Genomic DNA, 57,671 nt, shown 5'->3' on the forward strand with positions numbered 1-57,671 from the left:
TCCGGCAGCGGGCGGCCGGCCCGCTCCAGGCCGTCGAGGATCGCGGCCATCGGCTCGGGGGAGTGGGTGTGCCACAGCGTCGCCCCGCGCTCCAGCATCGCCACGTCGGCGAACTGGAAGACCATGCCCTCGTCCGCCCGCAGCCCGTCCGGGATGACGACGATCTCGCAGCCGGCGGCGCGCAGTGCCGCGGCGGTGGCGCGGTGCACGTCGAGCAGGCCGCCCGGGTGGCCGGTCGCGAACAGCACCCGCTGCTCGCCGGCCGCCGCCTTGCGCAGCAGCGCCGCCGCCCGCTCCAGCGCGTCCACCGTCAGCTCGGGGTCGATGGTGTCCTGGCCCTGCCGGTGGTGCGGGTCGTCGCTCACCCCGCAGCGCTCCGCCATCACGGCCAGTACGTCCTGCTCGTCCGCCCACCGGTCGCCGAATTCCAGGCCGAACCAGAAGTAGCGGTCACCGTTGGCGAGCTTGCGGTAGTGGGAGAGGTTGTTCTCCCGGGGGGTGGCGACCTCCCCGGCGATCCGGGTGCGGACGAGATGGTCGACGAGTTCGGCGCGCGACGGAACGGCGGCTGCGGAGGCTATCGGCATAGCGCCATTGTGCCCGGACGTATGTTCCGGGGCGGGGGAGTTCCGTACCCCGGACAGACGGGAGCACGGACCTCGGCCGCGGTGGACGAAATGTCGAAGCGCCACCTTGTTCCGTGGCGGAAATGTCCATGGGCGGGAGGCCTCGGCGTCCCTACCCTCGCCTCATGACCACCGCAGCCAGCGCTTCCCACGAGCCCGTCGGCCCCGTCGACTCCTCCCGCATCCCCCGCTACGCCGGGCCGGCCACCTACGCCCGCCTGCCCCGCCTGGACGAGGTCGGCGGCCGGGCCGACGTGGCCGTCGTCGGCGTGCCCTTCGACACCGGCGTCTCCTACCGCCCCGGTGCCCGCTTCGGCGGCAACGCGATCCGTGAGGCGTCGCGGCTGCTGCGCCCCTACAACCCGGCGCAGGACGCGTCGCCGTTCGCGCTGGCGCAGGTCGCGGACGCCGGTGACATCGCCGCGAACCCGTTCAACATCAACGAGGCCGTCGAGACGATCGAGGCCGCGGCGGACGACCTGCTCGGCACCGGCGCGCGGATGATGACGCTCGGCGGTGACCACACCATCGCGCTGCCGCTGCTGCGGTCCGTCGCCAAGAAGCACGGGCCGGTCGCGCTGCTGCACTTCGATGCACACCTCGACACCTGGGACACGTACTTCGGCGCCGAGTACACCCACGGCACGCCGTTCCGCCGGGCCGTGGAGGAGGGCATCCTCGACACCTCGGCGCTCTCCCACGTGGGCACGCGCGGGCCGCTGTACGGCAAGAAGGACCTCACCGACGACGAGAAAATGGGCTTCGGCATCGTCACGTCCTCGGACATCTACCGGCGCGGTGCCGACGAGGTCGCCGACCAGCTGCGGCAGCGCATCGGCAACCGGCCGCTGTACATCTCGATCGACATCGACTGCCTGGACCCGGCGCACGCCCCCGGCACCGGTACCCCCGAGGCGGGCGGCATGACCTCCCGCGAGCTGCTGGAGATCCTGCGCGGGCTCTCCTCCTGCAACCTGGTCTCCGCCGACGTCGTCGAGGTGGCGCCGGCCTACGACCACGCCGAGATCACGGCCGTGGCCGCCTCGCACACCGCGTACGAGCTGACCACGATCATGTCCCGGCAGATCGCCGCCGCGCGGCAGGGCTGAGCCCGGGCCCCACAGGCGCAGAGGACGGCCGGTCACAGAGGTGGCCGGCCGTCCTTCGTGACGAGTTCCCACGTGCCGTCCTCGAAGGGGTGGCCGCCCAGCACCGCGTCCCAGGTCTCGCTCTCGTCCACCGTCGGGTCCATCCGGCGGCACCAGGCGGCGAGCACCTGCTGGGCGTCGCGCCGGTCCGCGCGTGAGGGGTGGAATCCGCGGCGGTACGTGTCGAAGAGCCGGACCATGGCGAAGAACTGGGCGAGGGAGCCCGCGGCCGGTTCGGGAGCCGTGTCCCGGGGCAGCCGGAGCACCTGCCCGGTCGTGCCGTCCAGCGCCAGCGGGGCGTACATCCAGTGGCCGATTTCGTAGCGGACCCCTGACCGCTGCCCGTCGGTGCCGTCCTCGGGAAGCGGCTTCAGGCCGCCGTGGGTCTGCAGCTGCAGCAGGCCGTCCAGGCTCGGCAGCCCCACCTCGACGAGGAAGTCCCTGGTGCCGGCGTGGGTGATGCCGTCGGGCAGTTCGCCGGCCGCGCGCCGCCGGCAGGCACCCGCGCCGAACGCCTCCTCCAGCCAGGCCCGGGCACCGGCGTCGGCGCCCGCCGCGGACAGCGCCTCGGCGGGTGGTTCCGGGGCAGCCAGCCCGGCGTGCGGCTCCAGCAGCGGCGCCTCGTGCCAGGCCGTGCCGCCGGCCTCCCCGCCCGCCCGGCAGACGACCGCGAACAGCCCGCCCTCACCGGCCAGCACCCACAGGTTGTCGAGCCCGATGCCCTGCCCTACGGACAGCGGGCAGCGCGGCAGTGGCGCGGAAGGCTCCGGCTCGATCTCCCACTCCCCGTCCAGCCGCTCGGCGAACGCCCCGGCCACCCCCTCCGGCACCCGGTCCTCATAGACCCAGCCGGACTCGTACAGCGGCTCCGGGACGACGGCGGGCGCACCGCGCGGCGCACCGGTGGCCGAGTCGAACTCCTGCCGGACGTACCTGTGGGCCGGGTCCGTCGCACGGTCCGTGGTCGCGTCCCGGGCGGCCAGCAGCGACAACCCGTCCTCGGACCGGACCAGCGCCAGCTCGTCGATCCGCCCCACCTCGCCGGGGACCGGGCCGAACCGCCCGTTGCCCCGCCGCTTCGTCCACACCGTCTCGAACGGCATCCCGACCCCGGAGCCGCTCAGCTGCCGGGCCAGAGCCGTACGTCCCGCGCAGACCGCCGCGTGGTGCAGCCAGGCCGCCCACTCGCCCTGGTCCAGGGACCAGGCACCCTGGGCCTCCAGCGACCGGACGTCGGCGAGCACCCCGCCGTACGGCACACCGGCCGGATACGCCACGGCGAGGGCGTCCCAGGCGGCCCCGGGGCGCACCTGGGCCAGCACCCGCCCGTCGGAGAGCAGTTCGCCCGCCGTGCCGGCCAGGGCCGCGTGGGCCGGCAGCGCGCGGGCGGCGTACCGGCCGACCGGACCGCTCTCGATCCACGGCCGGGCCGGCCCGGAATCCGTCACGGCCGCCAGCAGGGCGGCCACGATGCGCCGCTGTCCCGCCTTGGACACCGGACAGGCCGCGCGCCACATGCGGGCCAGGGCCGGCGAACGGAACGCCAGCCGCCCGGCGTCCGGCTCGCCCTCGCCCCCCGCGTCCTCCGCCGGCTCCTGCACGGCGATCACGTCGGGGAAGGCGGCGGCCAGCGCGTGGGCGTCGACGGGCCCGGACGGCGCGCCCAGCGCCTCGTGCAGCAGCCGGTACACCTCCACCGGGACGTCGGCGGTCTCGGCGGCCGCGAGGACCCCCAGCGGATGCCTGCCGTCCGCGCCGCTGGCGTCCGCGCTGTGGGCTTCCGGGTCCGGCGCGAGGGTCACCACCACGTCCCGCGCGGGCGGTCGGCCCATACGGTCGCCGTCCCACTCCAGGGCCAGCCGGATCCGCGCCCCGGGTGCCCGGAGCAGGAGGAGGGACAGCGCCCTCGCGATCCGCCGGGGTTCCGAGGAGGTCAGCGTGGCGCCCGCCCACTGGGAGTTCACCAGGAACACGGTGTGGTCGCCGCGCAGGGCGCCGCGCAACCCGGGGCGGCCGCGCAGGAGTTCGTCGGCGCCGAGCTCCACGCCGAGGGCCGCGCACACCCGCAGCGCGACCTCGTCCGCCGTCAGGCCCGTGCAGTCGACCAGCGCGGCACCGGGGACCTGTTCGGCACTCTCGCGCAGCAGCGCGGACTTCCCCGCGCCGCCGTCGCCGCCGATCAACAGTCGTGCGCGCCGCTCCACGGGCAGCGCCAGCCAGTCCCGGACCGCTGACCGCTCTCGGTCGCCGATCTGGTGTGTCACGCGAAATCACTCCCACCGGTGCGGTGATCGAAACCCTAGCTCAGGAGAGCAGGCCCTTTCCGGCGAAGCCCAGCCACAGTCCCTTCAGACGATTGACGTACGCCTCGCCCTCGGCCGTGAACGCCGCCCGGGCGTCGTCCTTGATCTGCCGGATCTCGTCCTGGCGCCCTTCCGCACGCATCTCGGCCTCGTCCTCCACCCGGCCCCGGCGGAACCCGGTCCCGTAGTAGACGGGCACGTCCTTCGGGAGGTTGTTGCCCAGGTAGGAGGAGCAGTCGTTGCCGGAGGCGGGGCCGCAGGGTTCCCGTTCGGTGTACAGGCCCTGGGGCTGGAGCGGGGGCTTGCCGTCCGCCTCCCGCTGCCGGTTGACCTCGTTGAGGTAGTCCAGGACGTGCGGTTCGGAGTGCACGCCGGCCGACCACTCGGTGCCCATCGGCAGCGAACTGTCGGAGAGGTAGTGGGTCTGCCCGGTCTCCGGGTCGTGCACCTCCACCACCGCGTAATTCCGGTTCGACCAGTCGCCCTTGTTGTCGCCGGTCAGTTCCTTGAAGACGTTCGCGGTGTATTTCCGCCCGTCCTCCTTGAACGTGTCCTTGAGCTCCTTGCGGACGTCATTGCGGTCCGGCACCGACTGCTGCTGGTGGTAGTAACTGCCCGCGGACTGGTGGCCCTTGGCGTCCATGTTGGTGGCCAGTTTGTCCCTGGCCTCCTTCTGCCGGTCCTGCTTCTCCTTGCCCTCTTCGGTGCTGGGGTCGTGGTCCAGCGGGCGGTTCGACGGGTGGTTGGGGTTGTCGACGTCCGGGTGGAGCGAGCCCACCTCCAGCTCGCGGTGGAACTTGAGCGACAGCCGGGTGATGGCGGCCACGGCGGCCATCTGCTGCGGGCGGGGCATCTCCGCGAACGGCGGGTGGCGGAGCGTGTTCTCCAGGGTTTCCCGGGTGATGCCGTTCGGGTTGCCGGGCGGGCCGCACTGCTGCAGCAGGTCGCGCAACTGCCCGTTCCCGCCCCAGTGTTCGAGGTCGTTGTAGAGCCGGTCGAGGCTGACCTGCTCGACGTGGTGGGTCTCCCGCAGCGAGCCCTGGGAGTCCTCGGGCAGCAACCCCTGGTGCGTGCGGTCGGGCGCGTCCCGGTTGCTGTCGTCGTGGTGCTGCCCGTCGTGCTCCTGGTCGTGCCCCTCGTCGTGGTCGAGCTTGGGCTTCTTGGCGTCGTGGCCCTCGTCGTCCCCGTCCGCGGCCAGGTCGTCGGGGTGTGGGTGCTTGTCGCCGGCGGCGCCGGGTTCGGCGGCCGGGCGGCGGGGGGCGTCCGTGCCGGGGTCGGTGGTGTGGTGGTCGGCCGGGGTGGGTGTGGGCGTGGTGGGGCGGCGGTCGGAGCCGAGGGGGATGGCGTGGACGCCGTTGCTGCCGTCGTGGAGGGGGCGGTCGCTGGTTTTGCCGGTCTGGGCGTCGACGTAGGTGATTTTGCCGTGGTGGTTGACGACGTTCCAGGCGTGGGCGCGGCCGTTGTTGTCCTGGGTGACGATGACGGCTTGGGAGCCGTGGCCGTTGTTGCGGAGGTCGTTTTCGAGGCGGTGGAAGGCGTCGGGACCGTTTCCGTAGTCGTGGAAGGGGGCGCCGAGGGTGTTTTCGATGCGGTCGCGGCCGTTGGTTTCGCCGCGGTCGGAGGGGGTGCCGTCGGGGTGGGTGTCGGGGGTGCGGTGGGCGGCGGCGGTGGGGTTGCCGGCGTAGGTGTCGGCGGTGGCGAGGGCGGCGTCGACGCAGTTGTTGTTGCGGCCGGGTGCGTCGGGGCCGGGGTGGTTGATGGTGCCGACCCAGTTGCTGTCGTGGGGGTCGGGGTGGCGTTGGGGGTCGCCGTTGTCGTCCTTGGGGATGGCGTTCTCGACGTGCTGTTGGTGCTCGTCGGTGGGGCCGTCCAGTCCGCCGGGGCGCTCGCGGTTACGGGTGTCGGAGGCGGCGGGGGGATCGTCGTGGGGGGCGTTGTGGGTGTTGTCGTGGGGCCCGTGTGGGGGCTCGTGGTGGGGATCGTGTTGGGGCGAGTCGGCGGGGTGCTCGGCGCCGGGCCCGTTGTGGGCGTTCGGGTTGTCCGGGGTGTTCGGGGGCGGGTCGGTACGGGTCGGCTGCGGCTGCGGTTCCGGGCGTCGGGGGTCCGGACGGGTCGGGTCGGGGCGCGTGGTGTCGGGCCGGGTGGTGCCGGGCCTGGTGGTGTCCGGGCGGGTCGGGTCGGGGCGCGGCTGGGACGGGACCGGGCGCTGCTGACGCGGGTCGGGGCGCCCGCCGGGCGTACGCGGGTCGTCCGGGCGGCGCGGCCCGTCGAGCCGGGGGTCGTGGGCGGGGCGGTCCGGGCGGCGTTGCTGGGTGATGTCGTGGACCGGCTGGGTGCCGTCCGGGCGGCGGTTGGGCGGGGTGGTGCGCGGGGTGCCCGCGGGCGGGTGGGAGCCGCGCGGGGGTGCGGTGTTCGGGGTCGCCTGGCCGGTACCGGTCGGGGTGGTGGTGTGCGGGGCCGCGTTCGGGGCCGCCGGGCCGGCCTGCGGGGGCATGGTGGTGGGCATGCCGACCACCGGTCCCGGCGACTGCGGGCCGCCCTGCGGTGACTGCTGGGGCGGGGTGGCGGCGTGGCCCCCGGGATCCGCCGCCGCGGTGGGCGGCGGCGCGGTCAGGGTGTCGGCGGACTGGGTGGTGACGGTGGTGTCGTCGTCACGGGCGTGCGGCATGGGGTCACCGGGGGCGGGGTCGCGGTGACCGGTGGGCGACGGGCCGGCGGCCGGTGTGTGCGGCACCGCCCCGCTCTGCGAGGGCACGCTGACGTGCGGTGCGGCCGGACGTCCGCCGCCGCCCGCACCGGAGTTGGAGCTGTCTCCGCCGCCGTCGTGCGTGGGGGTGCCGCCGCCGTCGCTGGTGGGGTGGGACGGGGACGGGGATGAGGGGTTGCCGGTGTCGTGGGAGGCGGCGGCCGGCTGCCCTGGGGACCCGTGGTCCGGGGCCGGGCCAGGGCCGGATGACGGCCCGGAGTCGGGCGTCGGTGTGGGGGTGGAGTGTGACGACGGTCCGGAGTCGGGTGTGGGGGTGGAGTGCGGCGCTGGCCCCGAGTCGTGGGGCGGTGCCGCGTCCGGGTGGGGGGAAGGGCCCGGCGCGGGCTGCGTACCGACCGGGTCCGGGCCGGGGTGCGGCCGGGCTGCGTCCGGAGTGGTGCCGGGGGTCGGGTGGGTGCCCACCGAGCCGGAATCCGAGGTCGGGTGGGTGCCTACGGAACCGGAGTCCGGGGTGTGGCCGGAGCCTGGGGCCGGGCCCGCCTCGGGGATGTGGCCGGAGCTTGGCGCGGGGCTGCCGTCCGGCCCCGGCGTGGGGGAACTTCCGTACGGGTTGTGGTTGTTGCCGCCGGTGTAGCCCTCGTCGAAGGCGGTGCGCTGGTCCGGGGGTGGCAGCGGCTGGGCCCGGGGGGCCGGGTGGTCGCCGTCCGCGCGTCCGGAGCTGTCGGGTGTCGTGGACGGGCCGCTGCCGGACCCGGACCCGGAGCCGGAATCCGGCTCGGGCCTGGAACCGGAGCCGGACCCCGACTGGGCATCCGACCCGGAGTGGGCATCCGACCCCGAGTGGGCATCCGACCCCGAACCTGATCCCGTACCGGAGTCCGGTCCGCGGCCCGTGTCGCTGTGCGAGGGGCCTGAACTGCCGCCACCGCCAGCGGAGTTGGAGCTGCCGGAGCCACCGGAGCCGCTTCCCGAACCCGAGCCGCCCGCGGTCCCGGAATCCGACCCGGAGCTAGACCCGGACCCACTGCCGGATTCAGACCCTGACCCGGACCCCGGCCCGTGCCCGGAGCCCGCCGACTCGTTCGGCGACCCCGACCCGCTGCCGCTGCTCCCGCTGTCTCCGCTCCCGCTGTCTCCGCTCCCGCTGTCTCCGCTCCCGCTGTCTCCGCTTCCGTGTTCGCCACCAGCGCCGTCATGGCCCCCGCCACCGCCGTCATGGTCCCCGCCGCGTCCGGCGGCGTGGTCCAGGCCGCCGCGGGCGTGGTGGCCCGCGCGGGCGCCCGCGCCGTCGCGCAGCGCCTCGGTGAAGGTCTGGCCGGAGTTCTTGGCCGCGTCGATGCCCGCGTCCGCGCCCGTCTTGAGGCTGCGGCCGACGTCGAAGCCCTGCTGGGCCCCGAAGTTCATGTTCATGCCCTGGGCGATCGCGTCGGAGATCATGGCCTCCAGCGCGGAGACGGCGGGCTCCTTGACCGTCTCCATGATCGCTTCGACGAGCGCCTCCCGCGCTTCCTTGAGGATGCGCCGGACGATCAATCTGGTCGCTTGGGTGGCGCCCGCCGCGCCGATCTCCGACAGACCCAGCGTGAAGGGCGCCGCCGCCTGTGCCGCGATGATTTCCGCGGCGAGGATCGCCAATTGGGCGATCACCGCGACTTTCATCCCGACGATCACCACCGACCCCGCGTCCATCGCGAAGGCGATCAGCTCGGCCGCCGTGCGTGCGTCGTCGAGGTAGCCCGAGCCGTTGCCGGAGAACTTCTCCCAGGTCTTGCTGAAGCCGTCGATGCTGTCGCCGGAGTTCGCCGAGAGGACGTTGCCGGCGGCGGTGACGCCCTCGGACTGTAACTGCTCGACAGCGTTGGCGAACTCCCGCCAGGCGCTGGCGGACTCGTTCATCTTGTCCTCGTCGCCCGTCGGCCAGTCGTAGCCGAGCATTTCCAGGACCCACTCCAGCCAGTCCGGCAGCATGAGCGACATGGCGGCAATCCCCCGTACGTGGAAGCGGTCGAGCGATGACGGCGCGTGCAGAGAAGGAGCTGAAGGAGCTGGCGGAACGGGAGGGCGCGGAGGTCCGCGCCCGCTAGGTCTGGGGCGCCTTGAAGTTGCTGATCAGCTGGCTCTGCGCCTCGGCGTTGGCGACGTGCTGCTTCATCAGCGAGTCGTTGAAGTCCTCGTCGGCCTGGTGGTTGTCGGCCATGGTGTTCAGCGCGCCGCCGATCTCCTGGAGCTTGGCGGCCAGATGGCCCATCGACTCGTACATGCCGTCGCGCAGGCCCTCGTAGACGACGCCGAACTTCTCGCCGATGTCGTCATCGCCCCACGGCGGGGTGTCCTGACCCTCCAGGCCGGTCAGGGTGTTCTTGAGCTTCTCCACGGCGGACTGGTACCGCTGTCCGACGTTGGTGAAGTCCCGTCCCCCTGACTTCAGGGTCGGGATGTCCGCCTGTAGTCCGTCTCCGGCCATCTGTGGCCCCCGTTCCCCACGCTCGTCGACAGATGTAGGACAACGTGGCGCAAAGTCTAGTCCTGGACTCCCTTATTTCTTCAAGGAGTTGACTGTCACAACGCTGTCACCGACGGCCCCGGGCGGCCCCGGGCGGCTTCGGGCGGCTTCGGACGGCCGGCGCTCGACTCCTCCGTGCCGGCGCGGTCGAGGCAGCGCAGGGCGAACCACAGCTCCATGCGGACGTCGGTGTCGTCCAGGTCGGTGTCGAGGAGCGTGGCGGTACGGGCGATGCGCTGGCGGACGGTGTTGCGGTGGATGCCCAGCGCGGTCGCCGTCCGGTCCCAACTGCCGTGCAGCAAGAGCCAGGTGTGCAGCGTGGTGACGAGGGCGGGGGAGGCGGCGAGCGGCGCGAGCAGGGTGTGGGCGTGCCGGTGGGCGTCGTCGGGGTCCACGAGGGCGGCGAGGCCGGGCCGGTCGGGGGAGGGGCGGCGGACGAGGGCGGAACGGTGGGCGAGCGCGCGGCGCAGTGCGGTGGCGGCGTGCCGGTCGGCGGCGGGCAGCTCTTCGACCGGGACCGGGGCGCTGACGCCGAGGGTCCAGCCGGGCTGTGCGCCGATCTCCCGGTCGGCCGGGACCAGGGCCCTGAGCCGTCGCGCGGACGACGCCGGATCGCGCCCCGGCTCCGACGCCCGCTCCCGCACCGGTTCCGACGCCCGTTCCCGCACCGGTTCCGAGGCCGGCTCGCGCGCCGGTTCCGGTGCCACGAGTGCGGTGCCCAGTGCGGCGGCCAGTGCGGCCGCGTCCGCCTCCGGGGCGGTGGCTCCGCCACGGCGCTCGGCGTGCACCACGGTCCAGAGGGGAGCGCCGAGCAGCGGGCCGACGTCGGCCGGCCGGGCGCCCAGGAGCAGGTGGGCCAGGGCGGCGGAGTGCCCGTTGTCGGCCGCACCACGGGCCGCGGCCGGGCCGGTGATCAGCGACAGCAGCACCGCGGCGACCCCCGCGATGGTGTGTGCGGGCGGATCGTCCGGGTCCGCGGCAACCACCAGCGCGCATGGCTCCCGCCCGGCGGCGCGCCCGGTCAGCGCGTAGGCGGACAGCTGGGTCCCCGGCAGCGCGTCGGTGGCGGACGACGGCCCACCGGCCGCGGCCCGCACCCCGCCCCCGGGCCCGGCCTCTCTTCCCCCGGGCCCGGCCTCTTTGCCTCCGTGCCCGGCAACCTCGCCGCCCCCGACGACCTGGGCGAGCCGTTCGGCCGCGGTCCGTACCCGGTCGGTGGGGCGGGCCCCGGCGGAGCCGTGTTCCGTGCCGTCCGGGCCGAGCAGCGCCGTCCAGCCGTGGACATGGCGGGCCAGCGCGCGCAGCACGGCGCGCGCCGGATCCGGCCGGGCGGCGGCCGCGGCCAGCGCGCGCTGCGCCTCGCCGATCCGGGTCAGCTCCCGGTGGCGGGCCTCCGTGACGGCCTGCCACACGGCGCTCTCCACGGCCGTGAACGGGGTACCGGCCGGCACCTCCACCAACGGCAGCCCGTGCCGGTCGCAGGCCGCCACCAGCGCGGGCGGCACCGCCTCGTGCACCGGCGCGATCCCGAACCCGAGCGCGGCGGCGCCGGCCGCGACCGTGCGGGCCGCGTACCCGTCGAGGTACGAGGCCAGGGCCGCGTCCGCGTCCTCGCCCGCGACCCCCGCGGTCACCTCCGCCAGGTGCACGCCCGCCGTCAGCAGCAGCTCGCCGCCCAGGAGGTACGGCACCGGGTCGGCCATCTCGGAGGTGTGCACCCAGTGGAGAGTGACGCCCTCCCGCGGCCCCGCGAGCTGGCGCAGCCCGAGATCCGCCCGCGCGAGGAGCGCGGCCAGCGGCACCGGCGGTGTCGACGGTGCGGTGGTCGACGGGGGACCGGACGGCGGTTGCGGCGCCCGGGCCGACGGAGGCGGGACAGGAGGCGGCATGTGCGGACCCTCCACAAGGGCGGCCGGTGAGTGGAGGAAACGTACACTTCAGCGTCGCCGCGCCGCCTCCTAGGGTCAACCCCCGAGACGAGTCCGCGGGACGACGAGCCTTCGAGGCGAGTCCCCCGAGGGCGAGTCCCCGTGAGGCGGGCCGCACTCTCCCCCCCGTGCGCGCCCGCCTCTCCCCCCGCTCCCACTCCCCACGCCCCCACACCCCCTCTCCCCTCGGCGCAGCTGGAAGGGATGGCCCATGGCTGTCGACTATGCGGTGATCGTGCTCTATCTGGCCGGAATGCTGGCCATGGGCTGGTGGGGCATGCGCCGCGCCAAGTCGAAGAGCGAGTTCCTGGTCGCGGGGCGCCGCCTCGGGCCCGCGATGTACTCCGGAACCATGGCCGCGATCGTCCTCGGCGGCGCGTCCACCATCGGCGGCGTCGGCCTCGGCTACAAGTACGGCCTCTCCGGTGCCTGGATGGTCTTCACCATCGGCCTCGGACTGCTCGCCCTGTCGGTCTTCTTCTCCGCGCGGATCGCCCGCCTGAAGGTCTACACCGTCTCCGAGATGCTGGACCTGCGCTACGGCGGCCGGGCGGGCGTGATCTCGGGTGTCGTCATGTGGGCGTACACGCTGATGCTAGCGGTCACCTCGACCATCGCGTACGCCACGATCTTCGACGTCCTCTTCGACCTGAACCGGACCGTCGCGATCATCCTCGGCGGTTCGATCGTCGTCGCGTACTCGACGCTCGGCGGCATGTGGTCGATCACGCTCACCGACATGGTGCAGTTCGTGGTCAAGACGATCGGCGTGCTGCTCCTGCTCCTGCCCATCGCGGTGGTCAAGGCGGGCGGCTTCGCCGAGATGAAGGCCAAGCTTCCGGCCTCGTACTTCGACCCGCTGGGCATCGGCGGCGAGACGATCTTCACCTACGTGCTGATCTACACGTTCGGCATGCTCATCGGGCAGGACATCTGGCAGCGCGTCTTCACGGCCCGCAGCGACCGGACCGCGAAGTGGGGCGGCACGGTCGCGGGTACGTACTGTCTCGCGTACGCCCTCGCCGGTGCCGTCATCGGTACGGCGGCCAAGGTGCTGTACCCGAAGCTGGGCAGCCCGGACGACGCCTTCGCGACCATCGTCAAGGACGAACTCCCGGTCGGCGTACGGGGATTGGTGCTCGCCGCCGCGCTGGCCGCCGTGATGTCGACGTCGTCCGGTGCGCTGATCGCCTGCGCGACCGTGGCCAACAACGACATCTGGTCGCGGCTGCGGGGAGCCGTACGGCCGTCCGGCGAGGAGCACGACGAGGTCAGGGGCAACCGCGTCTTCATCCTCCTCATGGGCCTCGCGGTGATCGGCACGGCCATCGCGCTGAACGACGTCGTCGAGGCCCTGACGGTGGCGTACAACCTGCTCGTCGGCGGGCTCCTGGTCCCGATTCTCGGCGGGCTGCTGTGGAAGCGCGGCACGGTACAGGGCGCGCTGGCCTCGGTGACGGTCGGCGGCCTCGCGGTCATCGGCCTGATGGCGGGCTACGGCATCCTCGCCAACGAACCCGTCTACTACGGCCTGCTCGCCTCCCTCGTGGCCTACGTGGCGGTCAGCCTCGCCACCCGGCCGACGGACGCGGCGGTGCTCGCGGTGTGGCGGGCACGGCTGCAGGCCAGCCCGGCCGACGCTTGACCGGACACCGGGCCCCACGACGGACCCCCACCCCCCGAAGACACGCCCCGGAACAGACGGAGAGTCACCCGCCGATGAGCACCACCACACCCGCCCCCGCCCCGTCGCCGACGAACCGCCCGCGTACCGGCGGCGACCTGGTCGTCGAGTCGCTGGCCGCGCTCGGTGCGCGTACCGTCTTCGGGCTGCCGGGCCAGCACGCGCTCGGGGTGTTCGACGCGCTGCGCCGGTCCGCGCTGCGGTACGTGGGGCTACGGGTGGAGAACAATGCGGGCTTCGCCGCCGACGCCTACGCCCGGGCGACGCACGGGGTCGCGCCGCTGCTGGTCTCCACCGGGCCCGGGGCGCTGATGACGCTGCCCGCGCTGCAGGAGGCGGCGGCCGGGTCCGCCGCCGTGCTGGCGATCGGCAGCCAGGTCCCGCTGGCCGGGATCGGCGGCGGCCGGCACGGCTATCTGCATGAACTCGCCGACCAGAGCGCCGCGTTCCGCGATGTGGTCAAGTCGGTGCACACCGTCCGTACCGCCTCGCAGATCCCGTCGGCGGTGGCCGCCGCCTGGGAGTCGGCGCTGAGTGCGCCGCACGGTCCGGTCTGGCTGGAGATCCCGCAGGACGTACTGCTGGCGCCGGTCGACGTACCGCCGGTGGACGCGCTCGCGGTGGCCCCGCGGGTCCCCGCGCCCCGGCCGGAGCTGATCCGTGCGGCCGCCGGGCGGCTGACCGGGGCCCGCCGCCCGGTGATCCTGGCCGGCGGCGGGGTCGTACGGGCCGGGGCCGAGGCGGAGCTGCTGGCGCTGGCCGAGCGGCTGCGGGCGCCGGTGGCCACGACCTTCGGCGGTAAGGGCGCCTTCCCGTGGGAGCACCCGCTCTCCCTGGGGTCCTGGCTGGAGGACCGGCACACCACCGACTTCCTGGAGGACGCCGACACCCTGCTGGTCGTCGGGTCGGGGCTCGGCGAACTCTCCTCGAACTACCACACGTTCCGCCCGCGCGGCCGGGTAGTCCAGATCGAGGCGGACCTCGGCAAGCTGGAGTCCAACCACGCCGCGCTGGGCATCCACGCGGACGCCCGGCAGGCGCTGGCCGCGCTGGTCGAGGAGACGGCCGGTGCCGGGGCCGGCGCGGAGGCCGTCGGGCTGCCCGCGCCCGGGGCGGCCGGGTCGCCGGAGGCCGAGGTGGCCGGTGTGCTCGCCCGGGTACGGGACCGGCTCGCCGCCCAGGACCTCGGCCTGGAGCAGCGGGTGCTGGCCGCCGTACGGGAGGCGCTGCCGGACGAGGCGGTCAGCTGCTGGGACATGACGATCCTGGCCTACTGGGCCTGGTCCGCCTTCGACCCGCGGCGTACCAACGCGCTGCATTCCGCGCAGGGCGCCGGCGGTCTGGGGTACGGCTTCCCGGCGGCGCTGGGGGTGGCCGTCAGCGATCCGGGGCGGCCGGTCCTGGCGGTGTCGGGGGACGGCGGCGCCATGTACTCGATCGCCGAGCTGGCCACCGCCCGCCAGTACGGCCTGCCGGTGACGTGGCTGATCGTCGACGACGGCGGCTACGGCATCCTGCGCGAGTACATGACGGACGCCTTCGGCGAGGCCACCGGCACCGAACTGAGCCGCCCGGACTTCGTCGCCCTGGCCGAGTCGTTCGGCGTCCCGGCGGTCCGTACCGACCCCGGGCGGCTGGGTGCGGACCTGGCCGCGGCGCTCGCCGCCCCGGGCCCCTCGGTCGTCGTGCTGCCGGCCCGGCTGCGGATGTTCGCGCCGACGCACCTGCCGGCCTGACGCGGGGCCGCCCGGCCCGAACGCGCGGAGGCGGTGCCGGAGGACCGGCACCGCATCCGGCGGTCGAAGGACCGGTTCCTAGAGGCTGAGCTCCGGGTGCAGGTCCTTCATCCGTACGACCTGGCGGCTGCGCGCCGCGAGGGCGGTGAGGGCCAGGGCCCCGAGGGTGAAGGCCGCGAGGACCACGCTGCCCTGCTGTACGACGGCGAGGTCGCCGCCGGTGATCAGCCGGCGCAGCCCGTCGACGACGTAGCTCATCGGCAGGAACGGGTGCAGGGCGGCGAAGAAGCCGGGGCTGGTCTGCACCGGGTAGGTGCCGCCCGCCGAGGTCAGCTGGAGCATCAGCACGACCAGGGTGAGCACCCGGCCGGCCGGGCCGAAGAAGGCGCTCAGCAGCTGGATGATGGCGGTGAACGCGGCCGTGGCCAGCACCAGGAAGCCGATGGTGGCGGCCGAGCGGGCCATCTCCAGGCCGAGGCCCCAGTGGAGCACGGCCATCAGGGCCAGCACCTGGACGACGCCGATGGCGAAGGCCGGCAGCCAGGAGCCGAGCGCGATCCGCCAGCCCGGGGCGCCCGCGGCCAGCGCGCGCTTGCCCAGCGGCTGCAGCAGCATGAACGCGACCATCGCGCCGACCCAGAGGGACAGCGGGATGAAGTACGGCGCGAGGCCGGTGCCGTAATTGGGCGCCTTGTGCAGCGACTTGGCGGCCAGCGCGACCGGGTCGGACATGACCTCGGTACGGGCGTCGCGGTCCTTCTTGTCGTAGTCGGGGATCTTGCTGACACCGCTGTGCAGCCCGTCGGCCAGCTCGTTGGTGCCGTCCTTGAGCTTGAACAGACCGCCGGTGAGCTTCTCGGCGCCGTCGGCGGCGGTGCCGAGTCCGCTGTGGACCTTGCCGGCGCCGTCGGCGACCTTGCCGGCGCCGTCGGCGACCTTCCCTGCGCCGTCGGCGAGGGTGTTGATGCCGTCGGCGAGCAGCCCCGCGCCCTGGGAGACCTTGTGGGCGCCGGAGTTGAGCGCGTTGATCTTCTCGATCGCGGCGTCCGCGCGGTCGGCGATGCCCGGTGCCTGGTCGGCAACGGACACGGCGACCCGGTGCAGATCACGGAGCTTGGTGTGCAGCTGCCCGAAGTCGGTGCGGCCGATGGTGTCGTTGACCTTTTCCGCCGCGTCGGCCGCGACGGCGGTGCCGGCCGCGATGGCCTTCAGCTTGGGGCAGGCGGGGTCGGTGGCGACGACGCCGCAGCGCTCGCGGTACAGCTCCGCCGCGTCGTCGGCGTTCTTGCGCGCCTGGCCGGCGGCCCGGGCGGAGTCCCCCGGAAGCTTGCTGAGGTCCTCGTCGAGCCGCTGGGTGAGGTCGGCGACCGTCTGCGCCTTCTCGCCGATCTCCTTGCCGTGTGCCCTGAGGTAGGGCAGGTCCTTCTTGGCGACGCCCTGCACCTTCTCGGCGAGCTGCTGGGTGCCGTTGGCGACCTGACCGGCGCCCTGGCTGAGCTGCCGGGCCTTGGAAGCGGCCTTCGTCGTGCCGTCGCTGACCTGGCCGGCGCCGTCGCTGACCTGGCCGGCGCCCTTGCTGACCTGGCCGGAGCCCTTGTCCAGCTTGCCCAGCCCGTCGGCCAGTTCGCCGGTCTTCTCCTTCGCGGTGCCGACGCCGTCGTCGACCTTCCCGGCGCCGTCGGCGGCCTCGGCCGTCTTGTCGTGCAGATCGGAGAACGACACGAAGATCTTGTCGAGCATGCCGCGGGTCGACGTCGCCGAGGTCTTCGCGCGGATCTCGGAGAAGACGGTCTTGGAGATCGAGCCGACGACGTAGTTGTTGGCGTCGTTCGTCCGGACCTGGAGGGCGCCGGTCTGCGGGTCGTCGCCGGAGCTGGAGGCGATCCGCTTGCTGAAGTCCGCCGGGACGGTCAGCGAGAGGTAGTACGTGCCGTCCTCGACGCCCTTGGCGGCGTCCTCGGAGCTGACCTCCTCCCAGTCGAAGGTCTTGCTGTCCTTGACGTTCTTCGCCAGTTCGTCGCCGGCGGTGATCTTCTTGCCGCCGGCGGTGGCGCCCCGGTCATCGTTGACCAGCGCCACCGGGATCTTGTCCAGGCGGGCGTAGGGGTCCCAGAAGGAGCAGAGGTAGAGCGCCCCGTAGAGCAGGGGGATCAGCATCAGGGTGACCAGCCCGATCCGGGGCAGCTTCCCCCGGCCGAAACGCCTGAGCTCAAGCGCGGCCAGCTTCGGCGAACGCATGCGCCGCTTCCTCCTCGGTGGTGTGGGGGGTGGTCTTCGGGCCGTCCTGGTCCGGGGCGGTGTCCGCGGGCCGTGCGGTGTCGGCAGGCCGTGCGGGGCCCGCGGACCGTGCGGTGGCCGCGGCCGTGGTGCGGACGATCAGGGCGTCCGCCGGGGCTTCGCTGCCGGCCGCCACCACGGTGATGCCGGCCAGCGCGAGGTCCCGCAACAGCTGCCAGGCCAGGTCACGTTCGGCCGGGGACAGCTTGAGGTCGACGTCGTCGACGGCGAGCAGATGCGGGTCCTGCATGACCGCGAGCGCGATCGACAGCCGCAGCGCCTCCAGCCGTTCCAGGTCGCGGACACAGGTCCGCAGGCCCTTGGGGAGGGTGTCGGGGTCGAGTCCGGCGGCCGCCAGCGCGGCGTCGATCCGGGCCCGGGTGGCCTCCTTGTGGCGCCTGCCCCAGGGCAGTGCCGGGGAGTTGGCGAGACGACGGCCCAACAGGGCCTGTTCCTTGAGGTGTTCGCCGACGGTGAGTGCCGGTTCCAGATCGGCGACGCCCGGGACGTGGGCGAGCGCGGTACGGCCGCGGACCGTACCCATCCGCTTCGGCAGCGGGAAGCCGGCGACCGTGGCCGAGCCCTCGGAGAGCCGCATCCGGCCGGTCAGGGCGAGCAGCAGGCAGGTGCGCCCGGAGCCCGAGGGGCCCTCGACGGCGATCAGCGAGCCCGGCTCGGCGGTGATGTCGACGCCCCGGAAGGCCCAGCCGCGTGGGCCCCGCACTCCTATCCCCGTGGCGTGGACCGCCGCCCCCTTGCGGGTGGTGTTCACAACCCCTCCCCATTTGATCTGACTGGTCAGTCTAAAAGTGTGCCGTACCTGGGGCCTTTTGACCAATCGGCGCGCTTCGGCGGGCGGCTGGGCGGTGGACGGGTGTCTTTTGCCGGCAATTCGTCCCGATGCGGCCGTGACCCGAACGGGGGACTCGGCTTAGGGTGCCGACATGGCGGGGGCCTGATGATGTTCACGTGGTGCCCGTGGCGCGGACCCGCGGCACGGGCTCTTCATGGATGACGGAGAACCATGGAAGATTCGACACGTCACCCCACCCCCCTGCCCTCCCGGGACCCGGCCGGGCCGCCTCCCGGCCGCACCGCCCGGCGCTCCCGCAAGACCCTCGCGCCGCTCCTCGCGGCCGCCCTGGTCGCGGTCCTCGCACCGGTCTCCGCCTCGGCCGCCGCCCCGTCCGGGGGACCGCCGCCGGAACCGGCCCCCGGCCCGCACGGGCCCTGCCTGGCCGGCCACGACGGCGACGGCTGGACCGCCACCTCCGACAAGATCGACCCGGCGGACAGCTACCACGCCTTCGTCGGCAACGGCTACCTCGGCCAGCGCGTACCGCCCAACGGCACCGGCTACGCGGCCCCCGGCGGCCAGACCGGCTGGCCCCTGAAGACCCCCGCCTACGACGGTTCCTTCGTCTCCGGGCTGTACGCCAAGGGCCCCAAGGACGTCCAGGGCCGCCAGGCCATCGCCGCGCTCCCCACCTGGACCACGCTGAACGTCGGCACCGGCGGCGCCCACCCCGACACCTTCTCCTCGGCCACCGCACCCGGCCGGATCTCGCACTACCGCCAGTCCCTCTCGCTGCGCTGCGGCTTCGTCCGCACCTCGCTGACCTGGACGGCGGCCGACGGCCGCCGCACCGACCTGGTCTACGACGTACTCACCGACCGCACCGACGCGCACACCGGCGCGGTACGGCTGCGCATGACGCCCCACTGGAGCGGTGCCGCCACCGTCACCGACGCCCTCGACGGCCGCGGCGCCCGCCGGATGACGGCCTCCGGCACACCTTCCGCCGCCAAGGACGCCGCCGGCGGGACCATGGACGTCGGCTTCCGCACGGACGGCACCCGCACCGAGGGCGCGGTGGCCTCCACCCTGCGCCCCGGCCCCGGTGTCCGGGCCACCGCGCCCACCCGGGCCCCGCAGTCCGGCCGGACCGCCTCCCTCAGCAACCGCCAGCAGCTGACCTTCCAGGTCCGCAGCGGCCGCTCGTACGAACTGGCCAAGTACGTCGGCGTGGACACCGCGCTGACCTCCCGCCACCCGCGCGCCGCCGCCGACGCCGCCTCCCGGCGGGCCGCGAGCCGCGGCTGGCAGGAGCTGTTGGCCCGGCACACCGCCGCCTGGCGGCAGCTGTGGCGCAGCGACATCGAGGTCAAGGGGCAGCACGATCTGCAGACCTGGGTCCGCTCGGCGCAGTACGGCCTGCTGTCCAGCGTCCGCGCCGGCAGCCGCAACAGCATCGGCCCCACCGGCCTGACCAGTGACAACTACGCCGGTGAGATCTTCTGGGACGCCGAGACCTGGATGTACCCGGGCCTGCTCGCCACCCACCCCGACCTCGCGAAGTCGATCGTCGACTACCGCTACAAGACCCGCGCCGGCGCCCGCGAGAACGCCCGCAAGCTCGGCTACGACGGGCTGTTCTACGCCTGGACCAGCGGCAGCAAGGGCGACCTGTGGAACGAGTGCCACAGCTGGGACCCGCCGCACTGCAAGACCCAGAACCACCTGATGGGTGACATCTCCCTGGCCACCTGGCAGTACTACCTCGCCACCAAGGACACCGCCTGGCTGCGCTCGCGCGGCTGGCCGGTCCTGAAGGGCATCGCCCAGTTCTGGGCCTCCCGGGCCACCCGCAACGCCGACGGCAGCTACTCGATCAAGAACGTCGCCGGGCCCGACGAGTACAGCAACGGCGTCAACGACGGCGTCTTCACCAACGCCGGCGCCGCCACCGCCCTGCGCCACGCCACCCGGATCGCCGCCGTCCTCGGCGAGCACGCCCCGGCCTCCTGGAACACCGTCGCCGACAAGCTGCGCATCCCCTACGACGCGAAGAAGAAGGTCTTCGAGCAGTACGCCGGCTACAAGGGAACCACCATCAAGCAGGCCGACACCGTGCTGCTGATGTACCCGCTGGAATGGCCGATGTCGCAGGACCGGGCGGCCCGCACGCTGGACTTCTACGCCGCGCACACCGACCCGGACGGCCCGGCCATGACCGACTCGGTGCACGCCATCGACGCGGCGGGCATCGGCGAGGCCGGCTGCTCCACGTACACCTACCTGCTCCGCTCCATCAAGCCGTTCGTGCGTGGCCCGTTCGCGCAGTTCTCCGAGGCGCGCGGCAACAAGGCCGGCGCCGACGACCCGCACGCCGGCCGGCCCGCACAGGACTTCCTCACCGGCAAGGGCGGCTTCCTGCAGACCTTCACCAACGGCCTGACCGGACTGCGACTGGGTGAGGACCGGGTGCACCTCGATCCGCTGCTGCCGCCGCAGCTCGCCGACGGCGTCACCCTGCGCGGTCTGCACTGGCAGGGACGGACCTACGACATCGCCATCGGCGCGCACCAGACCACCGTGCGGCTGACCTCGGGTGCGCCGATGCGGATCGAGTCGCCCCAGGGCGAGCAGATCGTCAGCCGCGGCGTACCGGCGGTCCTCAAGACCCGCCGGCCCGACCTGGCCGCCACCACGAACGCCGCCCGCTGCACCCCGGCGACCGCCACCTCCGAGGAGCCCGGCATGTACGCGGTCGGCGCGGTGGACGGCAACGCCACCACGGGCTGGGTGCCGAACGCGGCGGACGGCACCCTCACCGTCGACCTCGGCCGGGCCACCCGGATCGGGAAGATCACTCCGCACTGGACCTCGGCCCGGCCGAAGTCCTACCTCGTCCAGGTGTCGCGGGACGGCACGCACTGGACGAATGCCGGCCCGTCCGGCCACGGCCCGGTGCGGTACGTCCGGGTCACGGTGCACGGCGACCGGACGCCGGCGGCCGACGGCAAGCCCCGGCCGCACCCGGGCATCTCGGAACTGACCGTGCAGCGGGTCAACTGATCACCCCGCCTGAACACTGCTCCCCGTGAGCGCGCCGTGCGCCGGCCGGTCCCCCTGGGCCGGCCGGCGCACTGCGTGCCGCGCACGGCGCACGATCCGGTCCGCAACCGTCGGATTGTTGCAGCGGGATGAAATTCATACCGGGCGGTGTTGGTGCCTTGCGGTAGACGTCGAGGCGCGGGAGGCACCGGGTGGCGGGGACGGACACGGACACGGATACGGCAGGGGCCGGCTGGGCACGGCGGCTGACCAGGGACTGCTGGCAGTACCGCAAGGACGTGCTGCTCGCCCTCGGGTCCTCGCTGGCCGGGATGGCGGTGATGGCGCTGGTCCCGCTCGTACCGAAGCTGATCATCGACGACGTCATCGTCAGCCACCGGCGGGCCCTCGCCCCCTGGGCGAGCCTGCTGATCGCCGCCGCCGTGGTCGTCTACGTCCTCACCTACCTCCGCCGCTTCTACGGCGGACGCCTCGCCCTGGACCTCCAGCACGACCTGCGCACCCGCATGTACGGCGCGATATCCCGGCTCGACGGCCGCCGTCAGGACGAGCTGAGCACCGGCCAGGTCGTCGGCCGCGCCACCAGCGACCTCCAGCTGATCCAGAGCCTGCTGTTCATGCTCCCGATGATGATCGGCAGCGTCCTGCTCTTCGTGATCTCCCTGGTCGTGATGGCGGTGCTCTCCCCGCTGCTCACGGTCATCGCGCTGGCCGTCGGGCCCGCCCTGTGGTTCATCGCCAAGCGCAGCCGCGCCCGGCTCTTCCCCGCCACCTGGTACGCCCAGGGCCAGGCGGCCGCGGTCGCCGGGGTCGTGGACGGCGCGGTCTCCGGCGTCCGGGTCGTCAAGGGCTTCGGGCAGGAGGAGCAGGAGACCGGCAAGCTCCGCGAGGCCGGCCGCAAGCTGTTCGCCGGCCGGCTGCGCACGGTCCGCCTCAACGCCCGCTACACGCCCGCCCTGCAGGCCGTCCCCGCGCTCGGCCAGGTCGCGATGCTGGCCCTCGGCGGCTGGATGGCCACCCGCGGCCAGGTCACCCTCGGCACCTTCGTCGCGTTCTCCACCTACCTCGCGCAGCTGGTCGGACCGGTCCGGATGCTCGCGATGATGCTGACCGTCGGACAGCAGGCCCGGGCCGGCGTCGAGCGGGTCTACGAGCTCATCGACACCGAACCGGCGCTGACGGAGCGGCCCGACGCCCATGAGCTGCCCGCCGACGCCCCCGCCACCGTCGAGTTCGACAAGGTCACCTTCGGCTACGGCACGGGCGACGGCGCCCGCCCGGTCCTCGACGGCTTCTCCCTGCGCATCGAGCCCGGCGAGACGGTCGCCGTGGTCGGCACGTCCGGCAGCGGCAAATCCACCGTCTCGCTGCTGCTGCCCCGCTTCTACGACGTCTCCGCCGGCCGCGTCCTGGTCGGCGGCCACGACGTCCGCGACCTCACCCTCGCCTCGCTGCGCGCCGCCATCGGCCTGGTCCCCGAGCACAGCTTCCTGTTCTCCGACTCGATCCGCGACAACATCGCCTACGGCAACCCGGGCGCCACCGACGCCGAGATCCGCGCGGCGGCCCGCGCCGCGCAGGCCGACGGCTTCATCTCCGAGCTCCCCGACGGCTACGACACCGAGGTCGGCGAGCAGGGGCTGACCCTCTCCGGCGGCCAGCGGCAACGCATCGCATTGGCCCGCGCGATCCTCACCGACCCCCGGCTGCTGGTCCTCGACGACGCCACCTCCGCCGTCGACGCCCGCGTCGAGCACGAGATCCACGAGGCGCTGCGCGGCGTCATGGCGGGCCGGACCACCCTGCTCATCGCGCACCGCGCCTCCACCCTGGCGCTCGCCGACCGGGTCGCCGTCCTCGACGGCGGGCGGCTGGTCGACATCGGCACCCAGGAGGAGCTGGCGGAGCGATGTCCGCTCTACCGCGCGCTGCTGACCGACCCGGAGGAGCTGGGCGGCGTCGAGCGGGACCCGGCGGGCGAGCTGGCCGGCGCCTTCGACGGCGAATTCGCGGCGAGCGGGCTGCTGGAGTACGCGTACGCGCCCGGTACCGACGTGCCGGAGAGCGCCGGACCGGAGAGCGCTGAGCCGGCCGACGACACCGTCACCCCCGAGATCACGCCCGAGCTGTGGGTCCGCCGCGAACAGGACGCCGAGGCCGGCGCGGCCGGGGTGGCGCCCCGCGCGGCGGCCGCCACCGGCCCCGGCATGGCCGCCGCGGCCGCCGGCCCCGCGACCCCCACCCTGCTCGACCAGGTCGCCGCGCTCCCGCCGGCCACCGACACCCCGGACATCGATGAGGACCGGGCCGTCCGCCCCGAGCGCTCCTACGGTCTGCGCCGGCTGCTGCACGGCTTCGGCGCCCCGCTGGCCGTCGCCCTGGCCCTGGTCGCCGTCGACGCGGTCGCCGGGCTGCTGCTGCCCGTCCTGATCCGGCAGGGCATCGACGAGGGCGTCCGCCGCGGGGTGCTGGCCGGTGTGTGGACGGCCGCGGTGCTCGCCCTCGTCGTGGTCCTCGCCCAGTGGGCGGCCCAGTTCGGCGGCAACCGCATGACCGGCCGCACCGGCGAGCGGGTGCTGTACTCCCTCCGTCTGAAGATCTTCGCGCAGTTGCAGCGCCTCGGGCTCGACTACTACGAGCGCGAGCTGACCGGCAAGATCATGACGAGGATGACCACCGATATTGACGCCTTGTCGACATTCCTGCAGACCGGGCTGGTCACCGCCCTGGTCTCGATGCTGACCTTCTTCGGCATCCTCATCGCCCTGCTGGCCATCGACCTCCAGCTGGCCCTGGTCGTCTTCGCCACCCTCCCGCCCCTGGTCATCGGCACGTACTTCTTCCGCAAGCAGAGCGTCAAGGCGTACGAACTCGCCCGCGAGCGGATCAGCACCGTCAACGCCGACCTCCAGGAGAGCGTCGCCGGCCTGCGGATCGTCCAGGCGTTCCGCCGGGAGCACCGCGGCGCCGAGCGGTTCGCCGCCCGCAGCGACGCCTACCGCCGGGCCCGGGTCCACGGCCAGTTCCTGATATCGATCTACTTCCCGTTCGTGCAGCTGCTGTCGTCCGTCGCGGCGGCGCTGGTGCTGATCGTCGGCGCCGACCGGGTGAGTGCGAACACCCTGACCGCCGGCGCGCTGGTCGCCTACCTGCTCTACATCGACCTGTTCTTCGCCCCCGTCCAGCAGCTCTCCCAGGTCTTCGACGGCTACCAGCAGGCGTCCGTCTCGCTGGGCCGCATCCAGGAGCTGCTGCGCGAGCCGACCTCCACCCCCGCCGCCGAACGCCCCCGGGAGGTGCCCGCGCTGCGCGGCGAGCTCACCTTCGACGACGTCCACTTCCGGTACGGCACGGCGGACACCCCCGCGCTGGCCGGGGTCAGCCTCACCGTCCCCGCGGGCCAGACCGTGGCCTTCGTCGGCGAGACCGGCGCCGGCAAGTCCACCCTGGTCAAGCTGGTCGCGCGGTTCTACGACCCGACCTCGGGCGCGGTCCGCGTCGACGGCACCGACCTGCGCGAGCTGGACCTGACCGGCTACCGCCGCCGCCTCGGCGTCGTCCCCCAGGAGCCCTACCTCTTCGCCGGCACGGTCCGCGACGCCATCGCCTACGGCCGCCCCGACGCCACCGACGCCGAGGTCGAGGCCGCCGCCCGCGCCGTCGGCGCGCACGCCATGATCGCCACCCTGGAGGGCGGCTACCTCCACGAGGTCGCCGAACGCGGCCGCAACCTCTCCGCCGGCCAGCGCCAGCTGCTCGCGCTGGCCCGCGCCGAACTCGTCGACCCGGACGTGCTGTTGCTCGACGAGGCCACCGCCGCCCTCGACCTCGCCACCGAGGCCGTCGTCAACCAGGCCACCGACCGCCTCGTCGGCCGCCGCACCACCCTGGTCGTGGCGCACCGCCTGACCACCGCCGCCCGCGCCGACCGGGTCGTGGTCCTGGACCGCGGCCGCATAGCCGAGGACGGCAGCCACGACCAACTCCTCGCCCGCGACGGCCGCTACGCCGAGCTGTGGCGCACGTTCACCGGCGAGGGCGAGGAGGAGCTGGTGGCCTGACGCTCCGGACACGGCGGCCGGACCCCAAGCGGCCCGGCCGCCGGTCCCCGGACGGCCCCCGGGGGCTGGTGGTGCCCCCGGTGCGCAGATAGGTTCAGCCCGACCTTTGCAATCCCAAGGGGAGGGTGCATGCGCAAGGCCACCAGATGGCTGCTGTCGCTCGCCGTGCTCATAGGCACGGCCACAGCCGGCAGCGCCCAGGCGGGAGCGGCCACCGCCGCCGAGCCGACGACCAAGGACATCAAGGACCGGATCCTCGCGATACCGGGCATGAGCCTCGTCGAGGAGAAGCCGGTAGACGGCTACCGGTACTTCGTCCTGAACTACACCCAGCCGATCGACCACGAGCACCCGTCCAAGGGGACCTTCCAGCAGCGGCTGACCGTGCTGCACAAGTCCGTGGACCGCCCGACGGTGTTCTTCACCTCCGGCTACAACGTCAACACCACGCCGTCCCGCAGCGAACCCACGAAGATCATCGACGGCAACCAGGTCTCCCTGGAATACCGGTACTTCACCCCGTCGCGGCCCACGCCCACCGACTGGAAGAAGCTCGACATCCGGCAGGCCGCCACCGACCAGCACCGCATCTTCCGGGCCCTGCACCGCATCTACGGCAAGAACTGGATCGCCACCGGCGGCAGCAAGGGCGGCATGACCGCCACCTACTACCGCCGCTTCTTCCCGCACGACATGAACGGCACCGTCGCCTACGTCGCGCCCAACGACGTCAACAACGACGAGGACTCCGCCTACGACCGGTTCTTCCAGCACGTCGGCACCGACCGGTGCCGCGCCGACCTCGCCGCCGTCGAACGCGAGGCCCTGCTGCGCCGCGGCGAGATGGTCAAGCGCTTCCAGGACTGGGCCGCCAAGGAGAAGCAGACCTTCACCAACACCGGCAGCGCCGACCGGGCCTACGAAGTCATGGTCACGGACCTGGTGTTCGGGTTCTGGCAGTACCAGCCCGCCGAGACCGCCTGCGCCGAGATCCCCAAGCCCACCGCCTCCACGGACGAGCTGTGGAAGTGGATGGACAAGGTCGGCGGCTTCGACAGCTACACCGACCAGGGCATGGAGCCCTACCTGCCGTACTACTACCAGGCGGGCACCCAGCTCGGTGAGCCCGGCTACGGCTACCCGAACCTGGCCGGCCTGCTGAAGTACCCCGGCATCAACAACTCCCGCACCTTCGTGCCGAAGGACATCCCGATGCGCTTCGACAAGCGCGCGATGCCCGACGTCGACCGTTGGGTGCGCCACCACGCCCGGCGGATGATGTTCGTCAACGGCCAGTACGACCCGTGGAGTTCGGAGCACTTCGAGCTCGGCAAGGGCTCCCGCGACTCGTACGTCTTCACCGTGCCGGGCGGCAACCACGGCTCCAACATCGCCAAGCTGAAGGACGCCGACCGCACCAAGGCCACCGCCGAACTCCTCGCCTGGGCCGGGGTCCCGGCACCCGCGGGCACCACCCCCGCACCGCTGGCCCACCCCGACAAGAAGCTCGACAAGCAGGAGACCCGCCGGATGCCGATGCTCCGCCCCTGACGGGCGGACCGGCTCACCGGCCGACCGGCTGACGGGCCCGACGGGCCGGCGCGCTCCCCGCGACCACGGGGAGCGCGCCGCACCCGCACCGGCTCAGTACGACAGGCCGTGCCCGATCTGGTACAGCGCCTTGTCCGGGACGTCGGCGCGCATTATCGCCACCGGCAGCCGGCCCACCGGATCCCGTAGTCCGGCGATCACCCGGGCCGCCGCCCGAAGCTCCACGTCCGTCCACGAATAGCTCGCCAGCGCCGCCTTGACGCCGGCCAGCTGCGCGATGTCGTACGGATTGCGCACCGCCAGCTGCACCACCGGCTTCCCGGTGGCCAGCAGCGCCTCGACCAGCTTCCGCTGCGGAGAGCCGGCGGTCACGTTGTACGTGGCCACCACCACCGCGTCCCGCTCGCCCAGCGCCGCCACCGCCCCGTCGATCTGCGCGGACGTCGGCGACATACCGGTCGACTGCGCGGTGGCCGTGAAACCCAGCTCGTCCAGGGCCCGCGCCAGGACCGCGGTCGGCGGGCCGCCGGTGCCCGACGGCGCGGCCGGGTCGACGCCCACCACCAGCACCCGCCGCTCCCGCCGGCGGGACAGCGGCAGCACCCCGGCGTCATTGCGCAGCAGCGTCGTCGTACGGTCCGCGATCCGGTCCGCGGCCGCCAGATGGCCCCGCGTCCCGACGACCCGGTCCACCTCGCCCCGGCTGGTGTACGGGTCGTCGAACAGCCCCCGCCGCTCCTTCAGCAGCAGAATCCGCAGCAGCTTCGCGTCGAGGTCGTGCTCGGACAGTTCCCCGTCCTTCAGCGCCGTCAGGACGGCGCCGTGCGCCACCGACAGGTCCGGCGGATTCAGCAGCTGGTCCACGCCGGCCTTCAGCGCGAGGACCGGCACCCGGGCGTCGCCGTACTTCTTCCGAACGCCCTCCATGCCCAGCGAGTCCGTCACCACCACCCCGTCGTAGCCCAGGCGTTCGCGCAGCAGGCCGGTGAGGATCGGCCGGGACAGCGTCGCCGGGTCCTCGCTCGCGTCGAACGCCGGCACGACGATGTGCGCCGTCATGATCGAATCGATCCCCGCGGCGATCGCGGCCCTGAACGGCGGCGCGTCCAGCCGCTCCCACTCCTCGGCGGTGTGGTGGATGTACGGCAGCCCCACATGGCTGTCGGTATCGGTGTCGCCGTGGCCGGGGAAGTGCTTGGCGCAGGCGGCCACCCCGCCGTCCTGATAGCCCCTCACCTGCCCGCCGACCATACGGGCCACGGCCTGCGGATCGGCGCCGAAGGACCGCACGCCGATGACCGGGTTGGCCGGGTTGACGTTCACGTCCGCGTCCGGGGCGTAGTCCTGCCGGATGCCCATGGCGGCCAGCTCCTGCCCGGCGATCCGGCCCGCCGTACGGGCGTCGTCGCGGGAGCCGCCGGCGCCGAGCGCCATCGCGCCGGGGAACAGTGTCGCGGGCGCGCCGACCCGGGCCACTATGCCGTGCTCCTGGTCCGTGGAGATCAGCACCGGTACGGGCACGCGCTGGGCGGCCGCGGCCTTCTGGATGCCGTTGGACAGCTCGGCGATCTGGTGCGGCTCACGGGTGTTGTGCGCCCAGCCGAAGTAGATGATGCCGCCGACGTGGTACTTCGCGATCAGCTCCGCCGCGTTGGCGACCCCGATCTCCTTCTGGTTGGCGGCCACGTCGGCCGGGGCGGGGTCGGTCGCCGATTCGCCGTAGACCCGCATCACGAAGAGCTGGCCGACCTTCTCCTCCGGGGTCATCCGGGCGATCAGGCGGCGCAGCCGGTCCCGGGCGGCGGCATCGGGGGCGGGCCGGCGGCCGGTGACCGGCGCCGCCACGGCGGGCCCGGCACCCGCCGCACAGGCGGCGACGGCACCGGCCGCGGTGGTCAGAACGGTACGTCTGGAGTGCATCCGCGCTCCTTCCGGAGGGCTTCCTCGACCTCGTACAGGACTCGTTGAAGGAAACTTCCAAGGAGACACGGATAGCCGGAAAACTATTGTCGGTCAATCACTCCGGTCAGGGGTGCCGCCCTCCTCTTGCACGCCGGCCGGGGGTGTGGGAGGGACCGCGGGAGACACGGCGGCGTCGCCCGCCGCGGCGCCGGCCGCCACCCCGTCGAGCAGCCGCCGCAGATGCTCCCGGCCCGCGGCCAGCAACCCGGGCAGCTCGGGTGCCTCGGGGAACCAGCGCTTCTCGTACTCCCAGCACAGCCAGCCGCCCGCGCCCAGGCCGAAACCGCCCTCCGGCGCGGGCACCGGACCGTGCGCCGCCGCCGGCTCCGGCCCGAGCGCGGCCAGCGCGGACGCCAGCGGCAGGGCGCCTGCCCCGAGCGGCACCGGACGCGGATCCGCCGCCGACACCACGTCCTTGACCTGCACATAGCCCAGATACGGAGCGAGCGCCGCCCGGGTGTCGACGGGCCGCTCGCCACCGCGCCAGGTGTGCAGCACGTCCCACAGCGCGCCGACGCTGCGGTGCCCGACCAGGCCCAGCACCCGCGCGGCGGCCGCGCCGGTGCCGTGTGAGTCATGGGTCTCCAGCAGCACCCGGACGCCCCGCTCGGCCGCGAGCGGCGCCACCGCGGCGAGCCGCCGGGCGGCATCCGCGTCCGCGTCGTCCGCCGGCCGTTCCCCGCCGCCGGGGAACACCCGCACGTATGGCGCCCCCAGATCCGCGGCGAGCAGCACCAGCTCGGACAGCTCGTGCGCCAGCTCCTCCTCGCCCGCCGCGTCCCGCGCGGCCGCGACCCGGGCATACCCGGCGACAGCCAGGATCTCCACCCGGGCCGCCGCGAACTCCGCGCGCACCGCGGCCCGCTCCCGCGCCCCGATCAGCGGATGCACCGGCTCCTCCGGATGGGCCCGCAGCTCCACCCCCTGATAGCCGGCCCCGGCGGCCAGCCGCACCACGTCGGCGACCGGCATGCCCGGCACCCCGAGCGTGGAGAACGCCAGGCGCAAGGGCGGCGCCGCCGCCCGGCCCGCAGCACCGGTCGGGGTGCCGCCCGGCCCGCCGTCGTCGCCCGTGCCCTGCGTACCGTCCGTTCCGGTCATGCCCGCGCTCCCTCTCTTACGTGGTCGTCCCTACGTGCCCGCCCCGCGCAGCGACAGCCGCCAGTCCTGGCCGACCAGGTCCTGCCCGAAGCTGTGGTGCGGTGTCTCCGAGACCAGCTCGAAGCCGGCCCGCTGGTAGATCCGGCGGGCCGCACCGAGGACGGAATTCGTCCACAGCACCATCTCCTCGTACCCGGCGTCCCGCGCGAAATCGACACAGGCGTCGACGAGTTGCCGCCCCAGGCCGTGGCCCCGCGCGGACGGCTCCACCAGCAGCAGCCGCAACCGGGCCACGCCCGGCCGGCCGTCCCGTACGCACATCACCGCACCGGCCCTGGCGCCCCCCAGCTCCGCCACCCAGGTGCGGTCCCACCGCGGGTCGAACGCCTCGGCGTACTCCGCGACGATGCGGGCCACCAAGGCCTCGTAGCTCAGGTCGAAGCCGTACTCGGCGGCGTAGAGCGCGGCGTTCCGCTCGACCATCCAGCCGAGGTCACCGGGGCGGGCGGTGCGCAGGGTGACCGTGGGGGAGGAGGCCGGAGGTGCCTCGCCGGTGGCCGCCGGGTCGTCGCCGAGCAGGGCGCGGATGGTCCGCATCGCGTCCGCCAAGCGGGCCCGGTCCGCCGCCGGAAGGTGCCGGAGCAGAGAGCCCGCGGCCTCCTGGGAGCGCTCCTCCAGCAGCGCGGCCGCCTCCCGGCCGTCCCCGGTGAGCGTGATCCGCTGGCGGCGCGGGTCCTGCGCGGACCTGCCGCGGCTGATCAGCTCCCGGTCCTCGAACTTGCCGAGCAGCCGGCTGAGATACCCGGCGTCCAGGGACAGCGAGGCACGCAGATCCGCCGCGTCCACCCGCTCCTGGTGGGCGAGTTCGTAGAGCACCCGCGCCTCGGTGAGGGTGAACGGGGTGTAGAGGTGCCGGCCGTAGTCGAGCGCGCCTATCAGGTTGGTGTAGAAGCGGTTGAACCTGCGCAGCTCACGGACGTCGGCGCCGGGATCGGACGCCGCGGCGACGCCCCCCGGCGCGCTGCCGGACCGGGCGTTGGAGGGTGCTTCGGTTGTCATCGTCGACCACCTCACCGTTGACTGAGTCAAGGATAACGAACCGGGGCCGATCCGCGCACCGCCAATGCGCCGGCAGCCCCGCCGGCCCGTCGGGCAGCCGTCCGGCGGCCGCCGCGATGCCACCATGGAAGGCGCTTGCTCCACCTCCGTTCCCGCTGCACCACGCCGCTGCTCCACCCGCCACCGAGGAAGCCGCCCCCGCACGAGGGGAAGAGAGGCCGGGCCGTGACACGCAGGACCGTACGCATCGCCATGAACGGCGTGACTGGGCGCATGGGCCACCACCAGCACCTGGTCCGCTCCCTCCTCGCCCTGCGTGACCAGGGCGGACTCCCCCTGGACGACGGCACGGTCATCTGGCCGGAGCCGGTGCTGGTCGGCCGCTCCCCGCAGAAGTTGCGTGCCCTGGCCGAACGGCACGGCCTGCCCGAGTGGTCCTGCGACCTCGACGCCGTACTGGCCGACGACACCGTCGAGATCTACTTCGACGCCCAGGTCACCGCCGCCCGCGAGGAGGCCGTGAAGAAGGCGATCGCGGCCGGCAAGCACCTCTACGTCGAGAAGCCCACCGCGAGCAGCCTCGCCGGCGCCCTCGAACTCGCCCGGCTCGCCCAGGAGGCCGGCGTCAAGAACGGCGTCGTCCAGGACAAGCTCTTCCTCCCCGGCCTGCGCAAACTCCGCCGCCTCGTCGAGGGCGGCTTCTTCGGCCGGATCCTGTCCGTACGCGGCGAGTTCGGCTACTGGGTCTTCGAGGGCGACTGGCAGCAGGCCCAGCGCCCCTCCTGGAACTACCGGTCCGAGGACGGCGGCGGCATCGCGGCCGACATGTTCCCGCACTGGGAGTACGTCCTGCACGAACTCTTCGGCCCGGTCCGCACCGTCCAGGCGCAGCTGACCACCCACCTCCCGCGCCGCTGGGACGAGTCCGGCACGCCGTACGACGCCACCGCCGACGACGCCGCCTACGCCGTGTTCCAACTGGCCGGCGGTATCGTCGCGCAGCTCAACTCCTCCTGGGCGGTCCGGGTGCACCGCGACGAACTCGTGGAGTTCCAGGTGGACGGCACCGAGGGCTCCGCCGTCGCCGGCCTGCGCGGCTGCCGGGTGCAGCACCGCTCCGTCACCCCCCGGCCCGTCTGGAACCCCGACCTCCCGGTGGCCGAACCGTTCCGCGCACAGTGGCAGGAGGTCCCCGACAACGCCGACTTCGACAACGGCTTCAAAACGCAGTGGGAGCTCTTCCTGCGCCATGTCGTCCGCGACGGGCCCTGGCGCTGGGACCTGGCGGCCGGCGCCCGCGGCGTCCAACTCGCCGAACTGGGCGCCCGGTCCTCCGCGGAGGGCCGCCGCCTGGACGTCCCGGAGGTGGACCGGTGACCGCCCGGACACCCGGCGGCGCCGTATCCACCTCCGGGCCCGCGGCCGCCCCGCCGCCCGGAGGCCGGCCCCCGCTGCGGTCCCGCACCGTCTTCGCCGCCGCCCACGTCGTCGCCGATCCGTACGCCGACACCACCCCGGACGGGCCGGCCGTCCTCGACTGGGACGCCACCCTCGCCTTCCGCCACCACCTCTGGTCGCACGGCCTGGGCGTGGCCGAGGCGATGGACACCGCACAGCGCGGGACGGGCCTGGACTGGCCCGCCGCCGCCGAACTGATCCGCCGCTCCGGCGCCGAGGCCCGCGCGGCCGGCGGCCGGCTGGTCTGCGGCGCCGGCACCGACCAGATCACCGCCGGATCGCTCGCCGCGATCCGGGCCGCCTACGAGGAGCAGCTCGCGGTCGTCGAGGCGGCCGGCGCACAAGCCGTCCTGATGGCCTCCCGCGCGCTCGCCGCCACGGCCCGCGGCCCCGAGGACTACCTCGACATCTACGGCCACCTCCTCCGGCAGGCCGCCCAACCGGTCGTCCTGCACTGGCTGGGCGCGATGTTCGACCCGGCGCTCGCGGGCTACTGGGGATCCGCCGACCTGGACGCGGCCACCGACACCCTCCTCGCGGTCATCGCCACTCACCCCGGCAAGGTCGACGGCGTCAAGATCTCCCTGCTGGACGCCCCGAGGGAGCGCGCACTGCGCCGCCGCCTGCCGCCGGGCGTGCGCTGCTACACCGGTGACGACTTCCACTACCCCGAGCTGATCGAGGGCGACGAACAGGGCTTCAGCCACGCCCTGCTCGGCGTCTTCGACCCGCTGGCCCCTCTGGCGGCCGAGGCCGTCCACCACCTCGACACCGGCGACCCGGCCGGCTTCCGCGAACTCCTCGACCCCACCGTCACGTTGGCCCGCCACCTCTTCCAAGAACCCACCCGCCACTACAAGACCGGTGTCGTCCTGCTGGCCTGGCTGGCGGGCCACCAGTCGCACTTCACCATGGTCGGCGGCCTCCAGTCGGCCCGCTCGCTGCCCCACCTGCACCGCGCCCACGAACTCGCCGCCGCACTCGGCCTGTTCCCGGACCCGGACCTCGCCGCCCACCGGATGCGCCGCCTGCTGTCCGTGTACGGCGCCGAGGACGCGTTCCCGACCCCGGGAGCCCCCGCATGACCGACGACCTCACCGCCCCCACCGACCTCACCGCCCCCACCGACCTCACCGTTCCCACCGACCTCTCCCGCCTGAGCCTCAATCAGGAGACCCTCCGCCAGTGGTCGCTGCCCGAACTCGCCGACGGCTGCGTACGGGCCGGCGTCCCGGCCGTCGGACTGTGGCGCGCGCCCGTGCAGGCGTACGGCGTGGCCGCGGCCGCCCGGCTGGTCCGCGCGGCCGGGCTGCGGGTCAGCAGCCTGTGCCGGGGCGGGTTCCTCACTGCGCTCGACCCCGGTGAGCGGGCGGCGGCCCTGGACGACAACCGGGTGGCGGTCGACGAGGCCGCCACTCTGGGGACGGACACCCTGGTGCTGGTCTCGGGCGGGCTGCCGGCCGGCAGCCGGGACCTGCCCGGCGCCCGGGAGCGGATCGCGGACGCCCTGGGGGAGTTGGCGCCGTACGCCGCGGAACGGGGCGTACGGCTGGCGATCGAACCGCTGCACCCGATGTACGCGGCGGACCGGTGCGTGGTCTCCACCCTCGCCCAGGCGCTGGACCTCGCCGAGCGGTTCCCCGCGGACCGGGTCGGGGTGGTCGTGGACACCTACCACCTGTGGTGGGACGACACGGCCGGGGCGCAGATCGACCGCGCCGGGGCCGCCGCCCGCATCGCCGCCTTCCAGCTGGCCGACTGGGTCACCCCGCTCCCGGAGGGCGTCCTGCTGGGCCGCGGGCAGTTGGGGGACGGCGTGGTGGACCTGCGCTGGTTCCGGGAGCGCGTCGAGGCGGCCGGCTACCGGGGGCCGATCGAGGTGGAGATCTTCAACCCGGCGCTGTGGGCCCGCGACGGCACCGAGGCCCTGGCCGAGATCGTGGACCGTTTCCGCCGGCACGTCGCCGCCCGGCCGGAGCCCGGACCGTACGTGCCAGGTGAACGGAATTCGTACAAGGGGTGACGGGCAAATAACTCTGCGGATGCGCGCAACCGTTCCCGGCCGGCAGAAGTCATAGCTGTCGCTGGCCCAGGAGGGGGAGGGATCCGGGGGGATCCGGGGCCGGCACGGGAGGGGGAATCGAGGGGCCCGGCCTGGGGGGACGGGCCCCTCGACGGTGCGTACGCCGGTGCGCGCGCCGGTGCGTCCGACGTTCCGGCGGACACTCCCGCCCCGGCGCGCTGTCGGACCCCGGCGGTACCGTCGGGGCATGGTCAACACAGCCGTGGTGGAAGGGGTCCTGGAGCGGATCACGTACGCCAACGAGGAGAACGGCTACACGGTCGCCCGGGTCGACACCGGCCGCGGCTCGGGCGATCTGCTGACCGTCGTCGGGGCGCTGCTCGGTGCCCAGGTGGGGGAGTCCCTCCGGATGGAGGGCCGCTGGGGCTCGCACCCGCAGTACGGCAAGCAGTTCACGTGCGAGAACTACACCACGGTGCTGCCCGCCACCGTCCAGGGCATCCGCCGCTACCTCGGCTCCGGTCTGGTCAAGGGCATCGGCCCGGTCTTCGCCGACCGCATCACCCAGCACTTCGGCGTGGACACCCTCGACATCATCGAGCGCGAGCCGCAGCGCCTCATCGAGGTGCCGGGCCTCGGCCCCAAGCGCACCAAGAAGATCGCCGACGCCTGGGAGGAGCAGAAGGCCATCAAGGAGGTCATGGTCTTCCTCCAGGGCGTCGGGGTCTCCACGTCCATCGCCGTGCGGATCTACAAGAAGTACGGCGACGCCTCGATCTCCGTCGTCCGCAACCAGCCCTACCGGCTCGCCGCCGACGTCTGGGGCATCGGCTTCCTCACCGCCGACCGCATCGCCCGGTCCGTCGGGATCCCGCACGACAGCCCGGACCGGGTCAAGGCCGGCCTGCAGTACGCCCTGTCGCAGTCCACGGACCAGGGCCACTGCTTCCTGCCCGAGGAGCAACTGATCGCCGACGCGGTGAAGTTGCTCCAGGTGGACACCGGCCTGGTGATCGACTGCCTGGGCGAGCTGGCCGCGGAGCCGGAGGGCGTGGTACGCGAGAAGGTGCCCGCCGGGGAGGACGGCGCGGAGGTGACCGCCGTCTATCTGGTGCCGTTCCACCGCGCGGAGATCTCGCTCGCCGGGCGGCTGACCCGGCTGCTGCGCACCGACGAGGACCGGATGCCGGCGTTCCGGGACGTCGCCTGGGACAAGGCACTGGCCTGGCTGGCCCGCCGTACGGGCGCCGAGCTGGCCCCCGAGCAGCAGGAGGCGGTGCGGCTGGCGCTGACCGAGAAGGTCGCGGTGCTCACCGGCGGCCCGGGCTGCGGCAAGTCCTTCACGGTCCGCTCGGTCGTCGAGCTGGCCCGCGCCAAGAAGGCCACGGTCGTGCTGGCCGCGCCCACGGGCCGGGCCGCCAAGCGGCTGTCGGAGCTGACCGGCGCGGAGGCCTCCACGGTCCACCGTCTCCTGGAGCTGAAGCCCGGCGGGGACGCCGCCTACGACGCGGACCGGCCGCTGGACGCCGATCTGGTGGTCGTCGACGAGGCGTCCATGCTGGACCTGCTGCTGGCCAACAAGCTCGTCAAGGCGGTCCCGCCGGGCGCCCACCTGCTCCTGGTGGGCGACGTCGACCAGCTGCCGTCCGTAGGGGCCGGTGAGGTGCTGCGGGACCTGCTGGCCCCCTCCGGCCCGGTGCCGGCCGTGCGGCTGACCCGGATCTTCCGGCAGGCCCAGCAGTCCGGCGTGGTCACCAACGCCCACCGCATCAATTCCGGCGTCCCGCCGCTGACCACCGGGCTGACCGATTTCTTCCTGTTCGCGGAGGAGGACAATGAGGAGGCCGGGCGGCTCGCCGTGGACGTCGCGGCCCGCCGCATCCCGGCGAAGTTCGGTCTCGACCCGCGCCGGGACGTCCAGGTGCTGACCCCGATGCACCGCGGCCCGGCCGGAGCGGGCGCCCTGAACGGCCTGCTCCAGCAGGCCATCACCCCCGCCCGCCCCGACCTGCCCGAGCGGCGCTTCGGCGGCCGGGTCTTCCGGGTGGGCGACAAGGTCACCCAGATCAGGAACAACTACGAAAAGGGCCGCAACGGCGTCTTCAACGGCACGGTGGGCGTGGTCACCGCCCTGGACGAGGTCGAGCAGCGGCTGACGGTCCGCACCGACGAGGACGAGGAGGTTCCGTACGACTTCGACGAACTCGACGAACTCGCCCACGCCTATGCCGTGACGATCCATCGCTCGCAGGGTAGTGAGTATCCAGCGGTGGTGATTCCGGTCACCACCAGCGCCTGGATGATGCTGCAGCGCAATCTGCTGTATACCGCCGTCACCCGGGCAAAGCGCTTGGTGGTGCTGGTCGGCTCCCGCAAGGCCCTGGGGCAGGCCGTCCGCACGGTTTCCGCCGGTCGGCGGGGTACGGCGCTGGCTCACCGGCTCGCCGGGGCGATGTGATGTCACTCCTCTTTCCCAATCGGGGCGAACGGGAGCAGGATGGGACACTGACGCGGCACTGAGTGCCGTAATGAGGCCCTATGGCCGACCCCGAGTGCACAACCAAGGTCCAAATGGGGGAAGGTATAGGCAGTCAGGGCACCTCGAAGAAGAGGCACAACGTCGGTGAGGGATGACGTGAGCGACAACTCTGTAGTACTGCGTTACGGGGACGGCGAATACAGCTACCCGGTCGTCGACAGCACTGTCGGCGACAAGGGCTTCGATATCTCGAAGCTGCGCGCCCAGACCGGTCTGGTGACCCTGGATTCCGGTTACGGCAACACCGCGGCGTACAAATCCGCGATCACCTATCTCGATGGTGAACAGGGAATTCTTCGTTACCGCGGGTATCCGATCGAGCAGCTCGCAGAGCGCAGCACGTTCGTCGAGACCGCGTACCTCCTGATCAACGGTGAGCTGCCCACCGTCGACCAGCTGTCGGCCTTCAAGCAGGACATCACCTACCACACCCTGCTCCACGAGGACGTCAAGCGCTTCTACGACGGCTTCCCCCGGGACGCGCACCCGATGGCGATGCTGTCCTCGGTGGTCAGCGCGCTGTCGACCTTCTACCAGGACAGCCACAACCCGTTCGACGAGCAGCAGCGCCACATCTCCACGATCCGGCTGCTGGCCAAGCTCCCGACGATCGCGGCCTACGCCTACAAGAAGTCGGTCGGCCACCCGGTCGTCTACCCGAGCAACGACCTCGGCTACGTCGAGAACTTCCTGCGGATGACCTTCTCGGTGCCCGCCGCCGACTACGAGCTGGACCCGGTCGTCGTCAGCGCCCTGGACAAGCTGCTGATCCTGCACGCCGACCACGAGCAGAACTGCTCGACCTCCACGGTCCGCCTGGTCGGCTCCTCGCAGGCGAACCTCTTCGCCTCGATCTCCGCCGGCATCAACGCCCTGTGGGGCCCCCTGCACGGCGGCGCCAACCAGTCCGTGCTGGAGATGCTGGAGCGCATCCAGCGCGACGGCGGCGACGTCGACGCCTTCATCCGCAAGGTGAAGAACAAGGAAGACGGCGTGAAGCTCATGGGCTTCGGGCACCGCGTCTACAAGAACTTCGACCCCCGGGCGAAGATCATCAAGGCGGCGGCGCACGACGTCCTCTCCGCGCTCGGCAAGTCCGACGAGCTGCTGGACATCGCCCTGAAGCTGGAGGAGCACGCGCTCTCCGACGACTACTTCGTCTCGCGCAAGCTCTACCCCAACGTCGACTTCTACACCGGTCTGATCTACCGGGCCATGGGCTTCCCGACCGAGATGTTCACGGTGCTCTTCGCGCTCGGCCGGCTCCCCGGCTGGATCGCCCAGTGGCACGAGATGATCAAGGAGCCGGGCTCCCGCATCGGCCGCCCGCGCCAGATCTACACCGGCGTCATCGAGCGCGACTTCGTCCCGGTCGAGCAGCGCTGACACCTGGGACCGCCCTCGGGCGGCCGCCGGCGAGTGAGCCGAAGGGGCGCGCCTGTGTCGAGCGGTTGAGCACGGTCGACCGCTCGACACAGGCTTCTGCGCCCCGGAGGCGAACCGAGCCCCAAAAGTGCAGAACCGAGCCCCCAACAAGCAGGAAGCGCCCCGCCTCCGGATCCCCCCACGGGTCCAGAGTGCGGGGCGCCTCCCTTGTCCCGGTTGGATTCCCCCCACGGGATCCGTCCGGGCGTTCCGGGTTGCACCGCGCTCCGCCGGGACGCGCACATCGGGAGGGCCGCTCAAAGCTCCCCGGGCACGTCGCCCCGGCCACGCGTAGCCGTGGCACGGTCCCCCAAGACCGACACGGCTGGTGCAGTGCAAGCCCCGCCGGGGTGCTTGCACTGCCCGGTTAGACTCGCGACCCCCCTCAATGGTTACGTTCCGATGAGTGTGATCTGGGTCTCTTGCCATATGGGGGCGAATGCGGTCAAGGCCCTCGATCTGGAGATCGGGGCCCTGGGGTATGGGTGGTGTGTCCCGGAGTGTGGACGTTGTGTCAACTGTAGGGATTATGTGAAGGTTTGAATGGTTACGCGCGACGGCGCGGGCCGCCCCCCCGAAGGGCGGCGACCCGCACCCGTACGCACGGACCGGCGAACCGGAATCAGGCCGCCCGGCCCACCAGCTCGTAACCCGCCTCGTCGACGGCCGCCCGCACCGCCTCCTCGTCCAGCGGCGCCTTCGAGGTGACCGTTACCAGCCCGGTCGCCGCGACCGCCTGCACCGCGCTCACGCCCGGGATCTCCGAGATCTCCGACGACACCGCGCCCTCGCAGTGCCCACAGGTCATGCCGGTGACCTGGTACGTCGTGGTCACCGTGACGCCCTCGACCTCGGCGGTGCCGGCGGTGCCGGAGTGGCAGGAGCCTTCCGGGGTGCAGCAGGAGCTGTTCTCAGTCATGGGTTCTCCTCGTGGGGCAGATGATCCGAGCTTCTGTCCGAGCTTCGACCGACCTCGGTCACCCTATACCCCTAGGGGGTATGGATCCAAGCGGGGGCACGCCGATCCCCGGCGGCCGCACCCCCGTCACGTTGCCGTGCACCCCGCCACGCGTCAGCCTTGGGATACGGACGCGGAGTCGATCCGAGGAGGCGGCACATGGCCGTACTCGCCTTCTACGCCCTGCTGGCGCTCACCACCCTGCCGCCCCTCGTCCCCAACTCCGCCCTGCTCGTCTCCGCCGGTGTCCTCGCCTCCCGGGGCGCGCTCTTCCTGCCCCTCGTCCTCCTCACCGTGGCGGGCAGCGCCCTGGCCGGGGATGTGCTGATGTTCCTCGCCGCCCGCCGCTTCGGCGGCCCCGTACGGGACTGGATGCGCCGCAACCCCCGCCGCAGCGCACTCCTGGACCGCACCTCCCGGCGCATCGAGCGCCACGGCGTCCCGTTCGTGATCGCCGTACGGTTCCTCCCCAGCGGCCGGATCGCCGGCGCACTGGCCTCCGGCATCCTGCGCTATCCGCTGCCCAAGTACCTCCTCGGCGCCGGCATCGCCGAGGCCACCTGGGCGGCGTACTCGGTCGGCCTCGGCTACCTCGGCGCCGCCACCGCCGGCCGCCCCCTGTACGCCGCCGCCATCGGCCTGGGCGTCTCCTGCGCGGTCGCCGCCACCGCCACCGCCCTCCAGTGGGCCGGCCACCGCCGGGCGGCCCGCCGCGCGGCTACCGCGCCCCGCCCGCCGTGCCCGCGTCCGCCCGACCGCTCGGGCCTGCCGGACCGCCCGTAGCGCGGACCTCGGCGAGCGCCACCGGCGCACCGGACCGTCGGGACCGCTCACACGCCTCGGCCACGTACAGCGCCTCCAGCGCCTCCGCGGGCGGACACGGGTTCGCCGCCCGCCCCGCGGCCACCTCGGTGAAGACCCCCAGCTCGGTGACGTACGCCTCCTGGAAGCGCTCCATGAACGTCGCGTACGGGGCGGCCGCCCGACGCCAGGACAGCTTCGGCTCCGCGGACGGCAGCGGCGCCCGGTCGTCGAGCCCCACGATCCGGGCACCCCGCGACCCGCACACCTCCAGGCGGACGTCGTGCCCCGCGCCGTTGTAGCGGGTCGCGGTGACCGTCGCCAGGGTGTCGTCGTCGAACCGCAGCAGCGCCGCACAGGTGTCGACGTCGTCGCCGTCGGCGAAGAAGGACGCCCCGCGGTTGGACCCTTGCGCATAGACCGAGACCACCTCGCGGCCGGTGAGCCAGCGCAGCACGTCGAAGTCATGGATGGAGCAGTCCCGGAACAGCCCGCCCGACGTGGGGATGTACCCGGCCGGCGGCGGGCTCTGGTCGCTGGTGCAGGCGCGCAGCGTGTGCAGCCAGCCCAGCTCGCCCGAGCGCAGCGCCGCACGGGCGGCCCGGTAGCCCGCGTCGAAGCGCCGCTGGAAGCCGATCTGGACCGGCACCGAGCCCGCCTGCGCCCGCTCCACGACGCCGATCGTGCCCGCCACGTCCAGGGCCACCGGCTTCTCGCAGAAGACCGGCACACCGGCGTCCAGCGCCTGATGGATCAGGGCCGCGTGCGCACTGGTCGCGGCGGTGATCACCACCCCGTCCAGGCCGTCCGCGTACAGCTCGCCGATGCCCGCGGCCGCGCGCACGCCCAGCGTCCTCGCCAGCGACGCGGCCCGCGCCGGGTCGGCATCCGCGACCACCAGGTCGGTGACGCCGGGAACCTGCTGAAGGGTCTTGGCGTGGAACGCGCCGATGCGCCCCGTGCCGATGAGGCCGATCTTCACTTCTCGGTCCTTCCAGGAGGTGGCGGTGACGGCCGTCGCCGGAGCGTCCGGGCGAAGCACCCGTTGGAACGGTCCAACGGCGGCCGTTCCGCGCACCCTGCATGTCCGGATGTCCGCATGTCAACCCTTTCCGCAGGCCGAATGGCGGCCCGCAGGGAGGCCGAAGGCCGGCCCGCCGTCCGGGCGTTGACGGCCACCTGCGGCGATGACAGGATCCCGGTCCATGGAACGTTCCAACGAGCGCGACGACGGCCCTCGGACAGCCGCCGGCCGGCCCCGGCCCCCGACGATCCGCAGCGTCGCCGAACGCGCCGGCGTTTCCAAATCCCTGGTCTCGCTCGTTCTCCAGGACTCACCGCGGGTCAGCGACACCAAGCGGCGGGCCGTCCTGGACGCCATCGACGAGCTCGGCTACCGGCCCAACGCCGCCGCCCGCAGCCTCGTCGCACGCCGCACCCACACCGTCGGCGTCCTGCTGAACGACCTGCGCAACCCCTGGTTCGTCGACCTCCTCGACGGCCTGAACTCCGTCCTCCACGCCCACGGCCTGCGCATGCTGATGGCCGACGGCCGGCTCGACCGGCGCACCGGCCAGGATGTCGCCCGCACCTTCCAGGAACTCCGGGTCGACGGCCTCGTCGTCGTCGGCACCCTCCCCGACACCGACGGCCTCGCCGAGATCGCCGAACGGCTGCCCACCGTCATCGCGGGCAACCACGAACCCCGGCTCCCGCACGTCGACATCGTCGCCAACGACGACGAACGCGGCGCCCGGCTCGCCACCGAGCACCTGATCTCCCTCGGCCACCGGCGGATCGCCCACATCGCCGGCCGCGGCCTGGTCGGCGCACTGCGCCGCCGCGGATTCGAGGCCGCCGTCCGCGCCCACGGCCTCCACACCACCGCCGCGGTGGAGCACGCCGACGGCACGGAGGAGGGCGGCTACCGCGCCGCCGTACGCCTCCTCAACCCCGCCCGCCGCACCGAACGCCCCACCGCCGTCTTCGCGTTCAACGACATCTCCGGCGTCGGCGCCCTCTCCGCGGCCCAGGAACTCGGGCTGACCGTTCCCGTCGACCTCTCCCTCGTCGGCTACGACAACACCTACCTCGCCCGCATCCGCCACCTCTGGCTGACCTCCGTCAACAACGCCAGCCACGACGTCGGCCGGCGGGCCGCCCGCTGCCTCCTGGACCGCATGGCGAACAAGGACGCAACCACCGGCACGAACCCGCCGGCGGACCACCAACTCGTCGCCCCGGAACTGGAGATCAGAGGATCCACGGCGCCGCCCGGAGCCACCTGACGCCCACCGGAGCCGTATGACACCCGGCTGACCACGGCACGCCGGCGTCCCCTACGCCTGCCGCCCGGCCCGCAGCTCGCGGTCCACCGCCCGCAACAGCACCAGCAGCATCCGGTTCAACGGCGTCGCGATGCCGTGCCGTCCGGCCGCCCGCACCACCGCGCCGGTGAGGTACTCGTGCTCCAGCGGACGACCCGCGAGCCGGTCGTACAGCATCGACGAACCACCGTCCGGAGGCGCGTGCGCGTACAGCTCCAGCGTCCGCGCGATGTCCGCCTCACCGATGTCCGCCCCCTCCGCGCGGGCCACCGCCGCCGCCTCCCGCAGCAGATCGCGGCTGAGCGCCGCCATCTCCGGATCCGCGAAGACACCGATCCGCTGCTGGAGCAGCGCCGTGAGGGGGTTCGCCGCGAGGTTCGTGAACAGCTTGCGCCACACGGCCGTGGTGAAGTCCGGCACCGGATGCACCCGCAGCCCCGAACCGGCCAGCAGCGCGGCGAACCGGTCCGCCAACGGGCCCTCGGGAACATGCAGTTCACTGGCGACATGGTGCCGGACCCGCCCGGGCGCGATGCGCTCCGCGGAGATGTAGACCACGGTCGGCAGGATCGCGGTCCCCGGAGGAACCAGCGGCACCACCCGCGCCTCCTGGTCGAGGCCGTTCTGCAGCACCGCGACGGCGGTGTCCGGGCCGCACAGCCGCCGCAGCCAGCCCTCGGCGCTCGCGGTGTCCTGCGCCTTGGTGGTCAGCAGCACCCAGTCGACCGGCGCCACCCGCGCCGGATCGGTGACGATCCGCACCGGCGCGGCCCGGACCTCGCCGCCGCTCTCGACGGCGAGGTCACGCAACGGACTGCGGACGCACAGCGTGACGTCCAGACCCGCCCACCGGGCGAGGGCGGCGACATACCCGCCGATCGCACCGGCCCCGATCACCGCGACCCGCGCGGGCGCGGCGGCGGCCCGGTCCGGCGCGGCGGCGGCCTGGGGAGTGAGGGCCATACCTCGATCGTAGCCACGCGGCCGGGTGTCGCGGGGGACCTCCGGGTCTCACGGGGGACCTCTGCCGGCAGCCGGCCGACCCGCCCGTACCGCTTCAGGTGGCTTCACTACCGGCCGCCCCGGCCCGGCCGCTGCGCCACCCACGTTCTGACCGTGTCCGCGAACCAGTACGGTTTCCCGCCCTCCACCAGATCCGGTTCGGGCAGCAGCCCGTGCTTGCGGTACGAGCGCACGGTGTCCGGCTGCACCTGGATGTGTGCCGCGATCTCCTTGTACGACCAGAGCCTGCGGTCGGTCATCTCTGCCACCTCCTGAGCGCCGCACGCAGGGCCGGCCCGGGGTGAGCCGGCCGGGGCCGCGCACGGCCTGGTGATCACTGAGCCTGTGCCCGGACAACGACTCTCGGTGACCACCGGCGAGGGGCTGTCGAACGGTTGTGACCGAAGGCCCGGAGAACTGTGACAGCCGTGACGCACGCCGTACTTCTGTGTGCGTATGTGACGGGAGGGAGGAACGCCGTACTCCGTGTACGTCCCGTGGGCCCCGTCGGCCCCGTGGGCCGCGACTCGCCCCCGACCATCCCCCTACTCGCCCGCCGCCCTCCGCAGCTCGTGCTCAAGATCCTCCAGGGCCAGCCCCTTCGTCTCCGGGGCGTAACGCCGGCAGAAGACCCACGACAGCACACACATCGCCCCGAAGAACCAGAACGTGCTGCTCGCGCCGGCCGCGTCCAGCAGCACCGGGAAGACCAGCGCCACCGCGAAGTTGACCATCCACATCACGAACACCGCGGCACCCATGGCCAGTCCGCGCACCCTCAGCGGGAACATCTCGGCGAGCAGCAACCACACGCCGGTGTTCAGGGTGGCCTGCATGAACGCCATGTACAGCACCATCAGCCCCAGCACCAGCACGCTCACGGCCGGCGAGTGCGGGAGGTGGAAGGACGCCCCCAGCAGCGCGAGCGCCACCGTCATCCCCACCAGCCCGCACAGCAGCAGGGGCCGCCGGCCGACCCGGTCGATCAGGGACATCCCGATCGCCGTGGCCACTACGGAGACGGCCCCGACGGCGATCGTGGCCGTAATGGCGGCACCGGTGCCCAGACCGGTCGAGGCCAGGATCTTCGGCGCGAAGTACACCACCGCGTTGACACCGGTGATCTGCTGCACCGCCGCCAGCCCGATGCCGACCAGCAGCAGCCGCCGCACCCACGGCGTACGCAGCTCCCGCCAGGCGCCACGCCGGGCGTCCGCCTCCAGGCAGCGGGCGTGGTCGATCCGGGCCAGCTCGGCGGCCACGTCCTCGGCCGGCAGCGTACGGCCGAGCACCCGCGCCGCGTCCTCCTGCCGCCCCTTGCTGATGTACCAGCGCGGCGTGTCGGGCAGGAAGAACAGCCCGGCGAACAGCGCCACCGCGGGCAGCGCGGCCAGCCCCAGCATCCAGCGCCAGGCCGCCCACTGCGCCAGCACCGCGTTCAGGAGGTACGCCAGCAACTGCCCGCTGACGATCATGAGGGAGTTGAACGAGACCAGACGGCCCCGGATGTGCACAGGCGCGACCTCGGACAGATACAGCGGGGTGATCACGGAGGCACTGCCGACGGCCAGCCCCAGCACGAACCGCGCCACCGTCATGAACGGCACCGTGGGGGAGAGCGCGACGGCCACCGCACCCCCGATGAACACCGCACCGGCCCACAGCAGCGCATTGCGCCGGCCCAGCGCATCGGACATCCGCCCGCCGATCAGCGAACCGAACGCCGCGCCGATCAACAGGGCACTGGTGATGACCCCCTCACCCAGCGACGTCAGACCGAAATGCGCCTCCATGAAGGGCAGCGCGCCGGAGATCACCCCGGTGTCGTAGCCGAACAGGGCGCCCCCGAGGGCGGCGATGGCAGCAATGCCGACGATGAAGCGCCGGGCTTTCCGGGCGTTCTGGTCCCGCACGGCAGGACGCTGACCGGCGGACGCCACCTGGCTGGTCGGAACGCTCCTCATCATCCCCGCCGCACCACGCAGGCCACCCGCGCGGGGACCCCGGCGACAGGGACCGCATCCGCATCCCCCTGAACCGCCCCCCGTATGAGCCGAAACGGAACGGGCACGACACGCGCTACGGACAGGGGTGCGACATACATGAAAAGTGGGGCCTTTCGGTACGGCTCCGGGTGGGGGTACGAGTACGCGGGGCGGGGCGAGGCGGGGGCGGGTGGTGCGCGGAGACGGGCACGACGGGCCCATGTACGCCTGCGGCCGACGGCTCAGCGATACATCGCCGGCCGCTCGACCAGCTCCACCGCGACGCGCTCACCGGTGACCTGGGCCCGTACCCCGGCCTCGCAGACCGCCGCCGCGGCATAGCCGTCCCAGCAACTGGGGCCCTCGACCTCGCCGCGCCGGGTCGCGTTCACCCAGAGCTGCACCTGCCGGTCGTACGCGTCCTCGAAGCGCTCCACGAAACCGGGCGGAATGGCGCCGCCCCAGCGGCCGGCGGTGTTGCTGAAGACGCCGCGGTCGTCACCGATCCGGGCGGTGCCGCCCTCGCAGACCGCCTCGCAGCTGACCTGGTAGCCGAAACCGCAGTTGACGAAGATCTCGGTGTCCACGACCTGGCCGCCCGCGGTCTCGAAGAGCACCAGCTGCGGGTCGCTGAGCCCCTCGGGCGCGTTTCCGGTGGGGCCGGGACGCAGCACGCGTACCGCGGTGATCTCGTCGTCCAGCAGCCAGCGCGTCACATCGATCTCGTGCACCACCGAGTCGTTGATCATCATCGCGTTGGTGAAGCCGGGCGGCGTGTCCGCATTCCGGTGCCGGTTGTGCAACATCAACGGACGCCCGTAAGTCCCTTGCGCGAGAAGCGACTTGAGGCTCCGATAGTCCGCATCGTAACGACGCATGAAGCCCACCTGTACGCGGCGGTGCCCCAGCGCCTGCTCGGCCTCCAGCACACGCAGCGCGGACGCGGCGTCCGGCGTCAGCGGCTTCTCGCAGAGCACGGGCAGATCGCGCGCGAACGTCTCCAGCAGCGCCGCCTCGTGCGCGGGACCGGGCGAGGCGATCAGCACCGCATCGACGGCCGGGTCGTCCATGGCGGCGGCGGGATCGGTGTACGGGGTGCAGCCCTCGATGCCGTCCGCCAGATGCTTCACCCGCGCCGCGTCGATGTCCGCCACCGCCGCCACCCGGGCCCCACTGATCACCTCATTGATCCGCCGCACATGGTCCGCCCCCATCCGCCCGGTACCGACAACCGCCACCCCGAGCGTCCCCCGGGAACCCACGTCACTCAGCTCACTCATCCTGTCCTCCATGCCACCCTCCATGTCGTCGTCCATGCCGTCCTCAGGATTTCTGTCACTGCCTGCCCGAGGCGCCCTGGCGCGCCAGAGCCCCTCGGCACCCGTGGTTCGCGCCGTCAGGCGCCGCAGGAGCGCAGGAAGCGGCGGGTGCGTTCGGCGATGGGGAACGGGCGGTCGGGCGGGCAGGGGTACATGTCCTGCTCGACGATGGCGAAGAGATCGACGTTCAGCGCCTGCGCGGCTTCCAGGACGGGCGGCAGCGCGGGCACACCGAGCGGTGGTTCGCACATCACGCCCTGCTGGACGGCCGGGCCGAAGGGTGTGCCCGTGGCGACGACGTCGCTGAGGATGTCCGGGTCGACCTGCTTGAGGTGCAGGTAGCCGATCCGTTCGCCGTAGGTGCGGATCAGCTTGACGCTGTCGCCGCCGCAGTAGGCGTAGTGGCCGGTGTCCAGGCACAGGTTGACCAGGTCGGAGTCGGTGACGTGGAGGAAGCGCTCGACGTGCTCCTCGGTGTCGATGTGGGTGTCGGCGTGCGGGTGGACGACGATGTCGAGCCCGAACTCGTCGCGCACCCGCTTGCCCAGGCGCTCCATGCCCGTCGTCAGGTGCTTCCACTGCTCGACGGTGAGCTCGCGCGGTTCGAGTTCCTCGGCGGTCTTGTCGTCCCGCCAGAACGACGGGATGACGACGAGGTGCCCGGCGCCCATGGCCTGGGTGAGGGTGGCGACCTCGGAGACGTGGGCCCAGGTCTTGTCCCATACGGACGGGCCGTGGTGCAGGGAAGTGAAGATCGTGCCGGCCGAGACCTTGAGGTTGCGGCGGGCGACCTCGTCGCGGAGGACGGCGGGGTCGGTGGGCAGGTAGCCGTACGGGCCGAGTTCGATCCACTCGTAGCCGGCCTCGGCGACCTCGTCGAGGAAGCGTTGCCAGGGCACTTGTTGGTCGTCGTCGGGGAACCAGACTCCCCACGAGTCGGGGGCCGAACCGATGCGGAGGCGGTCCAGGACGGGCGGGGCGGCATGGCGTGCGGGCATGCTGCGGCTCTCCTCTCGCCGGTCGGCGGTGACCGGGAAGGCGCGGGGTGGGGTTGTGGGGCACAGCCTCTCTGTCGCCCCGGGGAGTGTCAAGACTTCGTCCTGACATAAGGACGTAAGGACTTGTGGGGTGAGTGGGGGCTTGGTCGGGGGTTGAGGGGTTCGCTTTGACGTCAGTATGTAAGGACAAACTGTTGACAGGGTCTGAGGGTCACCGTTAGACCTTTCCTCGGACGGGAGGGCAGAACCCGGTCCTGCTGAGGTGTCGGATGTGGCGCGCTGATCTGGAGGGGCGTGTATGACCGAGTCGTACGACCTGATCACGATGGGCCGGATCGGGGTGGACATTTATCCGCTGCAGACCGGGGTGTCGTTGGCGCAGGTGGAGACCTTCGGGAAGTTCCTGGGGGGCTCGGCCGCGAACGTCGCGGTGGCGGCTGCCCGGCTCGGGCGGCGCAGCGCGGTCATCAGCCGGACCGGCAAGGACCCGTTCGGGGAGTTCCTGCACCAGGCGCTGCGGGAGTTCGGGGTGGACGACCGGTGGGTGACGCCGGTCGCGGCCTGTCCCACCCCGGTGACCTTCTGCGAGATCTTCCCGCCGGACGACTTCCCCCTGTACTTCTACCGGCGCCCCAAGGCCCCTGACCTCGTCATCCACCCGGAGGAGCTGGACCGGGAGGCGATCGCCGCCGCGCGGATCTTCTGGGTCACCGGTACGGGGCTGTGTGAGGAGCCGAGCCGTTGCGCCACCCTCGCCGCGCTGGAGGCCCGCGCCGAGGCAGGCGCCGGGGCCGGTGCGGGCGCCCCCGGACCGACCGTCTTCGACCTCGACTGGCGGCCGATGTTCTGGGGCGGTGAGGGGGGCGCCTCCGGGGACGGCGGGGCGACCGGCGCCGCGGCGAGGGCCGCCGCCCGGCCGTATTACGAGGCCGCGCTGCGGCACGCCACCGTGGCGGTCGGGAATGTGGACGAGGCCGAGGTCGCCACCGGGCTGCGCGATCCCAAGGCGTGTGCGCAGGCGCTGCTGGACATGGGCGTCGAGCTGGCCGTGGTCAAACAGGGACCCAAGGGGGTGCTGGCCGTGCACCGGGACGGCCGGGTCGCCGAGGTGCCGCCGACCCCGGTCGAGGTCGTCAACGGGCTCGGTGCCGGGGACGCGTTCGGCGGGGCGCTGTGCCACGGCCTGCTCTCCGGCTGGGAGCTGGAGCCGATGATGCGGTACGCGAACGCGGCCGGGGCGATCGTTGCCTCCCGGCTCGCCTGTTCCTCCGCGATGCCTACGCGGGAGGAGGTCGAGGAGTTCCTCGCCGGCCGGTGAGGTGTTTGCCCACCGGTGAGCTGCTCATCCCCTTTCCTGCTCCTCGCCCCGCCGCCCCCGCTGTCCCTCCCATCCGCTCCTCCCCACCCCGCCCCGCCCCCAGAAGGTGAGTTGACCCTTGTCCACTCGGATCAGTGATCTCGCGACGTTGCGGGCGCGGCAGCCCGGAGCGGTGGCGGAGGCCGCCGCCCGCCGTACCCGTCGGCCGCTCATCGGTGACAGCGGGCGGCTGATGATCGTGGCCGCGGATCACCCGGCCCGCGGCGCGCTCGCCGTGGGTGACCGGCGGCTGGCCATGGCCAACCGCCTGGACCTGCTCGAACGTCTGGTGCTGGCGCTGTCGCGGCCGGGGGTGGACGGGGTGCTGGCCACCGCGGACATCCTGGAGGACCTGCTGCTGCTCGGTGCCCTGGAGGGCAAGGTGGTGATGGGCTCGATGAACCGCGGCGGGATCGCCGGCGCGTCGTTCGAGATGGACGACCGGTTCACCGGGCACCGGCCGCAGGATCTGGCCCGGCTCCGGTTCGACGCGGGGAAGCTGCTGCTCCGCATCGACTACGACGATCCCGGGTCGCTGACCACGATGGAGGCCACTGCCCGCGCCATCGACGCGATGGCCGAGCGGCAACTGCCCGTATTCGTCGAGCCGTTCCTGTCGTCCCGAATAGACGGCAGGGTCCGCAACGACCTCAGCCCGGAGGCGGTCATCCGCTCCGTCGCCATCGCCTCCGGCCTCGGCGGCACCTCCGCGTACACCTGGCTGAAGCTGCCGGTCACCGACGACCCGGAGGAGATGGCGCGGGTCTGTGGGGCCACCACGCTGCCGACCGTGCTGCTCGGCGGTGACATCGGCTCGACCGTCCGGGAGCAGGAGGCCGCGTACGAGAAGTGGGCCAAGGCGCTGCGGCTGCCGACGGTGCAGGGCCTGGTCGTCGGGCGGTCGCTGCTCTATCCGGCCGACGGTGATGTCGCGGCCGCCGTGGACACCGCCGTCGGCCTGCTGTAAACGCCGCCTGCTGTAAACGCCGCGATATCCGCAGGAGACTTGAGACATGAGTGCTGAAATTCCCTCGAAGGCCGGGTCCCGCCCCCAGGCCGCGCCCGGTACCGGCGCCGGCTTCCACCTCAAAGCCGGTGAAGCCGCGCGCGGGCCCTATGCCGTGGACATCGACCCGGAGCGGGCCGGCTGGGGGTATTCCTCGTTGCGGGTCCTGGAGCTGGCTGCCGGGGGGCACCACGCGTTCGACACCGGGGACAGCGAGTGGATCGTGCTGCCGTTGTCCGGTGGGTGCACGGTCGTGGTGGACAACGGGGAGGAGTTCGAACTGCTCGGCCGGGACAGCGTGTTCAGTGGGGTCACGGACTTCGCGTATGTGCCGCGGGACGCGCAGGTGGGGATCGCGAGCGACGGCGGTGGGCGGTTCGCGCTGACCGGGGCCCGGTGCGAGCTGACGCTGCCGGCCCGTTACGGTGCCGCCTCCGAGGTGCCGGTGGAGCTGCGCGGCCGCGGGAACTGCTCGCGGCAGGTGAACAACTTCGCCGCGGCCGGCACGTTCGAGTGCGACCGGCTGATCGCGGTGGAGGTGCTCACCCCGGGCGGCAACTGGTCGTCGTACCCGCCGCACAAGCACGACGAGTGCCGCCCGGGCGTGGAGTCCGAGCTGGAGGAGATCTACTACTTCGAGATCGCGTCCGCGCGCGGCACGGAGGGCGTCGGCTACCAGCGCGTCAGCCCGTCCGGGCAGGGCCGCGGTACGGACGTGCTCGCCGAGGTGCGGGGCGGCGACGCGGTGCTGATCCCGGACGGCTGGCACGGGCCGTCGATCGCGACGCCCGGCCACGCCATGTACTACCTCAATGTGATGGCCGGCCCGGGGGAGGAGCGGGAGTGGCTGATCTGTGACCACCCCGAGCACGGCTGGATCCGTGACACCTGGCCCGACCAGCCCGTCGACCCCCGCCTTCCGCTCTACGACGCGCCCGTAGGAGACGTCTGATGAACGCCGCCCCGACGACCCGCCGCCTGACCGTCGCGCAGGCCCTGGTCGAGTTCCTCGCCCACCAGTACACCGAGCGGGACGGCCGGCGGCAGCGGCTGATCGGTGCCTGCTGGGGCATCTTCGGCCACGGCAATGTCGCCGGTGTCGGCCAGGCGCTGCTGGAGTCCGGTACGGCGCTGCCGTATCTGCAGGGCCGTAACGAGCAGGCGATGGTGCATGCCGCGGTCGGTTACGCCCGGCAGTGCGACCGGCTGTCCGCGCACGCGGTGACCACGTCCATCGGGCCGGGCGCGACGAACCTGGTCACGGGCGCGGCGCTGGCCACCGTGAACCGGCTGCCGGTGCTGCTGCTGCCGGGTGACACCTTCGCCACCCGGCCCGCGGAGCCGGTGCTGCAGCAGTTGGAGGTGCCGTACGCCGGTGATGTGTCGGTCAATGACGTGCTGCGTCCGGTGTCGCGGTATTTCGACCGGGTGACCCGGCCGGAGGCGCTGATTCCGGCGGCGATGCAGGCGATGCGGGTGCTGGCCGATCCGGTGGACACCGGGGCGGTCACGCTGGCGCTGCCGCAGGACGTGCAGGCGGAGGCGTACGACTGGCCGGAGGAGTTCTTCGCCGACCGGGTGTGGCGGGTGCCGCGGCCGGCGCCGGACGCCGCGGCGCTGGCGGAGGCGGTGCGGGCGGTCCGCGGTGCCCGCCGGCCGTTGCTGATCGCCGGTGGCGGGGTGCACCACTCGGAGGCGGAGGAGGCGCTGCGGGCGTTCGCCGACGCGACCGGGATCCCGGTGGCGTCGACCCAGGCCGGGAAGGGGTCGCTGCGCCATGACCACCCGTGTGACGTGGGCGGGATCGGGCACACCGGTACGGCGACGGCGGATGCGCTGGCCCGTGAGGCGGATCTGGTGATCGGCGTGGGCACCCGCTACACGGACTTCACGACCGCGTCGGCGACGCTGTTCGCGGAGCCGGGCGTGCGGTTCGTCAACCTCAACATCGCCGCGTTCGACTCCCACAAGCTGGGTGCGCTGTCGCTGGTCGCCGATGCCCGGGCGGGTCTTGCGGCGCTGACGGACGCGCTGGCCGGGCACCGGGTGGAGAAGGAGTACGAGGCGGCGTACGGGGCGGCGAAGGAGGAGTGGGAGCGGCGGGTGGACGCGGCGTACGGTGCCGCGGACGCGTCGGCGCGGCCGTCCCAGACGCAGGTGCTGGGGGCGCTGGACGCGCTGGTGGACGAGTCCGACATCGTGATCAACGCGGCCGGGTCGCTGCCGGGTGATCTGCACAAGCTGTGGCGGGCCCGGTCCCGGCGGCAGTACCACCTGGAGTACGGGTACTCCTGCATGGGCTACGAGATCCCGGCGGCGATCGGGGTGCGGCTGGCCGCGCCGGACCGGCCGGTGTGGGCGCTGGTCGGCGACGGTACGTATCTGATGAATCCGACGGAGATCGTCACCGCGGTGCAGGAGGGCATCAACATCACGATCGTGCTGGTGCAGAACCACGGTTATGCGTCGATCGGCGGGTTGTCCGAGGCGACCGGCGGGGAGCGGTTCGGGACGGCGTACCGCTTCCGGGCCGGGGACGGTACGTACACGGGGGCGCCGCTGCCGGTGGATCTGGCCGCGAACGCCGCCTCGCTCGGGATGCGGGTGATCCGCGCCGCGACGGTCGGTGAGCTGCGGGCGGCGCTGGCCGAGGCGCGTGGCGCGAACCGGCCCACATGTGTCTATGTCGAGACCGAAACGGCTGACACTGTGCCGGGCGCGCCGGAGGCGCAGGCCTGGTGGGATGTTCCTGTTGCCGAGACCGCGACGCGTCCGGCGGCGGTCGCCGCGCGTGCGGCGTACGACCGGCAGGCCGCCGGGCGCCGCCGCCACCTGTGACCCGCGTTTGTCCTCGTCACAGCCCGCATCGTCCACAGCCCGCATCGTCACAGCGAAGTCGTCACAGCGAAGTCGTCACCCCAGAAAGGCCCCTCGCATGAAGACCATCAGCCACTGGATCGGCGGTAAGCCCGTCGAGGGCGTCTCCGGCAACTTCGGTCCGGTCTACAACCCGGCCACCGGCGCCCAGGAGAAGCAGGTCGCCTTCGCCTCGGCCGGTGAGGTGGACGCGGCGGTGCGTGCCGCGAAGGAGGCGTTCGCGACGTGGGGCACCAGTTCCCTGGCGAAGCGCACGTCGGTGCTGTTCAAGTACCGCGAGCTGGTCGACGCGCACCGGGAGGAGCTGGCCCGGCTGATCACGGCCGAGCACGGCAAGGTGCATTCGGACGCGCTCGGTGAGGTCGCCCGCGGTCTGGAGATCATCGAGCTGGCCTGCGGCATTCCGGAGAAGCTGAAGGGCGAGCTGTCCACGCAGGTGTCCACGCGGGTGGACGTGGCGTCGATCCGCCAGTCGCTGGGTGTGGTGGCGGGCATCACGCCGTTCAACTTCCCGGCGATGGTGCCGATGTGGATGTTCCCGGTCGCGATCGCCTGCGGGAACACCTTCGTGCTGAAGCCGAGCGAGAAGGTGCCGAGCGCGGCGTTCAAGCTGGCGGAGCTGGCGGCCGAGGCGGGTCTGCCGGACGGTGTGCTGAACGTCGTCAACGGCGACAAGGTGGCCGTGGACGCGATCCTGGAGCACCCGGACGTCGCGGCGGTCTCGTTCGTCGGTTCCACGCCGATCGCCCGGTACATCCACACCACCGGTACGGCGAACGGCAAGCGGGTCCAGGCGCTGGGCGGCGCGAAGAACCACATGCTGGTGCTGCCGGACGCCGATCTGGACCTGGCCGCGGACTCGGCGATCAACGCCGCGTACGGTTCGGCCGGTGAGCGCTGCATGGCGATCTCCGTGGTCGTCGCGGTGGGGGACACCGCGGACCCGCTGATCGGCAAGATCAAGGAGCGCGCCGACAAGCTGCGCATCGGCCCGGGCGACGACCCGGCGTCCGAGATGGGCCCGCTGATCACGAAGGCGCACCGCGACAAGGTCGCCTCCTACGTCTCGGGTGCCGCGGCGCAGGGCGCGGACGTGGTCATCGACGGCACGGGCTACACCGTCGAGGGCCATGAGGACGGCCACTGGATCGGCGTCTCGCTGCTGGACAACGTCACGCCGGAGATGGACGCCTACCGTGACGAGATCTTCGGCCCGGTGCTGTCGGTCGTGCGGGTGGAGACGTACGACGAGGCGATCGCGCTGATGAACAACTCGCCGTGGGGCAACGGCACCGCGATCTTCACGCGGGACGGTGGCGCGGCCCGCCGCTTCCAGCTGGAGGTGGAGGCCGGCATGGTCGGCGTGAACGTGCCGATCCCGGTGCCGGTGGGCTACCACTCGTTCGGTGGCTGGAAGGACTCGCTCTTCGGCGACCACCACATCTACGGCAACGACGGGGTGCACTTCTACACCCGCGGCAAGGTCGTCACGACCCGCTGGCCGGACCCGTCGGACGGTGGGATCAACCTGGGCTTCCCCAGCAACCACTGACAAATCCGCATGACCCGACCCCCTGCCGGCCCGTTCCCGGCGGGGGGTCCGGTTGTGTCCGGGCCGGGGCGGACCGCGGCGCGGCGCATTGCTACGGTGCTCCCTCGCAGTGATGGGACGAGCGGCGCGCCGGGTTGGCGGGGCACCGGGGACAACGGGGGACGAATGCAGTCATCCATGGCGCTCGCCAAGGGCGCCCGCATCACGGGCGGGGCGTTCTGCCTGCTCTTCTTCCTGTTCACGGCGTACTGGCTGGCCGTCGATCTGGGCGAGTTCGGTATCGACGGGATGTGGGGGTTCTGGACCTTCCAGCGTCCCGCCGGCCTGAACCAGGTCACCGCGCCGTTCCATCTGGGGCTGGCGCTGCTGCAGTTGGCGGCGGCGATCACGGCGTTCGCCGGGCAGCGGGTGGCCGGCGGGCTGCTCGCGGTGGCGACGACGCTGACCTTCGCGACGACGCTGCAGGCGATCGTCAGCGTCGGCAACCACACCAGTGACGACAAGTGGTTCCAGCACGCGGAGACCAGCACCTCGACCTTCGACGGGGTGTTCATCAGCAGCGGTCTGCTGTTCCTGCTGACCCTCGTCGCCGGTGTGGTGCTGCTCGCCGGGATGCGGGCGTGGCCCCGCCCGAAGCCCAGTGAGCCGCCGCTGCGGCCCGCCGGGCAGGCCGGTGTGGTGGCCGGGCTGCTGCTCGGCGCGATGGCGCTGTGCCTGGTCGTCTGGCACCTCTACATGCTGGTGCAGAACGGCACCGGGTCCTTCGAGATGCTCTACCTCGGCCGGGGCGCGCTGCCGTCGCTGCTGAGTCTGGCGCCGGGCTGGTCGGGGCTGGTGTTCCTGGTCCTGACCGCGCTGGCCGCGCTCAACAGCCTGATGCGGGGCGGTGCGGCGCGCGGCCTGGCGATCGGGTTGTCGGTGGTGTCGCTGCCGGGCGCCGTGCTGACGCTGATCGGGCTGGCCGGCAACGGCGCGCTGTTCACCCTGAACGAGTCGATGCCGGGCCTGAGCGTCCTGGGCGATGTGCAGCTGCTGCTGGACCTGTTGGGTTCGGCGGCGCTGCTGGCGCTGATGGCGCGCGGTGAGCCGGTGGCCCCCGCCTGGTATCCGCCGGTTCCGGGGCCGCAGTTCGGGGTGCCCGGCCCCGTCCCGCCGGCCGGCCCGCCGCAGCCGCCGGCGCCGGGCTGGCAGCCGTCGGCGCCCGGCTGGCAGCCGCCGGTGCCGCCGGTGCCGCCCGGTCCTCCGGCCGGCGGCCCGCAGCTGCCGCCGCCGGGCAACCCGCCGCAGCCGCCGGGCGGTTTCGGCCCCGCCCCGTACTGAGGCCCGGCACCGGCCGGCGGCCCGCAGCGGCGAGCGTCCCGGTCCGTGTCCGCATACCGCATCCGTGGTAGACGGGGCCGGGATCGTACTCCCCCTGGAGGCCCCGGGGTTCGCCCCGGGGTACCGGCCGCCCGCACCCTCCCGTACCTAGGATCGCGGTATGGATCTGCGAGGTTTCGGGCGGCGGGCACGGTCGCGTGCGGCGCTGCGCGGGCGGCGGCTGTACGCGGCCGTCGGCGCGCTGGCCGTGCTGGCGGGGGGCGGCACCTGGGCGGCGGCGGCCTCCTCGGACGCGGCGCCCGCGGTGCACCGCGAGGACCGGACGCTGTCCCTGCCGGAACGTCCCGGCGGCACGAAGAAGGTGCGGATCGACACCTCCTTCTTCACGTCCGGCCCGGCGTCCGGCCGGCGGCCCGCGGTGCTGCTCGGCCACGGCTTCGGCGGCAGCAAGGCCGACGTCCGCCCCGAGGCCGAGCGGCTGGCCAGGGACGGCTATGCCGTACTGACCTGGTCGGCGCGCGGATTCGGGAGGTCCACCGGGAAGATCGGGCTGAACGACCCGGACGGCGAGGTCGCCGACGCCCGCCGGCTGATCGACTGGCTGGCCCGCCGGCCCGAGGTGCGCCTGGACCGGCCCGGCGACCCCCGGGTGGGCGTGGCCGGCGCCTCGTACGGCGGGGCGGTGTCGCTGCTGGCCGCCGGGTACGACCGGCGGGTGGACGCGATCGCCCCGCAGATCACGTACTGGAACCTCGCCGATGCGCTCTTCCCGCACGGGGTGTTCAAGAAGCTGTGGGCCGGGATCTTCTTCACCACCGGCCAGTCCGGCGCCCCCACCGGCGCGCCGCGCACCCCGCCCGCCTCCTCCGGCGGCTGCGGCCGGTTCGAGCCGGCGCTGTGCCGGATGTACGAGCGGACCGCGGTCTCCGGCCGGCCCGATGCGGAGGCGCGCAGGCTGCTGGCCGCCCGCAGTCCGTCCGCCGTCGGGGACCGCATCAAGGTCCCCACCCTGATCATGCAGGGCCAGACCGATTCGCTGTTCACCCTGGACCAGGCCGATGCCGTGCAGCGGGCGGTCCGCCGCAACGGTGCGCCGGTCGCGGTCGACTGGATCGCCGGCGGCCACGACGGCGGCGACCGGGAGACCGCCCGCCTGACGGGCCGTACGGCGGCGTGGTTCGACCGCTACCTGAAGGGCGACAAGGGCGCCGACACCGGCCCCGGGTTCCGGATCAGCCGTACCGGGGGCGTGGACTCCACCGACGGCGCGGTGCGGCTGCGCGGGGCGAGCGCGGACCGGTACGCCGGGCTGGCGCACGACCCGCGGCGGATCCGGCTCACCGGCCGCACCCAGACCTTCCGCAATCCGGCCGGCGCCGGGCCGCCGGCGATCTCCGCGGTGCCCGGGGTGGGGGCGCTCGGTGATCTCTCCTCGCTCGGTTCCGGCGGGCTGTCGCTGGACTTCCCCGGCCAGTACGCCCGGTTCGAGTCGGCGCCGCTGTCCTCGTCGGTCCGGCTGACCGGCCGCCCCGAGGTGACCGTGCGGGTACGGTCCGGCTCCCGGGACGCGGTGCTCTTCGCCAAGCTCTACGACGTCGCACCGGACGGCCGCCGCCAGGTGCTGCCCGCGCAGCTCGTCGCCCCGTACCGCATCGCGGACGCCCGCGCGGGCCGGACGGTGCGGCTGCGACTGCCCGCCGCGGACCACGAGTTCGCGGCCGGGCACCGGATGCGGCTGGTCCTGGCGGCCACCGACCTCGGCTACGCCTCACCGGCCGAACCCACCGCGTACACCGTGTCGTTGCAGGGCGGCGGGGTGCTGGACGTGCCGACCGTGCCGCAGGTGCGCAGCGCGGCCGCGCCGCTGCCGGCGTGGACCTGGGCGCTGCCCGCCGCGGCCGCCGTGCTGGCCGGGCTGCTGCTGCTCACCGCGCGCCGCCGGACCGCGGCGCCCCCGCCCGATCCGGCGCTCACCGGGGTGCCGCTGGAGATCCGCGGCCTGAGCAAGCGGTACGCGGGGTCCGAGGACCGGTACGCCGTGCGGGAGTTGTCGTTCCGGGTGGAGCGGGGGCAGGTGCTGGGGCTGCTGGGGCCCAACGGTGCCGGGAAGACGACGACGCTGCGGATGCTGATGGGCCTGATCGCGCCGGACGAGGGCGAGGTCAGGATCTTCGGGCAGGCGGTGCGGCCGGGTGCGCCGGTGCTGTCGCGGGTCGGCG

37 protein-coding genes (2 of these 37 only partly in view) are annotated in these 57,671 nt (G+C 73.1%); 20 read left to right on the plus strand and 17 right to left on the minus strand.

Features of this window, described 5'->3' with window-relative positions; all coding sequences use genetic code 11:
• A protein-coding gene (locus ACGF4C_RS24905; protein WP_393569027.1) for a phosphatase crosses the window boundary here: on the minus strand, window positions 1–587 show its 5' portion. 211 nt of this gene lie to the left of the window's left edge; 587 of the gene's 798 nt are visible here — the first part of the coding sequence; its start codon is at window positions 585–587; its stop codon lies beyond the left edge, outside the window.
• 164 nt (window positions 588–751) lie between these two features.
• Between ACGF4C_RS24905 and speB the strand changes: the two genes are divergently transcribed.
• Window positions 752–1,735: an agmatinase gene (gene speB / locus ACGF4C_RS24910; protein ID WP_393569028.1), complete on the plus strand. Its 984-nt coding sequence runs from the start codon at window positions 752–754 to the stop codon at window positions 1,733–1,735.
• Window positions 1,736–1,767: 32 nt separating this feature from the next.
• Here speB and ACGF4C_RS24915 read toward each other — a convergent pair whose 3' ends face one another.
• From ACGF4C_RS24915 to ACGF4C_RS24930, 4 genes are all read right to left on the minus strand, one after another.
• On the minus strand, window positions 1,768–4,038 hold the full coding sequence (locus ACGF4C_RS24915) for an SUKH-4 family immunity protein (protein ID WP_393569029.1): 2,271 nt from the start codon (window positions 4,036–4,038) through the stop codon (window positions 1,768–1,770).
• A gap of 40 nt (window positions 4,039–4,078) precedes the next feature.
• A complete protein-coding gene (locus ACGF4C_RS24920) occupies window positions 4,079–8,761 on the minus strand; it encodes a toxin glutamine deamidase domain-containing protein (RefSeq protein WP_393569030.1) in 4,683 nt (1,560 codons plus the stop codon).
• Between the two features lie 103 nt (window positions 8,762–8,864).
• A complete protein-coding gene (locus tag ACGF4C_RS24925) occupies window positions 8,865–9,248 on the minus strand; it encodes a WXG100 family type VII secretion target (RefSeq protein ID WP_030416789.1) in 384 nt (127 codons plus the stop codon).
• A 95-nt stretch (window positions 9,249–9,343) separates the two neighbouring features.
• Window positions 9,344–11,176 (minus strand): helix-turn-helix domain-containing protein, encoded by a 1,833-nt coding sequence (locus ACGF4C_RS24930; RefSeq protein ID WP_393569031.1) that lies wholly within the window; start codon window positions 11,174–11,176, stop codon window positions 9,344–9,346.
• 250 nt (window positions 11,177–11,426) lie between these two features.
• Between ACGF4C_RS24930 and ACGF4C_RS24935 the strand changes: the two genes are divergently transcribed.
• Complete coding sequence (locus ACGF4C_RS24935) at window positions 11,427–12,860, plus strand: sodium:solute symporter (RefSeq protein ID WP_393569032.1); 1,434 nt, start codon at window positions 11,427–11,429, stop codon at window positions 12,858–12,860.
• 74 nt (window positions 12,861–12,934) lie between these two features.
• Window positions 12,935–14,635, plus strand: coding sequence for a thiamine pyrophosphate-binding protein (locus ACGF4C_RS24940; protein WP_393569033.1), 1,701 nt, complete (start codon window positions 12,935–12,937; stop codon window positions 14,633–14,635).
• Window positions 14,636–14,713: 78 nt separating this feature from the next.
• Here the strand turns inward: ACGF4C_RS24940 and ACGF4C_RS24945 are convergent, their stop codons facing one another.
• A complete protein-coding gene (locus ACGF4C_RS24945; protein ID WP_393569034.1) occupies window positions 14,714–16,873 on the minus strand; it encodes a YhgE/Pip family protein in 2,160 nt (719 codons plus the stop codon).
• A complete protein-coding gene (locus tag ACGF4C_RS24950; RefSeq protein ID WP_393569035.1) occupies window positions 16,845–17,684 on the minus strand; it encodes an ATP-binding cassette domain-containing protein in 840 nt (279 codons plus the stop codon). The genes ACGF4C_RS24945 and ACGF4C_RS24950 overlap by 29 nt, the downstream gene beginning before the upstream one ends.
• 252 nt (window positions 17,685–17,936) lie before the next feature.
• Here ACGF4C_RS24950 and ACGF4C_RS24955 point away from each other — a divergent pair, with 252 nt between their 5' ends.
• The 3 genes from ACGF4C_RS24955 to ACGF4C_RS24965 all read left to right on the plus strand — a co-directional run bounded on the left by ACGF4C_RS24955 (window position 17,937) and on the right by ACGF4C_RS24965 (window position 26,383).
• Window positions 17,937–20,771 carry a discoidin domain-containing protein gene (locus ACGF4C_RS24955; RefSeq protein ID WP_393569036.1) on the plus strand — a complete coding sequence of 945 codons (2,835 nt, stop codon included), beginning with the start codon at window positions 17,937–17,939 and terminating at the stop codon, window positions 20,769–20,771.
• Between the two features lie 191 nt (window positions 20,772–20,962).
• Entirely contained in the window at window positions 20,963–24,832 is a 3,870-nt protein-coding gene (locus tag ACGF4C_RS24960) for an ABC transporter ATP-binding protein (protein WP_393569037.1), read from the plus strand.
• 129 nt (window positions 24,833–24,961) lie between these two features.
• The gene (locus ACGF4C_RS24965; protein WP_393569038.1) at window positions 24,962–26,383 is read left to right on the plus strand and encodes a S28 family serine protease; all 1,422 of its coding nucleotides are present in this window, start codon (window positions 24,962–24,964) and stop codon (window positions 26,381–26,383) included.
• Window positions 26,384–26,476: 93 nt separating this feature from the next.
• On the opposite strand, the gene ACGF4C_RS24970 is transcribed toward ACGF4C_RS24965, so the two are convergent.
• The 3 genes from ACGF4C_RS24970 to ACGF4C_RS24980 form a co-directional block, all read right to left on the minus strand.
• The gene (locus ACGF4C_RS24970) at window positions 26,477–28,303 is read right to left on the minus strand and encodes a glycoside hydrolase family 3 protein (protein WP_393569039.1); all 1,827 of its coding nucleotides are present in this window, start codon (window positions 28,301–28,303) and stop codon (window positions 26,477–26,479) included.
• A 93-nt stretch (window positions 28,304–28,396) separates the two neighbouring features.
• Window positions 28,397–29,317: a sugar phosphate isomerase/epimerase family protein gene (locus ACGF4C_RS24975; protein WP_393569077.1), complete on the minus strand. Its 921-nt coding sequence runs from the start codon at window positions 29,315–29,317 to the stop codon at window positions 28,397–28,399.
• 159 nt (window positions 29,318–29,476) lie between these two features.
• A complete protein-coding gene (locus ACGF4C_RS24980) occupies window positions 29,477–30,505 on the minus strand; it encodes a GNAT family N-acetyltransferase (protein ID WP_393569040.1) in 1,029 nt (342 codons plus the stop codon).
• 225 nt (window positions 30,506–30,730) lie between these two features.
• Here ACGF4C_RS24980 and ACGF4C_RS24985 point away from each other — a divergent pair, with 225 nt between their 5' ends.
• From ACGF4C_RS24985 to ACGF4C_RS25005, 5 genes are all read left to right on the plus strand, one after another.
• The gene (locus ACGF4C_RS24985; protein ID WP_393569041.1) at window positions 30,731–31,882 is read left to right on the plus strand and encodes a Gfo/Idh/MocA family protein; all 1,152 of its coding nucleotides are present in this window, start codon (window positions 30,731–30,733) and stop codon (window positions 31,880–31,882) included.
• Window positions 31,879–33,048, plus strand: coding sequence for a dihydrodipicolinate synthase family protein (locus tag ACGF4C_RS24990; protein WP_393569042.1), 1,170 nt, complete (start codon window positions 31,879–31,881; stop codon window positions 33,046–33,048). The genes ACGF4C_RS24985 and ACGF4C_RS24990 overlap by 4 nt, the downstream gene beginning before the upstream one ends.
• Entirely contained in the window at window positions 33,045–33,986 is a 942-nt protein-coding gene (locus tag ACGF4C_RS24995) for a sugar phosphate isomerase/epimerase family protein (RefSeq protein WP_393569043.1), read from the plus strand. The genes ACGF4C_RS24990 and ACGF4C_RS24995 overlap by 4 nt, the downstream gene beginning before the upstream one ends.
• Window positions 33,987–34,233: 247 nt before the next feature.
• Window positions 34,234–36,444 (plus strand): ATP-dependent RecD-like DNA helicase, encoded by a 2,211-nt coding sequence (locus ACGF4C_RS25000; protein ID WP_393569044.1) that lies wholly within the window; start codon window positions 34,234–34,236, stop codon window positions 36,442–36,444.
• Window positions 36,445–36,621: 177 nt separating this feature from the next.
• Window positions 36,622–37,911: a citrate synthase gene (locus tag ACGF4C_RS25005; protein ID WP_030415386.1), complete on the plus strand. Its 1,290-nt coding sequence runs from the start codon at window positions 36,622–36,624 to the stop codon at window positions 37,909–37,911.
• 661 nt (window positions 37,912–38,572) lie between these two features.
• Here the strand turns inward: ACGF4C_RS25005 and ACGF4C_RS25010 are convergent.
• Window positions 38,573–38,869 (minus strand): heavy-metal-associated domain-containing protein, encoded by a 297-nt coding sequence (locus ACGF4C_RS25010; protein WP_393569045.1) that lies wholly within the window; start codon window positions 38,867–38,869, stop codon window positions 38,573–38,575.
• Window positions 38,870–39,067: 198 nt separating this feature from the next.
• On the opposite strand from ACGF4C_RS25010, the gene ACGF4C_RS25015 reads away from it, so the two are divergent.
• On the plus strand, window positions 39,068–39,691 hold the full coding sequence (locus ACGF4C_RS25015; RefSeq protein WP_393569046.1) for a DedA family protein: 624 nt from the start codon (window positions 39,068–39,070) through the stop codon (window positions 39,689–39,691).
• On the opposite strand, the gene ACGF4C_RS25020 is transcribed toward ACGF4C_RS25015, so the two are convergent.
• Window positions 39,627–40,691 (minus strand): Gfo/Idh/MocA family oxidoreductase, encoded by a 1,065-nt coding sequence (locus ACGF4C_RS25020; protein WP_393569047.1) that lies wholly within the window; start codon window positions 40,689–40,691, stop codon window positions 39,627–39,629. The two genes, ACGF4C_RS25015 and ACGF4C_RS25020, sit on opposite strands and share 65 nt — an antisense overlap.
• Window positions 40,692–40,914: 223 nt before the next feature.
• Between ACGF4C_RS25020 and ACGF4C_RS25025 the strand changes: the two genes are divergently transcribed.
• Window positions 40,915–41,997 (plus strand): LacI family DNA-binding transcriptional regulator, encoded by a 1,083-nt coding sequence (locus ACGF4C_RS25025; RefSeq protein ID WP_393569048.1) that lies wholly within the window; start codon window positions 40,915–40,917, stop codon window positions 41,995–41,997.
• Between the two features lie 51 nt (window positions 41,998–42,048).
• Here ACGF4C_RS25025 and ACGF4C_RS25030 read toward each other — a convergent pair whose 3' ends face one another.
• The 5 genes from ACGF4C_RS25030 to ACGF4C_RS25050 form a co-directional block, all read right to left on the minus strand.
• Window positions 42,049–42,999, minus strand: a complete 951-nt coding sequence (locus ACGF4C_RS25030; RefSeq protein ID WP_393569049.1) for a 2-dehydropantoate 2-reductase — start codon at window positions 42,997–42,999, stop codon at window positions 42,049–42,051.
• Between the two features lie 107 nt (window positions 43,000–43,106).
• Window positions 43,107–43,298 carry an AlpA family transcriptional regulator gene (locus ACGF4C_RS25035; protein WP_030415392.1) on the minus strand — a complete coding sequence of 64 codons (192 nt, stop codon included), beginning with the start codon at window positions 43,296–43,298 and terminating at the stop codon, window positions 43,107–43,109.
• Between the two features lie 285 nt (window positions 43,299–43,583).
• Window positions 43,584–45,002 carry a sugar porter family MFS transporter gene (locus ACGF4C_RS25040; protein ID WP_393569050.1) on the minus strand — a complete coding sequence of 473 codons (1,419 nt, stop codon included), beginning with the start codon at window positions 45,000–45,002 and terminating at the stop codon, window positions 43,584–43,586.
• A 263-nt stretch (window positions 45,003–45,265) separates the two neighbouring features.
• On the minus strand, window positions 45,266–46,303 hold the full coding sequence (locus ACGF4C_RS25045; RefSeq protein ID WP_393569051.1) for a Gfo/Idh/MocA family protein: 1,038 nt from the start codon (window positions 46,301–46,303) through the stop codon (window positions 45,266–45,268).
• A 116-nt stretch (window positions 46,304–46,419) separates the two neighbouring features.
• Window positions 46,420–47,340, minus strand: coding sequence for a sugar phosphate isomerase/epimerase family protein (locus ACGF4C_RS25050; RefSeq protein ID WP_393569052.1), 921 nt, complete (start codon window positions 47,338–47,340; stop codon window positions 46,420–46,422).
• 298 nt (window positions 47,341–47,638) lie between these two features.
• On the opposite strand from ACGF4C_RS25050, the gene iolC reads away from it, so the two are divergent.
• From iolC to ACGF4C_RS25085, 7 genes are all read left to right on the plus strand, one after another.
• Window positions 47,639–48,658 carry a 5-dehydro-2-deoxygluconokinase gene (gene iolC / locus ACGF4C_RS25055; RefSeq protein WP_393569053.1) on the plus strand — a complete coding sequence of 340 codons (1,020 nt, stop codon included), beginning with the start codon at window positions 47,639–47,641 and terminating at the stop codon, window positions 48,656–48,658.
• Between the two features lie 118 nt (window positions 48,659–48,776).
• Complete coding sequence (locus ACGF4C_RS25060; RefSeq protein WP_393569054.1) at window positions 48,777–49,664, plus strand: deoxyribose-phosphate aldolase; 888 nt, start codon at window positions 48,777–48,779, stop codon at window positions 49,662–49,664.
• A gap of 46 nt (window positions 49,665–49,710) precedes the next feature.
• Window positions 49,711–50,655 carry a 5-deoxy-glucuronate isomerase gene (iolB, locus tag ACGF4C_RS25065; protein ID WP_393569055.1) on the plus strand — a complete coding sequence of 315 codons (945 nt, stop codon included), beginning with the start codon at window positions 49,711–49,713 and terminating at the stop codon, window positions 50,653–50,655.
• Window positions 50,655–52,541, plus strand: a complete 1,887-nt coding sequence (iolD, locus tag ACGF4C_RS25070; protein ID WP_393569056.1) for a 3D-(3,5/4)-trihydroxycyclohexane-1,2-dione acylhydrolase (decyclizing) — start codon at window positions 50,655–50,657, stop codon at window positions 52,539–52,541. The genes iolB and iolD overlap by 1 nt, the downstream gene beginning before the upstream one ends.
• Before the next feature lie 97 nt (window positions 52,542–52,638).
• The gene (locus ACGF4C_RS25075; RefSeq protein ID WP_393569057.1) at window positions 52,639–54,132 is read left to right on the plus strand and encodes a CoA-acylating methylmalonate-semialdehyde dehydrogenase; all 1,494 of its coding nucleotides are present in this window, start codon (window positions 52,639–52,641) and stop codon (window positions 54,130–54,132) included.
• Window positions 54,133–54,297: 165 nt separating this feature from the next.
• Window positions 54,298–55,452, plus strand: a complete 1,155-nt coding sequence (locus tag ACGF4C_RS25080) for a hypothetical protein (protein WP_393569058.1) — start codon at window positions 54,298–54,300, stop codon at window positions 55,450–55,452.
• A gap of 160 nt (window positions 55,453–55,612) precedes the next feature.
• Window positions 55,613–57,671, plus strand: the 5' portion of a protein-coding gene (locus ACGF4C_RS25085; protein WP_393569059.1) for an alpha/beta fold hydrolase. 677 nt of this gene lie beyond the right edge of the window; 2,059 of the gene's 2,736 nt are visible here — the first part of the coding sequence; its start codon is at window positions 55,613–55,615; the stop codon falls past the right edge of the window.

Source organism: Streptomyces sp. NPDC048197 (assembly GCF_043202395.1).
Lineage (GTDB): Bacteria > Actinomycetota > Actinomycetes > Streptomycetales > Streptomycetaceae > Streptomyces > Streptomyces siderophoricus.

What these genes read in the sequence shown, in the direction of transcription:
- speB (WP_393569028.1), top strand. Translation starts at nt 752, where the DNA reads ATGACCACCGCAGCCAGCGCTTCCCACGAGCCCGTCGGCCCCGTCGAC.
- ACGF4C_RS24920 (WP_393569030.1), bottom strand. Translation starts at nt 8,761, where the DNA reads ATGTCGCTCATGCTGCCGGACTGGCTGGAGTGGGTCCTGGAAATGCTC.
- ACGF4C_RS24925 (WP_030416789.1), bottom strand. Translation starts at nt 9,248, where the DNA reads ATGGCCGGAGACGGACTACAGGCGGACATCCCGACCCTGAAGTCAGGG.
- ACGF4C_RS24930 (WP_393569031.1), bottom strand. Translation starts at nt 11,176, where the DNA reads ATGCCGCCTCCTGTCCCGCCTCCGTCGGCCCGGGCGCCGCAACCGCCG.
- ACGF4C_RS24935 (WP_393569032.1), top strand. Translation starts at nt 11,427, where the DNA reads ATGGCTGTCGACTATGCGGTGATCGTGCTCTATCTGGCCGGAATGCTG.
- ACGF4C_RS24940 (WP_393569033.1), top strand. Translation starts at nt 12,935, where the DNA reads ATGAGCACCACCACACCCGCCCCCGCCCCGTCGCCGACGAACCGCCCG.
- ACGF4C_RS24945 (WP_393569034.1), bottom strand. Translation starts at nt 16,873, where the DNA reads ATGCGTTCGCCGAAGCTGGCCGCGCTTGAGCTCAGGCGTTTCGGCCGG.
- ACGF4C_RS24955 (WP_393569036.1), top strand. Translation starts at nt 17,937, where the DNA reads ATGGAAGATTCGACACGTCACCCCACCCCCCTGCCCTCCCGGGACCCG.
- ACGF4C_RS24965 (WP_393569038.1), top strand. Translation starts at nt 24,962, where the DNA reads ATGCGCAAGGCCACCAGATGGCTGCTGTCGCTCGCCGTGCTCATAGGC.
- ACGF4C_RS24970 (WP_393569039.1), bottom strand. Translation starts at nt 28,303, where the DNA reads ATGCACTCCAGACGTACCGTTCTGACCACCGCGGCCGGTGCCGTCGCC.
- ACGF4C_RS24975 (WP_393569077.1), bottom strand. Translation starts at nt 29,317, where the DNA reads ATGCCGGTCGCCGACGTGGTGCGGCTGGCCGCCGGGGCCGGCTATCAG.
- ACGF4C_RS24980 (WP_393569040.1), bottom strand. Translation starts at nt 30,505, where the DNA reads ATGACAACCGAAGCACCCTCCAACGCCCGGTCCGGCAGCGCGCCGGGG.
- ACGF4C_RS24995 (WP_393569043.1), top strand. Translation starts at nt 33,045, where the DNA reads ATGACCGACGACCTCACCGCCCCCACCGACCTCACCGCCCCCACCGAC.
- ACGF4C_RS25000 (WP_393569044.1), top strand. Translation starts at nt 34,234, where the DNA reads ATGGTCAACACAGCCGTGGTGGAAGGGGTCCTGGAGCGGATCACGTAC.
- ACGF4C_RS25010 (WP_393569045.1), bottom strand. Translation starts at nt 38,869, where the DNA reads ATGACTGAGAACAGCTCCTGCTGCACCCCGGAAGGCTCCTGCCACTCC.
- ACGF4C_RS25015 (WP_393569046.1), top strand. Translation starts at nt 39,068, where the DNA reads ATGGCCGTACTCGCCTTCTACGCCCTGCTGGCGCTCACCACCCTGCCG.
- ACGF4C_RS25025 (WP_393569048.1), top strand. Translation starts at nt 40,915, where the DNA reads ATGGAACGTTCCAACGAGCGCGACGACGGCCCTCGGACAGCCGCCGGC.
- ACGF4C_RS25030 (WP_393569049.1), bottom strand. Translation starts at nt 42,999, where the DNA reads ATGGCCCTCACTCCCCAGGCCGCCGCCGCGCCGGACCGGGCCGCCGCC.
- ACGF4C_RS25035 (WP_030415392.1), bottom strand. Translation starts at nt 43,298, where the DNA reads ATGACCGACCGCAGGCTCTGGTCGTACAAGGAGATCGCGGCACACATC.
- ACGF4C_RS25040 (WP_393569050.1), bottom strand. Translation starts at nt 45,002, where the DNA reads ATGAGGAGCGTTCCGACCAGCCAGGTGGCGTCCGCCGGTCAGCGTCCT.
- ACGF4C_RS25045 (WP_393569051.1), bottom strand. Translation starts at nt 46,303, where the DNA reads ATGAGTGAGCTGAGTGACGTGGGTTCCCGGGGGACGCTCGGGGTGGCG.
- ACGF4C_RS25050 (WP_393569052.1), bottom strand. Translation starts at nt 47,340, where the DNA reads ATGCCCGCACGCCATGCCGCCCCGCCCGTCCTGGACCGCCTCCGCATC.
- iolC (WP_393569053.1), top strand. Translation starts at nt 47,639, where the DNA reads ATGACCGAGTCGTACGACCTGATCACGATGGGCCGGATCGGGGTGGAC.
- iolB (WP_393569055.1), top strand. Translation starts at nt 49,711, where the DNA reads ATGAGTGCTGAAATTCCCTCGAAGGCCGGGTCCCGCCCCCAGGCCGCG.
- iolD (WP_393569056.1), top strand. Translation starts at nt 50,655, where the DNA reads ATGAACGCCGCCCCGACGACCCGCCGCCTGACCGTCGCGCAGGCCCTG.
- ACGF4C_RS25075 (WP_393569057.1), top strand. Translation starts at nt 52,639, where the DNA reads ATGAAGACCATCAGCCACTGGATCGGCGGTAAGCCCGTCGAGGGCGTC.
- ACGF4C_RS25080 (WP_393569058.1), top strand. Translation starts at nt 54,298, where the DNA reads ATGCAGTCATCCATGGCGCTCGCCAAGGGCGCCCGCATCACGGGCGGG.